The organism is Paenibacillus sp. YAE3 (assembly GCF_057546105.1).
The window spans coordinates 576,373-634,043 of the sequence record NZ_BAAIYF010000001.1 but is presented as its reverse complement, the minus strand read 5'-3'; the positions used below and the strand labels follow the sequence as shown (position 1 = coordinate 634,043).

The following is a 57,671-nucleotide window of genomic DNA, read 5'->3' as shown; positions in this document are numbered from 1 at the left end:
TTGGAGGCGGTCCACATTTCGGCGAGATTCGAAGCGCTCAGGTTTGGATAATCCTTGATGTGCGGCGTCAAATCCCAGAAGACCCCTTGCTTGATCATTTTTTGCAGCTGCGGGTTGATCAGCGACTCCACGAACGTCACTTCGGGCAGATCGCCGGAGGCGAGCATGACGTTGATTTTTTCCTCCGACGTGGACGGGGACAGCCAGGTGATGTCGAGCTTGGTGTTGGTGCGCTTTTCGAATTCCTTCCAGATCGGGTTGGTATTGTCGATAAATTCGGTGGCGTAATTCAGCGTCTGCATCTGGATCGGCGTCGGCCCGTCTCCCTCTTTCGATGCCCCTTTGGAGCCGCCGCATGCCGTCAGCAGCACGCTCGCTCCCAAGAGGATCAGCATGGATTTCATCAGCATCTTTTTCTGTACCTTTGTTCCGGATGGACTCATTTCATAACCTCCTTTGATTTGGCAAACCTGTATGTCTCATTCCTTCACGGAGCCGACCATGGCGCCTGTCGCAAAATGCTTCTGAAGGAACGGATACACGAGCATGATGGGAACGGTGGCGATGACGACCGCGGCCATTTTGAGCGTTTCCGTCGGCAGCTGCCGGTTCATTTGCAGGGACACGTTTTGTTCGCCGCCGCCCATGGTGGTCGGATCGACGAGCATGTTTTGCAGCAGCACCTGCAGCGGCCATTTCGCCTGCTGGTTGATGAACATGATGCCGTTAAAATACGTGTTCCAATAGCCGACCGCAAAAAACAGGCCGAAGGCGACGATGGCGGGCAGCGACAGCGGGATGATGATCCGCCAGAAGACGCTGATTTCGGTGCAACCGTCGATGCGTGCGGCTTCGTCCAGGCTGTCCGGGATGCCGTCGAAAAAACCTTTCATGAGCAGCACGTACCAGCCGCTGGTAAGCGAAGGCAATATCAGGGACCAGACGCTGTCGATCAGGCCCAGATTCCGCACGATCAAGTAGACCGGGACAAGCCCCGGCGTGAATAAAAAGGTCAGCAGGATCATGAACATCATCGTTTTGCGGAAGCGCAGGCGCCGGCAGGAGATGGCGTAAGCGAGCCCTCCCGTCACAAGCAGGCTGAGGGCGGTGCCGACCGTGGCCAGAAACACGCTGACCATCAACGAATTGACGAACAAGCCGTTGCCGAGCAAATATTTGTAGGCATCCAGCGACCATTGATGCGGCCACAGGATCAAATCCCGGGTATAATACTCCGTCGAATCGGTAAACGAAAGCACGAGGGTGTAATAGATCGGGAAAACCATGGCCAGGCTGAACAAAATCAGAAGGCCGCCGTTGGCGCAGGCAAACAGCCGGTCTTTCCAGGATGCATTGACTTCCATGATCATCGGCTAAACTCTCCTTTCGGTGGGGGCTTTTGCGTTAATACAGGCTTTCCTGGCCGAAGTGTTTTGCGGCCCTGTTCGCGCCGACGACCAAAATGACGCCCACGATCGATTTGAAGAGGCCGATGGCGGTGCTGTAGCTGAATTCCCCTTGCCGGATGCCGACTCGGTAGACGTACGTATCGAATACTTCGGCGACCTCGGTCACGGCGGCGTTCATCATCAGATAGACCTGCTCGAAACCCGTGTCCATGATCGTTCCGAGCCGCAAAATGAGCAAAATCATGATGACGTTCCGCATCGCGGGCAGCGTGATATGCCACATCCGCCGGAAACGCCCGGCTCCGTCGATGACGGCCGCTTCGTACTGCTGCGGGTCGACGCCGGCAATGGCGGCGAGGAAAATGATCGTGCCCCAGCCGACCTCTTTCCAGATGGACTGCGCCGTCAGCATGCCCCAAAACAGCTTCGGATTCGATAAAATATCGACCGTATCTTTGTCCAGCGCCGTCAGCAGCTTGTTGAACAGCCCTTCGGACTGGGAGAACATCAGATAGGTCAGGCCGTAAATCAGCACCCACGACAAAAAGTGCGGGATATAGATGAGCGACTGCACGGTCCGTTTCATCAGCTGATGGCGAACCTCGTTCAGCATCAGGGCGAGGATGATCGGCGCCGGGAAAAAGAAAACCAGATTCATCAAGCTGATCCCGAGCGTGTTGCGCAGCAGCATCCAGAAGTCCGGATTCGAGAAAAACCGGGTAAAATGTTCGAATCCGACCCATGGGCTCCCGGCGATCCCCAGATAAGGGGAATAGTCCTGAAAACCGATGACCAGGTTGGTGATCGGAATATATTTGAAAATAATGAAAAACAAAATGCCCGGCAGTGCCAGCACGTACAAATACCGGTCCCGTTTCAGATCCGGCCACAGCGGCCGTTTGGATTCCCGCAGCCTTGCAGCACCGGATTGGGTTGATCGTTTCCGCATCTGTTTACCTCGCTTTCTTTTGTCTATGGAAAATTTCGTCTTTCGCGAATTTGTCCTTTGCCCACAAAACTTGGTTTCGAACGGGCCTGGAAATCGCGCATGCCATAAGCACAATGTAGAGGCTCGCGGCATTTCCGGCAATTTGATTTTATTTTCGGGCAACGACGGCGGGGTTTTTTATGCCTTTGCGATCGGGCTTTCGTGGCTTCGGTTTGAGCCTGAAGGCGAGGCACTCCCCGTTATCCGTTTCATGGCGTTGCACTTTTTTTACCCGAAGGGATTGGCCCCCGGCATCCGGCGAAATGGCATGATTTTTCGCGTTGTAAGCCTTTTCATGTGGGCCTCGTTTCGTTATGATGGATGGTACAACACGCCGTTCGCGAGTTATGGCTTATTTCGAACAGTACCGTCAGGAGTGAGGGATTTGGGGAAGGAATGGACAAGGAAATTGGCTTCAAAAGGAATCATGTATTGGAAAACCATCGCGCTGGCCATCATGCTCACCTGCGTTCCCATTTCGATCGTAAGTTTTATCAACTGGCATGTCGGCAACCAGTACCTGATCCGGCAGCACCAACAGAACAACGAGCAGCTGCTGAAGGATACGGCGCGGCAAATCGATGAGCAATTTTCCCAGCTTGTCCAATATGCCGTACACATGATGTCGAACCCTATACTGAAACCGTCCCTGGCCGACACGAACTTCGTGGACCAGTTCGAAAAAACGCAGGAGCTCAGCGATACGCTTTATTTTATCGAAAACGGCGATCCGCTGGTTGACCAAGCTTATCTGTATGTGGCCAAGCAGGACAAGATCATGCAGCCTATGCTTGGTTTGCGCCACTTGGATGATCCGGCGGATGCGGCCGCCTGGAAAAAGATCATGTCGTCCGACCAAAGCATTTTTTGGACGAACGCGCTGCCCCGCCCGTACAATAAAGGGAAACCGACGCATGCCATCGTCATGAAGCTCCCCTTCAACAGCCAGCAATCCTACGGTGCGCTTGTGTTGTACGTCAACCCGGCCAAAGTGCACCTGAACGCCAATTCCGAGCAGGTCGCTTTTGTCCTCGACGGGGAGGATACGCTGGTCGGGCAATCCGACGCAAGCAAACAGCATCCGGAGGTCATGCCGCGCATTCTGGAGAAATTAAGCACCGTCAAACGTACCTACGACACGCAGATGCATTTTCAGCTCCCGGTAAAAAACGACAAGCTGCTTGTGAGCGTGTTATCCTTTGAAAAAATGGGCGGCATTTGGACCTTCGTCTCGGGTACGCCGTCTTCGGCCGTTACGGCGCCTACGGGACCGTACCGGCATGTTGTGGTCGTGTATTGGATCGGCTCCCTGTTCGTGGCGCTGGCCCTCAGCTGGTTCGCCTCCAACCGGATCTACAGGCCCATCCGCAAAATCGTCGATTTGTTCAAGGAAGGCAAGCCGGAGCCGGCTTTGTCGAACGACGAGCTGAAATACATCGAGGAAAAGTGGAAGCAGTACCGGTCCGTCAACGAGACGCTGCAGAGCAACCTGAACCAGTCCATTCCGAAGGTGCGGGAAGCGCTCATCAACCAGTTCGTGACGGGGCAGGCGGCCCATCTGACGGAAGCCGAAATCATCGAAAAGCTGCAGGCGCTGCAGCTGGATCTGACGGAACATCGCTTTTTTATCGTGGTATGCCGCCTTCATTCCCTGACGCTGGGACGCGGCCAGCTAACGGCGAAGGACGTGCAGCTGCTGACTTACGCCGCCATCAACCTGCTGCATGAAATGTCCGAGCGGACCGGCTCATACGTGCATACCCTCGATTTTATGGACGGCTCGTTTGCGGTCATTTCATGCGTGCCGGCCGCTGAGCCGGGGAATGATCTGAAGCCGACGCTGATGCAGCTCGGCAGCGACATGCTGGATACCCTTCGGAATGTGCTGAGCATGCCGGCCACGATCGTCGTGAACGGGCCAGCGGCGGCTTGGCGCGACGTGCCCTATTTGCTGGAACAGGCCAGAAGGGCGCTGAGCTACCGCACCTTTACGTCCGACAGCCAGCTGCTTGAAGCCGGGGCGGTGCTGGAGAAAGCCAACGTGGAGGTCGAATTTCCTTTCGAGCTGGAGCAGGAATTTACGCATACGCTGAACCTGGGACTGGAAAAAGAGGCGGAGGATATTTTGATCCGGTTCGTCGAAGCGCTGCAGAAGGACGGGGCGCCGGAATGGGTCGTGCATCAAGGCCTGATGCGGCTGAAAAACAGCCTGTTCCGTTCGATGCTGCAATCGAACCATAACCCTTACGCCATCTATGACGGGATCAAACTGCAGGAGGAGATGGAGGCGCTTCGGGATGCCAATGCCTGCATCCAGTGGTTCCGGGAAAACATGATCCGGCCCTACATCGAGGTGTTGAACCGGAGTTATCATCCGTTCATGAAGGGCATCGTGGACCAAATCATCGCGACGATCCATGAAAATTACATGGCCGAGCTTTCGCTGGAAACGTTCGCCATGGAGGCGGGGGTCAGCGTGTCCCAGCTCAGCAAGGCATTCCGGCAAATGACGGGATCGAACTACATCGACTATTTGACTTCCCTCAAAATGAACCACTGCAAAAAGCTGCTCGTTTCGACCGACATGAAAATCAGCGATATCGCCCGGGCGGTCGGCTATCAGCCGCCTTACTTCAACCGGATGTTCAAGAAGCTGGAGGGAATGACGCCGGGACAATACCGGGACCAGTTCAATCCTGCGATGCAGGATAAGAAGGAAGCGTGAAAACACTTTTGGAGGTGCGGTATGCGGGTTGGCATCATTGGAGGAGGTTTCGGCCTGAGGGTTCAGGCGCCATTGATCCGGCTTCATCCGGACATGGAGGTCGCAGCCGTCAGCACCTTGATAAGGCATGAGCTCCCGGACGAATGGGCGGGATGTAAACAAGCTCCGGTACATTATAAAGACTGGACGGAAATGCTGGATCGGGAGGAGCTCGAACTTCTGGTGGTCAGTTCCCTTCCTTCGGATCACTTCCGAATGGTAAAGCGAGCGATTGAGAAAGGGCTGCCCGTCATTTGCGAAAAACCTTTTGCGATGAACAGCCAAGAATCGGGGAAGCTGATGGAGATGGCGGCGAAAAGCCAGGCCAAGGTCGTCATTGACTTTGAATGGCGATATTTGCCTGTGCGGCAGAAGGTAAAGGAGCTAATCACGAACGGTGCCATTGGTCAGATCCTTCATTTCGAATACCACATATCGAGCCCGCAATATGCAAGGCTGCTGACTGCCCCAAGGGGCTGGATGGGGGAAAAAAGCAAGTTCGGAGGCATGCTCGGTGCCGTCGGCTCGCATATGATCGATTGCTTGCGGTGGCTTGCGCAGGATGAAATCGAGATCGTCCGCGGAACCGTGCATACTCATGTCCCCGAGGGGGCCGAAGAAATAAGGGACGCAGACGATGCTTTTTTCGTTCACGGCATGATGAGCAGCGGATTCACATTTTCGATTCAATTCTTGTCCGGGGTTCATCATGGTTTCGGGTCACAGCTAAAAATATTCGGAAACAAGGGTACGGTAACGTTAACGGATGATCGGGTTCTTCGTTTCGGGGAAGCGGGGGGCCAGCTTACCGAAATCGCCCCGCCGTCCCCAAAGGTGGCGCCTTCTTGCATTTCGGCGGAGGCTCAAGCCTATTTTCCGGCATTCTATCCGTTTTTAGACAAGGTATATCGTTATATCAAGTTCGGCCAACCCGATGCGGATCTGCCTCTAATCGAAGACGGGCACCGGAACCAAGCCGTGCTGGACCGAATCTTAGGTTCGTAACCCGATCCGGTTTATCCCTTTCCGTTCCTTTGTTATAATAAAATGAATAAAAAATGCAAACAGTCGTTGCTAGCGGGGGGAGTTATACGTTGAAAAGGGTTACGATGCAGCAGATTGCCGACCATCTGGGCGTTTCGAAGTTTGTCGTCTCCAAGGCGCTTTCGGGAAAAGGCGGCGTCAATGAACATACGAAATCGCGGGTCATTCAAGCCGCTTCCCAGCTCGGATATTTTGCCCAGAAAAATGCCTACATGAAAAATAAAGAAGGGGAACCCAGCGTCATTTCGGCATCCGGCAAGCAGTCTGTCATCGTTTTGATGCCTAACATTCGCTTTCAGACCAAGGATTCCTTATATTGGGGGAAAATTATGGAGGGCATTTCGCGGGAGCTCGAACGGAAGGGCCTCGGCATGGTCATCGTCACGGAGTCCCGGGTGGATTCGTTCGTCCATGTGCTGAATCCAAGCGGGATTTTCGGCATGATCGGGGTCGGCAAAATCGATTCCGAGCTGCTGCTGGAGACGCACCGCCTTGGCATTCCCATGGTCCTCGTCGATCATGAAGACGACCTAATTCCGACGGATACGGTTTTCGTCAACAATACGGACGCGATTGCCCGGCTTTGCAACCATTTGATCGGCCTTGGCCATACGCGTTTTCAATTTGTCGGGGACGTTCGTTTTTCCCGCAGCTTTCAGGACCGATGGATCGGATATCGCAAAGCGCTTGAACAGAACGACCTGGAGGCACCCAAACCCATTGATCCGATGCTGACGCTGGATGGGGTGGACAGCGGCGAGTTCGCCGGGGAATTCGAGAAATGGCTGACCAAGATGAAAGAAAAGGGGCAGCTGCCGACGGCGCTGGTCTGCGCCAACGATTCGATCGCGTTCGGGGTAATCGCCGCATTGCGGAGACACGGCATCCGGGTACCGGAGGATATTTCCGTCACCGGCTTTGACAACATCGATGCCGCCGACCGGTCCCAGCCTGCACTGACGACCGTGCATGTGCCGAAGGAGGCCATGGGCGAACGGGCGGTCAAAAAGCTGCTTGAAAGGATCCGGTATCCGGAGCTTCCCGTCGAGAAAATCCTGGTATCCGCGGACATCGTGCACCGGGACTCCACGTCGGAGCCCAGGGAGCCGTAAAAAGGCCGGCGGCGAAAAGCGCATCGGGGGAAGCGGCCGCCTCCGGCCGCGGATCGCTGCGGCTCCGTTGGCCGGCCCGAAACCGCACCGTCATAAAAAAAGGGGATCCATCAGCCGATAAACGGCAGAAGATCCCCTTTTGATCTTTCAGGATTTTGCAAACCCCGATTCCAGCTGCTCCCTGGTCCCATATATAGGTGAACGAAACCGTTCCGCTCTATAAATTGCTGATTGAAAGCGGCTCTTCGGATTTTTGCCGAATCTTTATTTAAATGCGGGCCTTGAGCAATTCCAGATTACGGTCGATCAGTTGGATGCGTTGTTCCACGCATGCATAGGAGCGCAAGGCGTCCTCCGGCGTGTGCAGCACGTAATCCAGCAGCTGGTCTACCGTGGTGGTAGCCACATGTACCCGGGTATCGGAGGAGGCGTAATAAATGTATACGTTTCCGTCGTCGGTGGCGATCACTCCGTTGCAGAAGACGACATTGGAAACGTCGCCCACCCGTTCTTCGCCTTCCGGCGCAATGAAATGTCCGCCTGGACGGTGCGTCACCTGGTAAGGACGGTCCAAATCGGACAGGAAAGCGTATAGAACGTATCTGAGGCCGGCAGCCGTATTGCGGACGCCGTGCGCGATATGGAGCCAGCCGCGGTCGGTTTTGATCGGCGCGGGGCCTTGTCCGTTTTTGACTTCCTTGATGGTGTGGTATTGGCGTTCGTCGATGACGATCTCCTGGTCGATGACGGCATGTTCGATGGAATCGGATAATCCCCAGCCGATCCCTCCGCCGGAACCCGCATCGATGAATCCGTCCTGCGGCCGGGTGTAGAAGGCATATTTGCCGTCGACGAATTCGGGATGCAGCACGACGTTCCGCTGCTGCGGCGATCCGGTCTTCAGATCGTCCAGGCGCTCCCATGTGACAAGGTCTTTCGTGCGGGCGATTCCGCACTGAGCGATCGCGCTCGACAAATCGCCCCGGGGAGCGTCCGGATCTTTCCTCTCGGTGCAGAACAAGCCGTATATCCAGCCGTCTTCGTGCTGCACCAGCCGCATGTCATAGACGTTCGTATCCGGAACGTCGGTTTCGGGCATGACGATCGGATGATCCCAGAAGCGGAAGCCGTCGATCCCGTTGTCGCTTTCGGCGACCGCGAAAAAAGACTTGCGGTCCACGCCTTCGACGCGGGCGACCAAATAAAATTTGCCGTTCAAATGAATGGCTCCGGGATTAAAAACGCCGTTCACGCCAAGCCGTTCCGAAAAATACGGGTTCGTTTCGGGATTAAAATCGTATCTCCAGATCAGGGGCGCATGGTCTGCCGTGAGCACCGGGTAGCGGTAGCGGTCGTAAACGCCGTTGCCCGGCTGCATTTTTTCGTTTTTCCGGTTGATTAACGTTTCATAATTTTCGGTCAGCTGCCGTTTTCTTTGCTCGAACAAGCTCATTATATCCCCTCCGATAATCGTGAATCGGCTTTCCGGCCGTTCGTTTCTTTTTGAAGGCGGGACAGCATTTCAAGGCAGGCCCTGCCGTTATGGTACGGGCATTTCCATGCGCTGATTTTCGGGCCGCCAGGCAGCGGCACGCCGTTCGGGCCGACGCCCCAATGCCATTCCCCGTGCTCGCGGTCAACGATGTATTGCTGAATGAATTTCCAGGAGTCCGAGGCTGCAGCCCTGAATTTGGGATCCCCCGTCAATTCATAGGCATTGTAGAAGCCGACCATGGCTTCGGCTTGCGGCCACCAATCCTTGTCGGCATCGGTCACTCCGTCAGGATCGGCTTCGTTCCAGATCCCGCCGTCCCGGTCGACGCCGTTTGCGATGACGGCTTCCGCCATTTGGACGGCAACGGCTCTTACGCGTTCCAGCAGCGGCTGATCCTGAAGAACTTCGGCGGCTTCCAGCAGCAGCCAGCTGCCTTCGATATCGTGGCCGTAGGAAATATGCGAGCCTTTTGCGTTCCATTCCTCGTCAAAAAACAGCCGGAAATGCCCCGTGGCAGGGTCAACGATCTTTTCGATCGTCACCTCGATTAACCGCGCCAGGCTTGAAGCCAGCGCCGGCGATTTCCATGCCCGGTACAGGTTCGTATAAGCCTCCAGGACATGGAGATGGGTGTTCATCGATTTTTTCTCATTCAGGTCCTTGTTGCTGAGGCTGAAGCTGCTCGTAGGCGTCCAGTCGCGTCCCAAAGCTTCGATATAACCTTGATGGATCGGGTCGCGGCTATGCCGTTCAATTAGCTCATACAGCTCGATGGAGGCATCCAAAGCCTCCTGGTGTCCATCGGCAAGATAGAATTCGGATAATGCGTAAATCGCAAAGGATTGCCCGTAAATCTGCTTCTTATCCTGGGACGGATGGCCGTCGGCATCCACCATCCAATACAACCCTCCGAAGGTCCGATCCAGAAAATGCTCGACCAAGTAATGATAAGCTCTGCTTGCGATCTTCAGGTATTGCTCTTCTTTGTAGCGGCGGTAAGCGGCCGAAAACGTCCATAAGATGCGGGCGTTCAGCACCAGCCCTTTGTCGGCCCGTTCATTCACGCGGAGCTGCCGGTCGATTTCGCCGTAAAAGCCGCCGCGCGCGTCGTCCACGCTTTTGTCCATCCAAAACCGCAAAATATTGTTTTTCAGCTCGTCCTCAAGCTCCTGCATCCACGGCAAGGCGTCCATCATGTCAGCATCCTCCTTGCGCATGCGCCCCGTGTTTCAGACGAAGGTCGTAATGTTCCCTGATGACGTCTTCGGCCTCTTTGCCGTATACGCAATAACCGTCATCCGCGGACGCTTCATCCCGGCGGTACAGCTCGGCCGGCCAATCCCACAGCATAAACCCTTGCACCCAATCCCGCCCGCTGCACTTGCCGAACATGGTGCGGTAAAAATCGGCCTGCTCGGTTTCGTTCGCCGCGCCTTGAAACGTCCAGTCGTTGGGAATCGAAGCCGAACCGGTTCTGCTCGGACATCCGGCCTCCATAAAAATGAACGGCTTGTTGAACTTCCGGACGACGGCTTCAATCCGGTCCAATTGGTTGTCCCAATCCTGAATCGGATAATATCCGCTGGAGCTGATCACGTCGAGGTCGTCCCACCAAACAACGTTATCCTCCTGATATTTATCGCAATTATACGTGAGAATTCCGCTGTAAACGTCCCTGACTTTAGATATCAGCTCGCGCCATTCCCGTTCCCGGCGGTCCGTTTGCACCATTTCGCAGCCGATGCACAGCATCTCGCACCCGGTTTCCTCGGCGATCTTCGCAAAATGAAGGATATAGCGGTCATAGGAAGCAAACCAATCGCTCCACTTCGGTTCGCAGGGCACGTCCTTGTCGAAAAAGTTGATGTGGGCCCGCCACGTCCCGTCGGCGCAGTTGACAATCGGCTTCAGGCACACCTTGAGCCCCAACGATTTGGCTTTGGCAATGGCCCATTTGACCTCGTCATCCGTCACGGTCGGCTCTTCCCAGTAAGGGATCTCCGTGGAGAAGGGAGTCGCTTGGTAAGCCGAAAAGGCGATGGCGGTCCAATTGATGCCGGTCGTTTCGGACATCGCTTCCATGGAAGCGGAGGCTTTTTCGGTAGCCCATGTTCCTCTGACTCCCATGAATCCCCATGTCATGCCCGCGATAAATGGTTCTGTTAGTTTCAATTCGTTCACCTCATGTCGTTTAAATAACAGGCTTATTCGTTAGAACCAAACAACTTGTTATGATTTGTTATCATAAATAATAACAAAATAAATACCATATGCTAAATATATACCGGAACCTCGGACGATATCAATACCTAAAAAGCAAATGAGTGCTAACGGAGGCATGAAAAATCGAAGCGGTTATGATGAAAAACAAACAGCCGCTTGGGTAAGCGGCATTCGTGTCAATCTTTATCGTCGATCGATGTTTGGCGATGAAATGGGGCAGTTGATCACAATCTTTTTTTATATTCGTTCGGCGTTACGCCGACCATCTTTTTAAACAATTTATTGAAATAGGCGGGGTCCGGATAACCCACCTCGGCGCCGATTTGGTGTACCTTCATGCCCGGTTCGGTCCGAAGGAGGCGTTTGGCGTTTTTCATCCTGACCTCGGCGATGTACTCCGTCACTGTGAGGCCCGTTTCGTGTTTGAAGAGCTTGCTCAAATAACTTGGGGTCAGGAAGACGAGATTGGCCAGCGTATTCAGCTCGACATGCCCGCTGTAGTTTTCGGCGATCCAGCGTTTGACCGTCTCGACGGCCTTGCTGCCCATTTCCTTGCGGGCTTCCTGCACTTCCGCCAACGCGCCCATGAAAAAGGACAAAAACAGCTGCTTCATTTCCGTAAAGGACAGGCAGGCGAGCAGATGCTCCTTCCACCCGGCATGGGCCGGCGACTCGAAAACGTCCTTCAGCTCCCGGATTTCCGCGGCCGCCGTTTCTTCGATCTGGCAGCATGTCTCCAGGATGGCTTCGGGAGAGGCCGATGCCGACCTGAGATGCTCGAACCGCCGCTGAATCCACTCCTGCAGGGATGCCCCGTGAAGGAGATGGAGCTGCTCGGTAAAAAACTCCCACTCCGCGGCGGTTATCTCCTGCACCCGTGGCGGCGTTTGGAGGCCGCGGGCGCCGCCGCAGGGGACGTAATAGCGGGGGGCATGCGCATAAATTCCCGTATCGCAGGCGAGCTTGGCCTCCAGGTAGGACGCCCTGAGCATTTTGACATCATTGTAGACATGGCTGGAACCGGCATGGACCCGGCCGTCGGCCCCGCCATGGAACGCGTCGCCCGTCAGGAACTTGCCGATCCGGGTGACGTCTTCCGCTCCGGGAGCTTCGGCGAAATAAAAAATATAGGCTTGCAGCCGCCATGGAAGGGCGAACCGATCGAATAACCATTCGGGATCAAGCCCCTCCGAACCCCGGCAGCATTCCTGCGCTTGCTCCGGTTCCCCGAAGTCCGCTTTTTGGACGAACGCCACAAAATAAGGCCGGGGAAGCGTCAGCTCTTCCCAAACAAAGTCTGCCACGGCCTCGCTATGAAGGCAGGTGTGGATCAGCCTTTGGCGGTGGACCGCCTCTTTTTCCCTGGCGGACTCGCGTTCGTCGTTTAACCGGTAAAGCAGCTCAAACAGCTGTTCCTTGTTGATCGGCTTGAGCAGGTAATCGACGGCGGAAGCCCGGATGGCTTCCCTGGCATATTCGAATTCCGTAAATCCGCTCATGAGGATGGAACGGATATGGGGATGGGTCGCCCTTAAGCTTTTGATCAGCTCAAGGCCGTCGATGACAGGCATCCGGATGTCCGTAATGACCACGTCGACTTCGAGTCCCGGAAGATGCCGAAGCACATCCTCCCCGTCCGGAAATTGGCCGACGACCTGGAAGCAAGGACTTTCCTTGCCGATGATCTTCGCCAGTCCTTCGCGAATCAGCATTTCATCGTCCACGATGATGATGTTAAGCAAGCGGCTTCGCCCTCCTTTCTTCTCGAAACGCCGGAATCATTCCCCGTCATCGGGCAGTTTTTCCTTGATTTTGATCAAAACGCTCGTCCCGGCCCCCGGTTCGCTGTGAACCTGCAGGCCGCATCCGTGGCCGTAATGCAGACGGATCCGTTCGTTGACGTTGTGGATGCCGATGCCGAACGATCCGCCGGCATCCGTCTCTCTCAAGCTGGCGTTCAGCGCCAGCAATTTGTGCCCGTCCATTCCGACGCCGTCGTCTTGAACCCGGAAAATGACGTGCTCGCGTTCCTTCCAGGCGGCAATCGAAACCGTGCCCGTGCCCGGCTTGCGCTCCAGCCCGTGAAACACGGCGTTTTCGACGATGGGCTGGAAAATCAGCTTCAATACCGGAAGCCCGCGAAACGCTTCGGGGACATCGATCGTCAGCTTGAATTTTCCCGGGAACCGGATGGACAGAAGATCGAAATAATGTTGGACGTGATCAAGCTCCTGGGCTATGGTCACCGTTTCTTCGCCACGGACGATGCTGTACCGCAGCTGGGTCCCGAGCAGGTAAGTCAGCTTGGCCACCTGCGGATCATCGTTGATTTCCGCCAGCATGCGGATCGACTCCAGGGTATTGTAGATGAAATGAGGATTGATCTGGCTTTGCAGCGCCCGCATGTCGGCCAATTGCTTCCGCTTTTCCGTGGCCTTGATTTCGTTCAGCAGTTCCTTGACCCGCAAAATCATCCGGTTAAAATGGCTTCCGAGCATGCCGATTTCGTCCTCGTACCGGGTGGTGATCCAAACGTTCAGGTTCCCGTGCTGCACCTGCTTCATATAACGCACCATCGACTTCAGCGGCTTGGTCAGCGCATGGGAGAAGAAGGTGGCGGCAATCAGCGCAATGCTGAGCAGCAGCAGCGTCGTAACGATCAGCGTGGTGCTGTTTTGCTTGACCTTATACAAAATTTTGGCGAGCGGAATCGAAACCGACGTGGTCCAGCCCGTCTGCTCCGACACCACATAAACGGTCAAATAGCTTTTTCCGTCGATTTCCGATTCGAAATAGCCGGTTTGCCGGCTTTGCCTCATCGACATCAGTTCCGACTGCCGCGCGCTGACGGTCCCGGGATCCCCGCTGGCATAGACCAGCTTGCCCTGTTCATCCAGGATTAAGGAGGAGCCTTGGGTGACCCGGTCCATCGGCTCCGCGATGTCCTGAAACAGCCCGATGTCGATGTCGAATACGATAATCCCGATATCCTGAAGCGTACTCGCCGATTTCACCGTGCGCAGCACGCTGAATACGGCCTTTTCCTTGTTGCCGTTCACCCGGATCGAATGCCTTCCCATCAGAATGGGGTGCGCCCCGGACTGCTGGTCAACGAGCCTTTTCCAGGTGCCCAGCTGCTCTTTCGTGGACAGCTCCGTAATATCCGGCCTTTTGTCGAAAAAGATATGCTCGTAACGGTCGACCAGATAAACGGCGGCGATCTCCTTTTTGGTGTGGCTCAAATAGCTGAGGAACATCCCCATGGCAACGTTTTTTCCCCAGTCGGTCGTCTCCTGCTCCAAATAATATTGGACGTCGGAATTGTAAAGGGGAAGGGCGGTCGAACGCTTCAGGTCCGCAACGTACCTGTCGGTCGTGTTCGACGCGTTGACGGCCATTTGGATCGCATTGTTCGTGGCGTTTTGCAAAACCGAATCGAAGGTGGAGCGCGCCGAAAGATAGCTGACGTAGGTGATGGGCAGCGACAGCAGAAAAACGAAAATAAGAATCAGCTTTTTCTCCAGTGAAAGGTTGGCAAGAAACACCCATCCCTTGCGTATCATCCGGCCGATCCGACGAATCATGCGAGTTCTCCCCCTGATGCTTTGATTTATTTCACCGCTCCGCTGGTGACTCCTTCAAAGATATACCGCTGAAGGAAAATGTACAATATGACCGTCGGCAGCAAAATAAGCAAGATGGCGGCGCAGATCAAATTCCAGTCGGCCGTGTTGACACCCTGGAACCGCATGAGGACGGTTGTCACGACGCCCAGGCTTTGCTTCGGCATGTAGAGGTACGGAATGTACATGTCGTTATAGATGCTGATGGTCTTCAAGATGACCAGCGTGGCGGTTGCCGGCGTCAGGAGCGGAAAAATGATGGACCGGTAAATTTTGAACAGGGAGGCTCCTTCCACCATGGCGCTTTCGTCCAAGTCGTACGGGATGTTTCGGATGAACTGCAGATACAAGATGATCTGAATCACGTCCGCCCCGATGTACAGCACAATGGGCGCGGCCAGCGTGTTGTACAGTCCCATGCCTTTGATGATGCCGAAGGTGGCGACCTGGGTCGTAATGCTCGGAATGATGGTGGCGATCAGGTACGCGCCGAACACGACGGGCTTCAGCTTGAAGGAGAAGCGGCCGAGAGCGTAGGCGACCATGGTGCCGAACAAAATATTCAGGGCAAGGGAAACGACGATGATGACGAGGATGTTGCCGAAGCCGCTGAGCAGGCCGCCGCGTTCAAACACGATGTTGAAATTTTCGAAATTGAAAAAGCTGTGCGGCAGCGAAATGGAGCTGCTGGCGTTGAACTCGTCCTTCGATTTGAATGCATTGACGATGACGACGTAGGGCGGAAAAAAAACGACAAAAACGCCGATCAGAAGCGTGATGTATTTAATCAGGTCCTGCACGCGAAAACGGGATGGTTTCATCACTTATTGCCTCCTCTGCTGAGAACGAACTGTTGTACGGCAAGCACGATCACCACAAACCCGAGCAGGACGACGCTCATGGCTGATGCAAGCCCATAATTGTTGTAGGCGAAGGCCGTATCGACGACCCGCTGCACGTAAGTTTCGCTGGCGCCTGCCGGGCCGCCTTTGGTCAGCACGAACGGCAGATCGAACACTTCCAGCGCCCCCGTGACGGTGAGGAACAAATTCAGCTGGATCACGGGTTTCATGTTCGGGAGCGTGATTTTCCATAACGTCTGCCACGAATTGGCCCCGTCGATTTTCGCCGCCTCGTACAGATCCCGCGGGATCGCCTGCAGCGAAGCGATATAGATGACCATGTTATATCCCATAAAACGCCATAATCCGGTCGAAGCCAGCGAATAGTTGACCAGCCCATCGGTACCGAGCCAGCTCGTCTCTCCGAGACCGGTCAATCCGAGGCTGTTCAGGAACAGGTTCAGCGAACCGTTGGTCGTGTCGAACACGTAACCGAACATAAAGGCAACCGCAACGCCGTTCATGATGTAGGGCAGGAACAGGAGAATCCGAAACAGGTTGCGGCCGCGAAGCTTGCTGTTCAAGACCACGGCAAAATAAATGGCGATGATGTTTTGAATAATCCCCATGACAAAATAAGCGAAGTTATGTTCAAAAACCTTGAAGATGTCCGGATTGGAAAACACCTCTTTATAATTGTCCAGTCCGACCCAAGGTTTTTCCGGGCTGTACCCGTCCCAATTGGTGAAGCTGTAATAAATGAGCTTTACTGCCGGATAATACGTGAACGTCGCCAGAAGGATCAACGGAATGAGCAGGAAAGAGACGATCACGATCGTTTTTTGTTTGTTGTACGAAAGCGATGAAAACATCTTACATACCTTCTTTCTGCAAAAAGCTTTTGCTGTGGCCGCGCCGAAAAAGGGAAACAAAATGGATTATCGCCGTGACGGATAATCCATTTTGCTTCGAACCGTTATTTAAAGCGGGCAGGGTTGATATTGGCGAATGCTTATTTGCCGAGGTCCTTTTTGGCTTTGGCCCAGGCTCTGTTCCATTTGTCGAGCACGCTTTGCGGATCTTTGGCAAGCACGAATTCCTGGGCGAGGGCCGGCAAATCGAGTTGGGCTTTGTTGGAAATGTTGGCGACGTCCATGTTGTCCGGAGTGCCTTCCTGAAGCTCGACGCCGGTGGCCTTGAATTCTTTCAATTGGGCCAGCGTGGATTCCTTATCCTTCAGCGGCGGAATGAATCCGGCGAAATCCGCGTATCCGGAGTCTTCCAGCATCCATTTTACGAAGGCTTTGGCCGCTTCCGGGGACTTGCTGTTTTTCGAGACCGCGTAGAAGAAATCCGGGCTCAGGGCCGCTCTCACCGTTCCGGAATTATCGTAAGGGAGAGGGAAAAATCCGACGTTGTCGGCCGTCGTTCCGGCTCCAATCACCTGGTTGATGACCCAGTTTCCGAGGAAATACATCGCGAACTTGCCTGAAGCGACGTCCTTTTTGGACTGCTCCCAGTTGGTGGAGTTGATGTCTTTTTCAAGATATCCTTTTTCATTCAGCTCGCGGATCAGGCTGAGCGCCTTGCCGTAACCGTTATCCATCGTAAACGGCGTATCGGTGTTCAGCTTGGCGTTCGGGAAATCCGGATTGTTTTCGATCACCCGGGGCAGGTCGTAAACCCAGTTGTTAAGCGGCCATTTGTCTTTGAAGTTCGAAGCGAGCGGCACGATGCCTTTTTGCTTCAGCTTCTCGCAAGCGGCGAGGAATTCGTCCCAGGTTTTTGGAATTTCGGTGATTCCCGCATCGGCAAAAGCTTTTTTGTTGTATACGATGCCCGAAGTGGAGTTGCCGCTGGAGAGGCCGTACACCTTTCCGTCGAAGGCTTTGAAATCTTTGAACGTCATGTTGTCGTTCAAGCCCAAATCGTCGAGCGGCAAAAAGTATTTCGGAAGATCGGAGTTCGGAATGTTAGGGATAAACATCACGTCGGGCAGTTCGTCGCCGGCCATGCGGACTTTAGCCTGCTGGTTGTAGTCCGTCTGGGAAGCTTCGAATTCGACTTTGATGTTCGGATATTTTTCGTTGAAGCGTTTCAAGTATTCGTCATATTCTTTGCCGATCATGTCGGTACGGTTGGTCAGGAACGTTATGCTTCCGCTGATATCGGTTCCGTCCCCTGTTTTCGCTTCGCCTCCGGTTTTGGTTCCCTCTGTCGGGGTGGAGGATCCGCCTGCGGTTTCAGAGGTTTTGCCATCGCCGCCGGAACCGCAGGCGGATAGGATCGTAGACAGGATAATAACAAAAGCTAACAAGTAATAGGATCTTTTTTTCATCCTTGTTCTCCCCATTTCTTTGTTTGATAGCGTTTACAGGCTTATTTTAACGTTTGTTCGCCGCATTTGAAATGTACTCGTTTGTTATTTATTGTCTATTTTTGTGCAAAATGAAATCGTTGACATGCAACTTGAACTAACAAAATAATAACAGAGTACGATAAAAAAGCAGTTCATAACCATAAAGATGATCATTCAACCATGATATGTTGGGCGGGACCGCCTGGCAAGGGGAAGACCCGGCGCCGTCCGCAAGCCGCAAACGGCAAACAGCCCCCGGCACGCCTGGAGCGCACGGGGGCTGTCGTAAGTTCGCCGGTTCGGGGAACTTATTGAAGTATGTTCTTAATAATCGGACCAGTCCCGGTCGCCCGACAGGAATTTTTCCGTCAGGATCGACAGGAGCTGGATTCCGACCTCGTTTTGTCCGCCTTCGGGGATGATCAGGTCGGCGTATTTTTTGGAAGGTTCGATAAAGGCTTCGTGCATCGGCTTCACCGTCGTCAAATACTGCTGGTGCACCGACTGGATGGAGCGGCCGCGCTCCTCGATGTCGCGCACGACGCGGCGCAAAATGCGGACGTCCGGATCGGTGTCGACGAACACCTTGATATCCAGCATTTCTCGGAGCTTTTCGTCGGACAATACATGAAGGCCTTCGATGATGACGATGTTGTTCGGCTTAAGCTCAACCGTTTCCGTCTCCGAACGGGCATGGACGGTAAAGTCGTACACCGGAGCATACGCCGGTTGGCCGTCGCGGAGAAGGGTAAGATGCTCTATCAAAAGCTCGTTGTCGAAAGCGAACGGATGGTCATAGTTGATATGCGCCCGTTCCTCGAGCGTGAGATGCTTGTGGTCTTTATAATAATTATCCTGGGATATGAACGTCACTTTGCCCGTACCTAGACGGTCGATGACGGAGCGGGCTACTGTCGTTTTGCCGGACCCTGTTCCGCCGGCGATACCTATAATGAGCATGGCTTGAATATAAACCTCCCTGATCGATTTGCCGTCCAGTATTGTAGCATAGCCCGGCCCTTTTTTCACCCTGAAATCGCATTTGCGGCGCCTTGCGCCGAAAATCGCGACATCAATTCGACGAATGCATTAAACGCGCTGGTGCGGAACAAATCGCGCCGGAACACGAAGCTGACCACGGAGCGCCGGTATTTTTCCGGAATGGGGAGGACGCTGATTTTGCCCGCCTCTTCCCAGGTTTTAACGGAGGAACGGGTGACCAGCGATACGCCCAGCCCGGCCGACACGCCCCCCCAAAATCGCCTCCAGCGTCCCGAACTCCATGCTGTTCAGCGACTGCTGATGCTCTTCCTGCAGCCATCGTTCCAATGTTTTGCGGTGATAACAGCCTTTGCCGAAAAACAGCTGCGGTTTGGCAAGCGCCGATTGCAGCGATGTTTCGCCGGGTTCCGCGATCAGGACCATCTCTTCCTCGAACGTATACAGCTCCTCCAGATCGGGATGATGTTGCGGCCCGTTCACGAAAGCGGCGTCAAGCTCATACTCCAGCACGCTTTTGACCAGGTCCGAGGTATGCCCGGTGGACAGCGATAACTGGACGTCGGGGTAACTCCGGTGATACTCCAGCATCATCACGGGAAGCTGGACCGCGGCGGTCGTTTCAAGCGATCCGATGCGCAGCGTGCCGCTCGGCGTCTCCGAGTTCCGGGTGGACTTGACCGCCTCATCCAGCAAATACACGATTTTGTCGGCATATTTCAGCAAATTTTCGCCGGCCGGCGTGAGCGATACGCCGCGGCTTTGCCGGTACAGCAGCGAGGTGTTCAGCTCCGCCTCGAGCTGCCTGATGCGGGCCGTGACGTTGGACTGCACGTATCCGAGCCGGGCCGCCGCTTTCGTGATGCTGCCTTCCCTTGCTACGGCTTGGAATATTTTCAAATCGGCGCTTTCCATGCGTTAGCCACCTTCCTTCCACAGTGTCAACATTCAAAGCAGGGTTGTTTATCTTATCATCATTTCCAGTGATGAAATGCATCGGTTTTAATCATTTTACATGATAACATGCCCTGAAATACACTGTACATAATCCTTAAAGAAAAGAAGGTGGCATACGAATGCGAAACTTGCGCATCATGCTGTTGACCGTGTTTGCGATGCTGGTTTCCGGCCTCAATTTTCCCGTCGGCAAAATGGCTTTGGCTTTCGGTTCCCCGTTCGTGCTGCTGGCGATCCGGTTCATTGCCGCGGGCCTGCTGATGCTGCCGTTTATTGCGAAGCGTCCGCATCCCCGCAGGGCGGCCGACTGGCTTAAAATCGCCGTCATCGGCCTTCTGCAGTCTGCGCTGGTGATGGCCGGCATCTATTTGAGCATGAAGACGATCTCTTCGGGAAGCTCCTCGATTTTATCTTCCACGAATCCGATCTGGTTTATTATTTTCAGCTTCCTGTTGTACCGTGTTCGTTACCGGGCCGTGCAATGGGCGGGCGTGCTCATCGGTTTCGCCGGCGTTGCCGTCGCGCAGGGTTTTACCGTGCAGCTGGAAAGCGGCTTCTGGTATGCGATCGGGGCGGGCATGGCTTGGGGGCTGGCAACGCTCCTTACTTCCCGCTGGGGCAAGGCATACGACACGTGGGTGATGGCCGCGTATCAAATGCTGATCGGGGGAGTGCTTTTGCTGGCTGTCGGTCCGTTATTGGAGCAGCCGCATTTTATCTGGGATCCGGATCATCTCGTTAAAGAGCTGTTCGTTCTTGGGTGGATGATTCTGATGAGCTCGATCGCCCAATTCGTGGCCTGGTATTACGTCCTGATGAACAGCGACCCGGGGAAAGCGAACGTGTATCTGTTCCTGATTCCGCTGTTTGGCTTATGTTCCGGATGGCTCTTGCTCGGCGAGCCCCTTCATGCGTACGTGCTGGCCGGAGCCGTTTGCACGGGGATCGGCATTTTTCTCGTCAACAAGCCAAGGCCCGCAAAAGCGGTTCAAGCGGCGGCGGAAGGCAGCGGAACGGGAGCGGGAAAACGGCAATGCCCTGCCGGGTAAAAAACAGCTTTTCCTTGCCATTCCCATGGAAGTTGCTCTTTTCATGCCCGTAGGCTATCGTTGGAATAGGAAATGATTTCAAGTACCGAAGGGATGGACTTTGGATGAAAAATAAAGTGATTTTTCTGACGACCGACAGCCTGGGCAACGGGGAACGCGAGCTGGGATCGCAAATTTTGGAGACTTTCTTCACGCTTCTGAAGCAGCGGGAGCAGCTGCCTGCAGCCGTTTTTTGCGCCAACCGGGGCGTGCTGGCCTTAACCGAACAATCGCTGGCCTCCGTTCATTTGAAGGAGCTTGCGGACCGGGGGGTTCCGGTGCTGGCCTGCGCCACCTGCGTCGACTATTACGGCGTGCGTGAACAGCTTATGGCCGGGGAGATTTCCAGCATGGGACATTTTATGGAACTGGCGGAAGCCTTCGAAGTGATGACCCTGGCTTAAGCAAACGAAAAGCTCTGTGCCGGCGTTGGCGCAGAGCTTTTTTTCATCGCGTAGGTTCGGTTATATCGTTAATTTGCGCTTGTTCGATGTTGTAATCGCTGTCAAATCCGCTGCAAGAAACATGCCGATCGCTACAACCACTTTTCGGCCCATTTCTCTACCGCCTGCAGCGCTCTCCCCAGTTCGGTTCCTTTTCTCGTCAAGGAATACTCAATCCGCACGGGTCGGTCCGAAATGACGTTGCGAATGACGATCCCGTTGTCCTCCAGTTCCTTGATCCGTTCGTTAAGCATGCGTTTGCTGAGGTCCGGAATATAGGCGTGAATTTCGCTGAAACGCTTGGGCTCTTCCATTAACGTATGAACAATAAGATTAACCCACTTTTTCCCCGTGATTTGGTGCGCCATTTCGATTTTTTGGCATAAAGTTTCGTATTTTTCATCGTTCATCCTCCGCTCACTCCTTCGCCCCATAGATCAAAACCATGGTTACTAAATATTATCAGGTTACACATTTTGCAGGGATATGACAAACGTCACAGCGTGCTGCACATACGATGGCGACTTGACAATTAACACCATCATATCACGGAAAGCGCTGTCATTAAAGGGGGAAGGATGCCGTTCATAATTTCGACAAAAAAAGTTTGACAGTTCGACAAAATAGGTTTAATATGGGCGATGTTAAAGTAAACGGGTTATTAAAAGTAACCATACTGTACTATGCACGGAGAAAAAAGAGAGAGCTGCTGGTAACAAAGTATTTGGGTGGAATGGAGGAATCGAATAATGGACAATATGACATTTGTCTTGTTTGGCGGGACGGGAGATTTAGCGAAGCGTAAAATCTATCCGGCCTTATTTAATTTGTATATAGATAAAAAAATGCCAGAAACGTTTTCGATCATCGCGTTGGGCAGAAAAGAGACGACCCATGCCGAGTTTCAACAAGTCGTGGCGAAATCGCTGGAGACTTTTTCGAGAAGAACGGCAAGCGACGAGGCGCAGTTGAATGCTTTTCTTGAAACCGTCCGTTATGCGGCGCTGGATGCCGGCAACCTGGAGGATTTCAACAAGCTGCGTACCCTCGTGGAACAGCGCGAGCAAGAATTGAACATTCCGGACAACCGTTTGTTCTATCTGTCGGTAGCGCCCGAGTTTTTCGAAACGATCGCCTTTAACATCAAGGACAGCGGACTGGGCTCCACCACCGGCTGGAAGCGACTGGTCATCGAAAAACCGTTCGGACGGGATCTGCAATCGGCGCGTCATCTGAACGCGCAGCTCAGCAAAGCTTTCGACGAAAGCGAAGTTTATCGCATCGACCACTACCTCGGCAAACCGATGGTCCAAAATCTCGAAATCCTCGAATCTTCGAACCCGATTCTCAAGGCGCTTTGGTCCAATCACCATATCGCCAACGTCCAAATTACGGCCAGCGAAACCGTCGGCGTTGAAGAAAGAGCAGGGTATTACGATCATTCCGGAGCGATCCGCGACATGGTGCAAAACCATATGCTTCAGCTGCTGATGATGATTAGCATGCGCCTTCCGCGCAAAGGAGATGCAAGCGAAGTCCGCATGAAGAAAAGAAACGTCATGGAATCGCTGCGTCCGCTTAATAAGGAAACCATCGCCCAAAACGTCGTGCGCGGCCAGTATGCAGCCGGGGAAATCAACGGCAAACCCGTTCCGGCCTACATCGACGAACCCGGCGTTCCGGCCGGATCGAAAAACGATACCTTCATCGCGCTCCGCTTGTGGATCGACAACTATTTCTGGAGCGAAGTTCCGTTCTACATCCGTACGGGCAAACGCATGAAGGAAAAATCTACGCGCATCGTCATTGAATTTAAAGAGCCGCTAAAAGGACAGAATACCAACAATGATCCTAATCTGCTGGTAATCGAAATTAATCCGAACGAAGGCATCTTTATTCAATTGAACAAAAAAGATCCGCTGGACAACGAAAAGCTGGAACCGATGCGGATCAACTTCTACGAATGCGGCAACGACTTGCCGGAAGCTTACGAAAACTTGATCCACGATGCGGTTCGCGGGGATTCCACGTTCTTTGCGCATTGGGACGAAGTGGAGCTGTCCTGGCAGTACGTGCAGCCGATTTTGGACGCGTTCGAGCAAGACTTGATTCCTCTGTCTTATTATCCTGCGGGCTCCAACGGACCGGAAGCATCCGATCAGTTGGTTGCGGCGGACGGATTCAAATGGTGGCTGGATAAACCCGTCGAAGGCGAAAAAGCCGAAGAAAAAGAACTGGCGGTTCAGCGCTGATTTTTTTAGAAATCATACTGTAAAAGGCAAAAAACAAAAAAGGCTCGGGATAAATTAGTGATTGATATGAAGCAGGGGCAGCGAAGGGGACGGAATCGATTCTTTCGAAGCGACAGCGATCGGAGGAACGATCCGTAACCGCAGCGGCTAACATGCGCATGATCAAGGGCTGGTTTCATCATGAGCCCAAACCAATAGAAAATATGGTGTGGAGGGAATACAAATGAAAGTCGGATTAATCGGATTAGGTAAAATGGGATTGAACTTGGGACAAAACTTGATGGATCACAACCACAGCGTCGTTGCATTCGATTTGAACACAGCCGCTGTTGAAGACATGAAGAGCAAGGGCGCCGAAGGCGCTGCAAGCATCAAAGAGCTTGTGTCCAAGCTGGAAACACCAAGAATCGTGTGGATCATGGTGCCTCACTCCGTTGTAGACTCGGTTCTTGACGAGCTGAAACCACTGTTGTCCAAAGGCGACATCGTGATCGAAGCCGGCAACTCGCACTACAAAGAGTCGATTGCAAGATACAATCAAATGAAAGAATTCGGCGTGAGCTTCCTTGATGTGGGCACGTCCGGCGGCATGGAAGGCGCACGCAACGGCGCTTGCTACATGATCGGCGGCGACCAAGAAGCTTGGAACCATGTCGAGCCGATCTTCAAAGACACGGCGGTTGAAAATGGATACCTGTATGCAGGCAAAGCCGGCAGCGGCCACTTCCTGAAAATGGTCCACAACGGCGTAGAATACGGCTTTATGGCTGCCATCGGCGAAGGATTCGAAGTGCTTGAGAAGAGCGATTTCGATTTTGACTACGAAAAAGTGGCCCGCGTATGGAACAACGGTTCCGTTATCCGTTCCTGGCTGATGGAATTGACGGAAAAAGCATTTGCCAAAGACGCAAAATTGGATGAAATTAAAGGAATTATGCAATCTTCCGGCGAAGGTAAATGGACAGTGGAAACGGCTCTGGATCTTCAGGCTGCCACTCCGGTTATCGCTATGTCCCTGCTGATGCGTTACCGTTCCCTGGAAAACGACACGTTTACGGGTAAAGTCGTTGCAGCGCTTCGCAATGAATTTGGCGGCCACGCTGTAGTGAAGAACTAATTCCAGATCCAAAACAATACACATATATGGAGGTTATGCATCATGAAATTTTTTATCGATACTGCCAATCTTGAGGACATCAAAAAAGCTTACAAAATCGGCGTGCTTTCCGGCGTCACGACCAACCCTTCCCTGGTAGCCAAAGAAGGCGTGAAGTTCGAAGACCGCATCGAAGAAATTTTGAAGGCTGTTCCTGAAGTGGAATCCGTATCCGCCGAGGTCACTCCGGATGCCGAAACCGCTGAAGACATGATTGCGCAAGCCGAAGAGCTCATCAAGATCAACGGCGGAGACAAAAATATCACGATCAAGCTTCCAATGACGCTGGCTGGTCTTGAAGCTTGCCGTTACCTCACCAAAAAAGGCGTAAAAACGAACGTTACCCTGATCTTCACCGTGAACCAAGCGCTCCTCGCTGCACGCGCAGGCGCAACTTACGTATCCCCGTTCCTGGGCCGCTTGGACGACATTTCTGAAGACGGCGTGCTGCTCGTATCCAAAATCGCCGAGCTGTTCCGCGTCCACAACCTGGATACGCAAATCATCGCGGCATCGGTTCGCCATCCGGACCATGTTACCCGCGTAGCTATGGCCGGCGCTCACATTGCGACCGTTCCGTTCAGCGTCATCGCGCAGCTTGCGAAGCACCCTCTGACGGATCAAGGCATCGAGAAGTTTGCTGCTGACTGGAAAAACGCAACAAAATAAGCTAGTTATATTATAAGTAAGGATTTCGCGAATCCTAAAATAAAAGGCTTCCCTCGAGTCGAATGGCATCGGCTTGAGGGAGGCCTTTTTTGCGGGCGCAGGGGGTTTATCGGGCAGTCTGAGGCTTCATTTTCGCCCCGGGCTTTCCGCTGCTTTTTTCGGACGAAAAACCGGCTGTAAAGATAATTTGCGTTTAAAGAAAATTTTCCCTTTATTGGAATCGGTAAAGAGTGTATTATAATTCGTACCTAAAACAAATGAAATCCACATTAATCCAAAAAGTCGGAGGGCAAATGGATAAGCTTCCAGAAGAAATCGGAAAGGTTCTGCAGCGGCATGGCGCCGATCCGGAAGGCGTTTTGTGCTGGATGCTGTGCGACCGGACGCTGGACGGAGGATTCTCGGATACGTACGTGCTGCTTACCCGCGAGCATGTATGGATCCTGGCCAGCTTGGAGGAGCCTTTGCAGGAGAAGACGTACGGCGGTTATGCCGCGGGTACGCGTGCAAAACAGCCTCCCGCCCCGCGGGAGCGGAGGTGGACGTTCGAGCGGCTGCCGATCGGGGACGTCGAGTCCCTGACCATCGTCAACCTGGTCGCGTCCGGCATGGTGGTGTTGAAGGCGCCGGAGGAACGGGCGATCGCCGCTTTTACGAACGGCCACATGAGGGCGGCAGCGCGGCTGGCGGGGATGTTTGCCAAGGTGAAGAAAAACGAGGAGCCGGAGGAACAGGAGACGGAGGACGGCGACGAGCGCGCCGCGTGCCCGAAATGCGGCATGATCTACCCCGAGGAAGGGCGCAAGGTTTGCCCCAAATGCATGAAAAAACATGCGGTATTCGGGAGGCTGCTGTCATTTGCGGGCAGGTACAAGGCTTCGATGTTTTGGATCGTGCTTTTGATGCTGCTCGGTTCCGGAACGGGGCTCGTCATTCCTTATTTGCAGGGGACGTTGCTGTTCGACCAGGCGCTTGGCGGAGAAGGGGCTTTTGCGGGCAAAATCGGGCTCGTCATCTTGCTGATCATCGTGTTTCGGACGTTGTCGCTGCTGTTCGGTGTACTCTACGGGGTGATTAACGCGAAGATGGCCGCGAACATCGCCTTTGATTTGAAATCGAGCGTGTTTCAGGCGATGCAGCGGCTTTCCTTGAGCTTTTTCGAGAAAAAGCAGACGGGGCAGCTCATGACGCGGGTGAACAATGACGCAACCGAGCTGCAGTATTTTTTCGTGGACGGCATTTCTTATTTCGTCGTAAACGCGATGAACATCGTCGGGATCGTCACGGTGCTGCTCATCATGGATTGGAAGCTGACGGTGTTGTGCCTGCTGCCGCTTCCGCTCGTGTTTTGGCTTGTTCGGAAAGCGTTTCCCAAGCTGTGGCGCCTGTCCATCCGCAGGCATAAGCGGGTCGCGGCGATGAATGCCATCATCAGCGATACGATCCGCGGGACGCGCGTCGTCAAGGCTTTCGGGAAGGAGCAGATGGAGAATGCCCGTTTTGGCCGGGCCAGCGGCGCCTTCTCCGAGGCGGAACAGTCGTTTAACAAAATGGGCGTCACGTTGTTTCCGGTATTAAACATATTAACGCAGGTCGGCGGCATCGTGATTTGGGCTTTTGGCGGCTGGAAGGTGATGCAGGGCGACTTTACGTTCGGGAAAGTGATGACCTTTATTAACTACATGCTGCTATTGTACGGTCCGATCCAGTTCATGAACAACATCGTCAACTGGTGGTCGTATTGCATGTCCGCTGCCCAGCGGATTTTCGAGATTCACGACGCGGTGCCGGACGTTGCGGAAAAGCCGGATGCCGTCCAGCTTTCGGAAATGAAGGGCGAAATCGAGATCAAAAACGTCACCTTCGGCTACGAGCCGAACAAGGCTATTTTGAAGGGAGTTTCCCTGCACGCGCGTCCCGGCCAGATGATCGGGGTCGTCGGACACTCGGGGGCGGGCAAATCGACGCTCGTCAACCTCATCCCAAGGCTTTACGACGTTAATGAGGGAGAGATCCGGATCGACGGCATCCGCATCAAGGATCTGTCCATGGCTTCGCTGCGCAAGCATATCGGCATCGTATCCCAGGACGTGTACGTCATGTCGGGCAGCATCGCCGAAAACATCGCCTACGCCGACCCGGACTGCACGCTGGCGGACTTGGTCCATGCCGCCAAAATCGCCGGAGCGCATGATTTCATCGAAAAGCTGCCGGAAGGCTACGACACGATCGTCGGCACGGGCGGGCATAACCTGTCGGGCGGTGAAAAGCAGCGGCTCAGCATCGCGCGGGCGATTTTGCATAATCCGAAAATTTTGATATTGGACGAAGCGACCGCTTCCCTCGATACGAAAACGGAGCTGCAAATCCAGGAGGCGCTGGACACCCTCATTCGGGGCCGTACGACGATTGCGATCGCCCACCGCCTCTCGACGCTGCGAAACGCCGACTACTTGGTCGTGCTTGAGCAGGGAACCATCGTGGAGGAAGGAACCCACGAGCAGTTAATGAAAAAAGAAGGGGCGTATTACGGCCTGGTGCAAAAACATGACGAAGCGCTGAAAATGAAAGAGGTGATCACGGCATGACCCAAAACGAAACGGGAGCGGCACGAAGCCCGGGGAAAAGCAGCGCCGGCTTGGCGGACGCGGCCCAAATCCGTTATCTGTCGCCGGCGGATGCGACGTTCACCCGGACGGAAGGGCGGATGTTAAACGTGACCGTCGGGGGTCAGGCGCATGCGGGCGTGTATATCCATTGCTCTTTTCCCCATACGAACAGACGGATCTATTTATCGGTCCGGACCGCGGAAAACGAAGAAATCGGCATGATCCGCTCGCTGGATGAGTTCCCGAAGGAAACGCAGGAGCTGCTGGAGGAGCAGGTGCAGCTGCGGTATTTTGCCCCGGAAATCACGAAGGTGCTGTCGGTGAAGGAGGAATTCGGCTATTCCTATTGGGAAGCGGAAACCTCGTCGGGGCTGTGCCGGTTTACGGTCCGGAGCGGCGGCGGGAACGTCAAGCTGATGACGCCGAACCGCCTGCTCGTCGTCGACGTGGACGGCAACCGGTTCATCATTCCCGAACTGGACCGTTTAAGCGATAAGGAATACCGGATGATCGAAGTATGCATGTAGGCTTTGAAAAGCCTGCAAGCAACCGAGTGCGAGGACGGAGGTATCCATGAACCTTAATTTTACGCTGCCCGAGGAGCAGCTGTTTGCCGCGAGGCAGGCCGTCGGGGAGTCCATCCTATATTGCGTCCCGGCCGATCTGACGTATGGCGGAAGGCGGACGGAAAACTATTTTGTCGTCGGCGAACACCGCTGGGCGCTGCTGGAGGACGGGGTTGTCATCGAAAGCCGGGCGATATCCGACGCCGAAGAGTATAAGGTGGTTCCGCTGATCGGCAGTGCCGTATTGGAAGGGGACGAAGCCGGGACCAAGTTCATCCTGACCCGGCTGTCGATGAAACATGCGGCCCGATACGGATATATCGCGCAAATTTTGAACGACATATCCCGCAAACGCAAGGTCCGGATATACAACGATGAGGATGAGCCGATCTGCGCGACCTGCGGCGGGCCGCTCGTTCCCGGAACGAGGGTATGCCCGAAATGCATGAACAAAGCCGCCGCCCTCAAGCGGCTGCTGTCCGTTTCACTGGCCCATTCCAAAACGTTCGCGATCGGGCTGGCGGTCATTGTCGCGGCTTCAGCGATATCGATGGCCGGGCCTTATTTTCAAAAGCTGCTGGTCAATTCTGCGCTGCAGCCGCCAGCGGGGCAGTCGCCAAGCGTTCCGATGTTCCTTCTGGGCATCGCGGGCCTGCTGCTCGTGCTTGTCGGCGGCGAAGGGCTCGGGATCGTCAAAGGCCGGATTATGGCGCGGGTCAGCTCGGAAATCGCCGCGGATCTGCGCAAGCTGGTGTATGAGCGGATTCAGAGCCTGTCGCTCGGGTTTTTGACGTCGCAGCGGGCCGGAGATATCATGAACCGGATTACGTCGGATACGGAGCGGATCCGCAATCTCGTGCAGGAGCTCGCCACGACGGCGATCTTTCAGCTGATCATCCTCGTCTCCGCGAGCGTGCTGCTGTTTTCCGCCGATTGGCGGCTTGCCTTCGTGGTGCTGCTGCCGGCTCCGCTGGTCGCCTATTTGCAGCGTTACATATGGAAAGGCGTGCTGTGGAAGCTGTTCCGCAAGCAGTGGCGGGTCTATGACAAGGCCAATTCCTTCCTGCATGACGTGCTGAGCGGCATCCGCGTGGTGAAGGCTTTCGGCAAGGAGGAGCGGGAGGTCAAACGTTTCCGGCAGTATAACGGCGAGTTTGCTGCGGCAACGATCCAGACCGAAAAGGTATTCAGCATTTTGGCGCCGATTTCGAACTATTTGATCCAGATGGGGCAGTATCTCGTGCTCCTGATCGGCTGCGGAATGATTTTGAATAAAGACATGACCTTGGGCGAGCTCGTGCAGTTCAGCGGTTATGCCGCCATGATCTACGGGCCGATCACCTGGCTGATGTTCATGCCGAGATGGGTGTCGAACGCGATCATTTCGATTGACCGGATTTTTTCGGTGATCGACGAGCAGCCGGAGGTGATCGATTCGGAGAGCTCCGTCAAACATTCGATCCGGGGGACGATTACGTTCCGCGGCGTTTATTTCGGGTACAAATCGTATGAGCCGGTATTGAAGGACGTAAACTTCGAGGTGAAACCCGGGGAAATGATCGGCCTTGTCGGGCATTCGGGTTCGGGCAAATCGACGCTGATCAACCTGGTTTCCCGTTTTTACGACGTAAACGAAGGGGAGATTCTGATCGACGGCGTGAACATCCGCCGGATCGAGCAGGCCCACCTGCGATCGCAAATCGGCGTCGTCCTGCAGGAGACGTTCCTGTTCAGCGGCACCATCCTGGACAATATCCGTTATTCCAAGCCGGATGCGACGTACGAAGAGGTGCTGGAGGCGGCGAAGATCGCCAATGCGCATGACTTTATTCTTCGTTTGCCGGACGGATACGACACGCGGCTGGAGGAAAACGGCAGCAACCTCTCCGGCGGGGAGCGGCAGCGGCTGGCGATTGCCCGGGCGGTGCTGAACGATCCGCGGATTCTCATTCTGGACGAAGCGACGGCATCGCTGGACATCGACACGGAGACGGCGATCCAGGAAGCCTTGCAGCGCGTCACCCGCAACCGCACGACGCTGGCCATCGCGCACCGGCTGTCGACCCTGCGCCACGCCGACAGGCTTATCGTGCTCGACAAAGGCAGAATCGCCGAAATCGGCACCCATGCCGAGCTCGTGGCACGAAAAGGCATTTATTATAACCTCATTACCGCGCAGCGCAACATGGCGAAGGCGAAAACGGAGGCGGCCGTGGAGTCGGTGGTGTAGATGGGGGGAGCAGGACAATAACCACGTACAGACAGCGTTGAAGATCTTTTTTAAATTAGGTCTTGAATGTCTTCTGCCATCAGGTAAACTGGAAGTCATTAGAGCGCGGATTTTGCATGATTCCCCCAAGAGTCTCAAGCAGCCTGAATTGCGAAATCCCGGAAAACAAGGGAGGAAGGATTGTATGACGCAAAAGCTTGAAACCCGCATTCTCCATTCTTTAGTAAAAGTGTTTCCCGATGAGGAGCTGCAGGCGGCTCCAGGCAAGACACAGGGCGCTGCGCTCCTGAACGAAGTGTTTTCGTATCAGGTGGCCTATCGCTCGCCGCATCTGATCCCAGCCGTGAAGGTCAAGGCCGAATCGGAGCTTGGAGATCTGGTGACCCTGCGCAGCGTCGGCTTGGTACCGTCCGAACTGCCTATTTACTCCGACCACGACGACAATGTGCTTCGGTCCACGCCGGGTTTATATCCCGATCCCTTGTTACCGCTTACAAGCGGGGAGCTGAGAGCTTATCCCGGGCAATGGCGTTCGGTATGGGTTACGGTCGATCCGAAAGGACAGGCGAAACCGGGATTGTACCCGATCACGGTTCGTTTTGAGACGACATCCGGGGAAACGCTTGGGGAAGAACGATTCGAGCTGGAGATCATCGGAGCGGAGCTGCCGAAGCAGCAGCTTTTGCATACGCAGTGGTTTCACGCGGATTGCCTGGCGACCCAATACGGCGTGGAAGCGTTCAGCGAACGGCATTGGGAACTACTCGAGCAGTACATAAGAACCGCTGCCGATCATGGCATCAACATGCTGCTGACGCCGCTTTTCACCCCGCCGCTCGATACCGAAGTAGGGGGAGAACGGCCGACGGTGCAGCTGGTCGACGTTGAGGTAACGGGCGAAGGCCAATACCGCTTCGGTTTTGACCGGTTGAAGCGCTGGGTGGATCTGTGCCAAAAGTGCGGCATCGAATACTTCGAATTTTCGCATCTGTTCACGCAGTGGGGAGCCAAACATGCGCCGAAAATCATGGCTGTCGTGAACGGCGAGACCAAACGCATTTTCGGCTGGGAAACCGATGCTTCCGGCGAAGAATATCATACGTTCCTGAAACAGCTGCTGCCGCAGCTGAAAAAGTGGATCCAGGATCACGGCATCGAAGACCGCAGCTACTTCCATATTTCCGACGAGCCGAGCTTGGAGCATATCGATTATTATGCCAGCGCCAAACAGATGGTCAACGAGCTGTTGTCCGGGTTCCCGGTGATCGATGCGCTTTCCGACTATGACTTTTACGAAAAAGGCCTGGTGCAGACGCCGATTCCGGCGAGCAACCATATCGAACCATTCCTTGAAAATAACGTGACGCCGCTGTGGACATACTATTGCTGTTCGCAGTACAAAAACGTCGCCAACCGGTTTTTCTGCATGCCTTCGGCCCGCAACCGGATTCTCGGATACCAGCTGTACAAATTCGACAACGCCGGATTTTTGCAGTGGGGGTATAACTTCTGGTATACGCAATATTCGAAAAAAGTCATCGACCCGTTCCGCGTAACCGATGCCGGCGGCGGCTTCCCTTCGGGCGATGCTTTCCTCGTGTATCCGGGCGAGGATGGGCCGATCGAGTCCATTCGCATGGAGGTCATGCAGGAAGCGCTTCAAGACCTGCGCCTGCTGCGCCAGCTGGAGGAATGGATGGGCCGCGATGCCGTTCTTGCCGCGCTGGAAGAGGGCCTTGAGGAACCGATGACCTTCAGCAGCTATCCGAAGGACGCCGAATGGATTTTGTCCAAGCGCGAATGGATGAACGAAAAGATCAAGGAGCATATCGGCAAAAGCGCGGTCATTTCTTAATGCGCAGCATGGGAACTTTCGATTAAAAAATCGCAGCCTGATTCAGGTTTTGGAAAAAATGCACCGCTTTAAGCCGATTGTTTGGGCTTAAGCGGTGCTTCTTCGCGTTTGTTGCGCACCCTTCAATTCGCGGTAACGTTTTTGGCGGCCGGATTTACCGCATCGGAATTTTAGGGTTAAGCCGGGCAAGTTCCCGTATCCGTCATTGGGTTTGAAGCTCGTAAGCAAGGGAAGGGTCGGCCGCTTCCCCGCCGGCCATGTCCGCGACGGCCCGGTATAAATGCGGCGGATATTCGGCGATCCGGTGACAAAGGTACAAAAACCACTCTTGTCCATAGGTGATGTAGATGCGCACGGGGAAGCCGGCCGCCCTCAGCTTCGCGGCCAAATCCGGGCGGAAGCCGTAAAGCATATCGAATTCGGCGTTTCCGGCGTCGAGCCATCCGCGGCGGATCGCCTCGTTGATGATTTGCTCGTCATGGGTCGCAATGGATACGTGATGGCCTTGTCGGATCGCGTCGTGAACCAGCTCCAGATAACGATCATTCAGTGCAGCCGAGCGGGGCAGAGCTTGTCCTTCCGGCTCCCGGAAGGCTCCCTTGACGATCCGTATGCGGCGAGGCGAATGGCTTAGGTCCGCCAAGTCCTGCCGGGTGCGGTGCAAATGCGCTTGCAGCGTGATGCCGATGTTCGGGTAGCGGGAGGCGGCCTGCCGGTAGACGTCCAAAATGCGATCCGTTTTGGCAGACTCCTCCATGCTGATCAACAGCTCCGCCTCGACCCTCTTGGCTTCTTCGGCCAATTCGGTCAACAGACGATAAGCCAGATCCGTATCCACCGACAGACCGATATGGGACAGGTCGAAGCAAACCCGATCGCCCGCTCCGTTCAACTCCCGGATCATCGTTTTCAGCTCTTCGGCAGCCGCCTGGCATGCCGCTCGATCCATCGTATTTTCGCCGATGTATTCCAGGGAAGTCCTGTACCCCATGTCCGCAAGTTTGCCGGCGGCATCCAGGCCGTCCCGGCGCTCCTCGCCGGCGACGTACTGCCTCGCTGCGCGCCGCAGCAGCTGATAGAGCCAAGGCGTTTGCTCAACAAATGATTTCACGTCCGGGCGTCTTGCCACCGATTTTAAGGCGTCCGCAAGACGCCGCTCCCAGTCGGGTTCATGGTTCATATCGCAAGCCTCCTTTTCTTTATGCCTTTAAAGTATACAAAGGCTAGGTAGGCTCGTATTGTAAATTATTGCTCTATGGCATCCGCATGGAGACGTACCGCTGGGGCGTCACGCCGACGATTTTGAAAAAAGCCTTCGAAAAATGGCTCTGGTCGTAATATCCGGTCTCAGCAGCAATATCCGCGATCGGCCGCCTTTTCAAAAGTTCGCCCTTCGCATGGTTGATTCTCAGCAGGTTTTGGTAGGCGTGAGGCGGCATGTGGGTGCCTTTCTTGAAAAGGCGTATGAGATGGAATTTGCTGACCCCCACCGCTTCCTCCAGCCTTTGGAGCGTAATCCGCTCATGATAGTGGGCATGAAGGTATTCCTGAATCCGGCGGATGTATGGCTGATCGTACCCGGATCCTGATGGATGCTCCAGGTCGAGCGTATTTCGGCTGGCGAGCGCATAAATCAGTTCAACGGCAGCGGATTCGGCGGCCAACGGTTCGTCCGCCCCGGCGAGAGCGTCCGCCACCCGGTTGATCAGGCGGCGGCAGTATTGATTTTTGTGTCCTTCCAATAAAAACGGGATGCGAAGCGGTTCCGCCATGGCCGGCTCCAGTTGGTCCAGCCACTGCGGCTTGATGAACAACATTTTATATTTCCATGACTCGAGGGAGGCGGGGCGGCAGGCATGCAGCATGCCTGGCGGAAAACTGATCGCCCTGCCCGTCTCTACCCGATACGCGTGTCCGTCGCACCAGGCTTCCGTTTCGCCTTCGTCGATCAAGCCGATCGAATACTCTTCATGAAAATGCTTCTGATAGGCCAGATCGCTTCGCGTGCAACGTTTGGCCTCCAGGAAAGGCAAATGTTCGTTTCTATAAAAGATTACATTCGTCATAGAATTCTCTCCATCTGGTGTCCAACCAAAAAATTACAAACGAGATGACTCCGTGAGCGTAAGGGCTAATGGAACGGATGATTCCTCCTTTACATAATTAGACAACGATGATATGCGCACCTGCAAGCTCGGGCAATCGGCCGGCCGCTGTCGCTGCGTACAAGCCGATCGTCAGGGACAACCATCCCGGGCGGCTTGAGGAGAAACGAAGATGCCGCAGGCTTTCTTGTGAAAAAATGAACAAATTATGAACTTCGTGCATGAACCTATTGATTTGTGAAAAAAATCACAGTATACTGTAAATGTGAAATAAATCACAACTAAAACATTACAATTCGAAGGTTGAAATGTAGCAGCTTCAAGACAGGCATGAACTTTTAAATTTCTTTAGATGAAGAACCATCGGATTTACCGATTATATTCGAGGAGGAATTACGATGAGAATTGCAGTGATTGGATGTACCCATGCCGGAACGGCAGCGGTGGGGAATGCCGCCAAGCTTTACCCTGATGCCCAAATTACCGTTTATGAACGCAACGACAACATCTCGTTTTTATCCTGCGGCATTGCTTTGTATGTAGGCGGCGTCGTGAAGGATCCGGAAGGCTTGTTTTATTCGTCGCCGCAGCAGCTGGCGGATTTGGGCGTCGTGACCCATATGCGCCATGAGGTGCTTGCGGTCGATACCGATGCTAAAACGATGCAGGTGCGTAACCTGCTGACCGGAGAGGTATTCAAAGACTGCTACGATAAATTGATCGTCACGACAGGCTCTTGGCCGGTCATTCCGAAGCTTCCGGGCATGGAGCTCGGCAACATTCTACTCTGCAAAAACTACGAACATTCCAACAACATCATCGAAAAAGCGAAACATGCGAACCACATTACGGTGGTCGGCGCGGGTTACATCGGCGTTGAGCTGGTGGAGGCGTTCGAGCAAAGCGGGAAGCGGGTGACTTTGATCGACAGCGCGGACCGGATTTTGAACCGGTATTTGGACGGCGAGTTCAGCAGCCGGATCGAAGACGCGTTCCGCGGTCATGGCATCGAGCTGGCGCTGGGGCAAACGGTGAAAGCTTTTGAAGGCAAAGATGGGCTTGTCAGCCGCGTCATCACCGACAAGGGCGAAATCGAAACGGATATGGTCATTCTTTGCATCGGTTTCCGTCCGAATACCGAACTGCTGAAAGGCCAGGTGGATATGCTGCCAGGCGGCGCCATCATCGTCGACCAATATATGCAAACGAGCAAAAAGGACGTGTTTGCGGCCGGCGACAGCTGCGCCGTGCATTACAATCCGACCGGGAAGGCGGCTTACATTCCGCTGGCTACGAATGCGGTGCGGATGGGGCTGCTGGCGGCACGCAACCTGATGGGGCCAACGACGAAATATTTGGGCACGCAGGGCACGTCGGGCCTCAAAATCTACGATCTCAACCTGGCTTCGACGGGACTGACGGAAGGCGCCGCAGCCGACGAGAAGATCAATGCCGAAGCGGTGACCGTCAATGACGCTTACCGTCCGGAATTTATGCCTACGGCCGAGACGGTGATGCTGAAAGTCGTATATGACAAAGAGAACCGCCGTCTGCTGGGGGCGCAGATCATGTCCAAGGTCGATTTGACGCAAGCGATGAACACGTTGTCGGTATGCATTCAGAACGGGATGACGATCGACGAGCTGGCTTTCGTCGACTTCTTCTTCCAGCCTCACTTCAACAAGCCTTGGAACTTCTTGAATACGGCCGGCATCGCCGCGCTGCCGAAGCTCGCAGCGGGCGAACTGCAGCACGCTTGACCTGACCGCACGAAAAAGGTCATCGGGTCATCTTTAGGGATGACGCCGATGGCCTTTTTTACGCCGTTTTGAAGGAGTAAGCGAACGCAAACATCTGCGGACGATAAAGCGAAAGCCTTAATCCTCCGAATGTTGTTTTTTCTCTTTGCCTCCCACCTGGAAGCCGACCTGGCCGTCATGGCTGCCGACGTTGCCGCCGACCTTGAAGCTTACGCCTTGGCCCCCGCCTACTTGGGCACCCGCGTGGGCGCCAAGGCCGTGATCGCCGCCGATCTGCGCTCCCGTGCTGAAGGCTGCGCCTTGACCGCCGCCGAGCTGGCCTTTCACATGGGCGCCGAGGCCGTGATCGCCCCCGATCTGGGCTTCGGTGCTCAGTCCGATCCCTTGCTTCAGTCCGGCATGGCCCTCAGCTTGCACCTGAATGCCGTATTTGCCGCCGAGATTGCTTTCGGTTTCGAATTGGAAGCCTTTTGTTTTGTTATCCAGGTTCGCCCCTCCCTGGACGTTCAGACCGTATTCCTCCGCGCCGACGTGGCTGCTGACCTGGTTGCTTACGCCATGTTTGTCGACCTGGGTTTCTGCCTGGAAGCCGGCGCCGTGTTTGCCGCCAACTTCGATGCCGGTGTTCATTTTCACGCCTGTGTGGCTTTTTTCCGGTTTGGCCTTTTCGGGCTCAACCTGTTCCGCCTGGACGTTTTCCGCTTTTACTTCGGCGGGTTTCGTCTCGGTCTCCGGCTGGAGTTTAATCTGAAAGCCTTTGGGAGTCGGTTCGACCCGGGTAGGGTCGATCGCCGAATAAGGCGCGTCATAAGGGATGCCGGGGTACGGAGCGGCCGGGAACGGCGCGTAAGCCGGGTAGGCTGGATACCCCGTATAGGCCGGATACCCGGTGAACCCGCCTCCGTAAGGAACTACCCGTTCCGGCATGGGCCAGAAATAAGGCGATGGAGCAAACGGGCCGCGGAATGTATAGGCAAACGGATAATAGGCGAATGGAACCGGATGTATGTGCTGGAAGCCGGGCCCGAAGGGATAGCTGCTTGTCGTCATGAGATAGAACCTCCAGATCAAATTTGATGATATAGCCTATTCAATGGGGCGAGAAATGACACATATATTATGTTTTGCTTTTGGGGGAATCGGGAGCGCTGCAACCGGCACCGGGCAAAAGAGAGGACGAAAGGCGGGGGCCGGATCGCATCTGGAAAAAAAGGGTTGTCAACGGGAGTGCGAATCTGCTTAAATCAAATAAAAAAGGGTGATGACGAATGCCGCTAGTGGATATGCCCCTATCGGAGCTGAAAAAATACCAAGGGATCAATCCCAGACCGCATGATTTCGACGCTTATTGGGAGAAGGCGCTTGAGGAGATGCGCGCCGTAGACCCGCAGGTCGAGCTTGTCCCGGCTGAATTCCAGCTTCCGTTCGCGGAATGCTTCCATTTATATTTCACGGGTGTAAGCGGTGCCAGAGTGCATGCGAAATACGTTCGGCCTAAAGGGAGCGCCGAACCGCATCCGGCCGTGCTGCATTTTCACGGGTACACCGGACATAGCGGCGATTGGATGGACAAAATGGTGTATCCTGCGCTCGGCTTTTCCATCGCGGCGCTGGACGTTCGCGGGCAAGGAGGTCTGTCTGAGGATACCGGCGGCGTATCGGGCAACACGCATCACGGCCATATCATCCGCGGACTCGATAACGAGGATCCGCACCGTTTGCTGTTCCGGGACATTTTCCTCGATACGGCGCAGCTTGCTTCGATCGTCATGAACATGCCGGAGGTCGACGCGGACCGCGTCGGGGCGACGGGTTGGTCGCAGGGCGGTGCGCTTACGATTGCTTGCGCTGCGCTTGAACCGCGCATCAAAAAAGCGGCGCCGGTTTATCCGTTCCTGAGCGATTACCGCAGAACCTGGGAAATGGATTTGTGCAAACACGCGTACGAAGAGCTAGGCAAATACTTCCGCATGTTCGATCCGCAGCATCAGCGCGAGGACGAAATTTTCACGAAGCTGGGATACATCGATATTCAAAACCTGGCTCCGCGCATCAAAGCCGAGTGCCTGGTCGGGGTCGGCCTGATGGACACCATTTGCCCGCCTTCCACGCAGTTCGCCGCCATCAACAAAATCCCCGGGCCCGTGCAGCTTGAGATTTTCCCGGATTTCGGCCATGAAGGCTTGCCGGGGCTGAACGATAAGATCATTCAATTCATGAAGGATCTCTAATACGGATTTAAACTAGAACAGATCAGAAAGGGAGCCGTTCCCCCCAATAACCTGGGGTCGGAAGCGGCTCCCTTTTGTTGCACATGATTACGGATTCGACGCCTGGTCCCAAAGCTCTTGCATCGGCCTCAAATCGCGCGTCGCATCGTACGGATAACGATTAAGCGCCTGCAGGAGAAGCTTGCGCAGCTTTCCGTTGTTCGTCTGCTGCAAAAGCTCATCCATCTGCACAATCAGCTGCTTGTATTCCTGAATATGATCCGGGCCGTACACCTCGAATTCGAAGAAGGAGTTTCCGAATACGGTGGCGCGTTTGATGCCCTGGAATTTAACGTAACGCGCCTCCTGCGGATCGAAGGCAATGATGTCCAGGGTGCCTTTGGAGGCTATAGTTCCATCCCCGCCGGAAACGTTCGTCCAATGCTCCTTATCCGTCGATACGAACAATTGGTATTTCTCCGCGTAGGCTCCCTGCCACTTGATGACGACCTTGCTGACGTCTTTCGGTTCGCCGAGATCGACGATAAACCAAGCGTCATCCACGTAAGCGCTCGACCATCTGGAGAGCGGGGACAGGTCCCCGTCCACGGCTTTGTCGGGCGAGTAATACGGGAATTCGGTTTCGGACGATTCCGCGGCTTGATGAAGGGCCAAATTGTCGCTGCTAAGCAGATCGATCGGCTTGTTGTAGATCATGACGTTGTCCAGCATGCCCTTAAACGCGTTCGTATCGCTTCCGATCCGGAGCGTCGGCAGCACGAGCGTATGCAATTTGGGGGCTTGTTCCTCTAACCTTTCCACATATTCGTCCAAGTTAACGAACAGCGTCACGCCTTTTTTGTCGCCCTTCAGCGTGATATGCGTCCACTGGCCTTCCGGAACCGCATAGTTGAACGTGCTGTCGTAATGCTCTTTCGTAAACCCGAGCTTTCCGGAAGCGCCCTGTCTCAGCTTGAGCGTACCGGCAGGGGATTCCATCAGCACGGCATTGTCCGGGTTACCCGGGTCGGGTTTGATCCACATCGATACCGTCCAACCGAAACCTAAGGACTCGATCGGCGTTTGAATGTAGCTTTTCCCGCCGTTCAGGCGGACGCCTTTGCCGTATTTCCCGTCGGCCGTGTCGACGTTGACGCCCTTGCCGTCGAAGCGGTTGCCGGATTCATCCTTGAACCGGTTTTCGAAAAGGTATTGAACGACGCTGTTTTCGTCGTTATCTACGGTGATCTTATGGGACAGGTCAGCGTTCGGCGCATCGGCTATCGCTTTCGCCCGCTGCTCGAATTTCTGAAAGGATCGGTCCTCCCGCGTTCCGGTCCACATTTTTTCCGATACGGCTTGAATGCCGGGAAGCAGCCGCTCATGCGAATCGTCCATCGATAAGCCGTTGGCGTCGGACACGTCGTTCCATAAGCAGAACATGCCTCCTTTGACGCGCGGATGCCCGTAAGGGAGCGTGGTCGTTTCCCATTTGACCGGCTCCCACTCGTTATAGATGAATTGGGAATTCAAATAGTCGCCGTATAACGTAGGAACAATGTACATGTATACGTTTTGGGCATTGACGACGTCGTAGCCGAGATCGACCGCCTGCTGCGCCGAACCGTAAGGCTCATGCCAAATATCCATCGTCGCGTCGGTGCTGATCGGGGTCACGCCGTTGTATTGGGTGAGCCCGCCCCACAGATGCGGACGTTTGCCTTTGCTGTTGATATGCTTGATCAGCGTATCCATGTACCCCCGGAAAACCTCGACATCCGGTCCGTGGTATTCGTCCGTGCCGATGTTGACGTCCGGGCCGATGAACGTCGGGTTGCTTCCGTCCAAATATTCATCGAATAACGATTTCACGAACCGGACGGTTTCCGGTTTGGAAATATCGAGGTTGCGGCTCTCTCCGAGCGCCGGATTGTAGGAAATGAACGCGCCGGAATGCCCCGGCGTATCGATCTCCGGAATGACGTTGACGCCGTATTCCATGCCAAGCCGCTGCAGGTCTTTGAACTCCTGCTTCGTATAATGGCCGTTTGGACTCGCAAGTCCCGGATAGGTGGTGCTTTCCAAACGGAAGGCGGCGTTCGTTCCGTCCGCGAACGGCGTGCCGACATCATCGTTCAAATGAATTTGGAACGTGTTCATTTTGTACCAGGACAGCAATTTGACGTAGCTCCGGAGAAAATCGATCGTGTAAAATTTGCGCGCGACGTCGATCATCAATCCGCGCTGCGCATATTTCGGATAATCTCTCGCTTCCCCCTTCGGGATGGTGCGGTCCGGATGCTGCTTGAGAATCTGCAGCGCGGTCCGGGTGCCGTAAAACGCCCCTTTGGCGGAAACGGAGGAGATCGAAACGTAGTCCCCGACCCGGAACAGGTTGCCTTCTTCGCCGAGCCACGCGAGGGACGGATCGATGGACAAATACAAATCGCCGGTTTTCGGTTTGCCGGCCACGACTTTGAGATCGTATCCGGTCACGTCGAGCACATCCTCGCGGGTAAGCTCGGCCGCGTTCCGCAAAGCCGCTTCGTCCTGCGGATTCACGACGATGCGGGACGATTTTTTGAGCGCATACCGGCCGCTGTCCCCGTACCATTCCTGCAGGGACGGGATGACGTCGGGCTCGGCGTTCCGGTCCGGGGTTTGCTTATGCAGTCCCGGCACCACGACCGGTATGTTCCCCGAGAGCAGCTTCCGGTCCGGGTCTTTCCCGTCTTCCACCTGCACGATCAAATGGACTTTGGCATCCACCAGCGGCGTGCGGATTTGGCCGTCCATGCCGATCACCGGCAGGCGGTCGCTTCCGTACAAGCTGACCCTGTACCCTTCCGGCACGCCAGCCGCCGACCAGTCCAGCTGCGTTTGCCCGGGCCGGACGGTTAACGCGGCGGCGACGTTGTCGATGATCGATTGCAGGTCGCGCAGCTGATAAACCTCGAATTCATAGAAGGAATACCCGTACAGCGTGCCTTCCACAGGCGCCCGTTTGACGCCTTGGAATTTGACGTAGCGCGCTTCGCGCAAAGCGAAGTCGATCGTTTCGACGCCGCCTTTGCAGGAGATGATGCCGTCGTTGGCCCGGACGTTCTCCCAGTTTTCGCCGTCGACCGATACGAGGATTTTGTAAGAGTCGGCAGGGGTTTGCCAACGGATCACGACGCGGTCGATTTCCTGGGGTTCGCCGAGATCGACGTAAAACCATTGATCATCCCGCAAGGCGGAGGACCATCTTGTGTTTCCTTTTCCGTCCACGGCCAGCTCCGGATTCAGATAATCGACTTCGTTGCCGGAAGCGAAAACGGGTTGGTGAAGCGCCAAATTGGTTCCGCCGAATGCGGATGCCGCGGCGAATCCGGTTTCGTCTGCCTGCGGCCCGTTTGCAGATGCGCCGGGCTCCTGTCCGTATACATCGTCGGTGACGCCGGCAGGTTTTTCGGTATCGTGTTCTCCGGCAGCCGGGGGCGGCAAGTCCTTTGAGGCGACGGCGGACATGTCCTGAACTTCAGGTTTCGCGAGCGCCGCCGCCGGGTGGACGGCAGGCATCAGCAGGATGGCGGCCAACAACAATGAAAAGGCTCTCATTTTTGTTTTCTTCATTTGTCCCTCCATAATGGTTTTGTTTGATGGAAAAGCCATACACAGCAAAACTTGCAGGGAATTTGCCTTTCATGATGAGAAATTGGATGATAAATCCGCCTTTATAATATAACGCGGTTGATTTTACCGGCAATATACAGTTGATGACATTGGCAAGGAAGGTAATATTCCCCGGCCGTTGAATAAGATAAAACAAGTTATTTTACGGTATGGGGGGAATCGCGCATGCAGCGCAAATGGGTCAATTCGCCGTACATCTTCGCCCTCGGCATGTTTGCCATGATGGTGCCGAGCCAGGCGTTCAGCTCATATTACAGCTTTTTTTACGTGGAGAAGTTGGGTCTCGGCATCGGACTGGCGACGCTGGCCCGCACTATTTTTCTCGTCTGGGATGCGGTCAACAACCCGCTGTTCGGGCACTGGTCGGACCGGACCCACACCCGCCTCGGAAGGCGGCGGCCTTGGGTGTTCGGCGCCATGCCGCTGTTTATGCTTACGTTCATCATGGTGTTTTCCCCGCCGGGAGGGCTGTCGCAGAACGGCTTGTTCGCCTGGTTCCTGACGGCCTTGGTTTTGTTCGAAGCCGTTTCGACGGTGCTGTGGGTCAATTACGGGGCGTTGTTCCCCGAGCTGTACCACGGCGACCGGCTGCGCGCCAAAGCCTCCGCGATCCAGCAGAGCTATCAAGTCGTCGCGCTGTTGATCGGTTCGGCGCTCACGCCAATCGTTTTTAATGCGCTCAATTTTACCAGTATGTCGATCATTTACGCCTTCGTGTTCGGCATTGCGATGCTGGTCTGCATGCTCGGGGTCCGGGAGCGCGAGGAATACAGCGCCGGCGAACCGCTGAAGCTGGTGGCCGCGTTTCGGGAAACGCTCGGCAACAAAAAGTTTTGGCTGTTTAACATTTCGAATTCATTTGCCCAGACGGTGAACGGCTTGATCAGCTCGATCATCCCTTTTTACGCAAAATACGTGCTGAAAATCAGCGACCCGCAGGTGACGCTCATCATGGCTGCCGTATTCGTGTCAGTCATCCCGCTCGTGTTCGTCTGGTATTGGATATGCCGCAAGCTGGACGGGGTGACGGTATGGAGGCTGTCGCTCGCCGTTTATGCCGTTTCCGTGCTGCCGCTTTGGTTCGGTTTTAACCTGGTCAGCGGATTGCTGGCGGGCATCGCCGTCGGCTTCGGCCTGGCCGGTTTTTTGGTGACTCCGGCGATGGTGAGCGGGCGGATCATCGACGAAGACGCGGCAAAAACGGGGCTGCGCCGGGAAGGTATCTATACCGCCGTCGCCGGATTCATTACGCGTTCCAGCGGGTTGATATCGGCGCTTGCGTTTTTGGTCGTGGGTCTGGTGTTCGGGTATGAAAGCGGCGACAAACCGGGCCCGAATCCGGAAATGACGTTCCGCGTGCTGATCAGCGCGGTGCCGTTCTGTTTGCTGCTGATCTCGATCGCGATATCGCTGCTGACCCGGTTTGAATTTACGACGCATCGGAGAGGGGATGTAACGCATGGGGAAGAAAAAACTCATCCTCAATTGTGACGATTTCGGGCAAAGCCCGGCCTTGAATCAAGCGATCATGGCGCTGCTGGAGGAAGGGAAGGTATCGTCTGCGACGATCATGACGGTGGCTCCCGGGTTCGAAGAAGCGGCCGCCTGGACCGCCAAACGGCGCCAGCCCAATGTCGGACTGCATCTGACGATGACAAGCGAATTCGAGGCGCTCCGCTGGCGCAGCCTGACGGGCGACCCGTCGCTGCATGACGACAGCGGATATCAATACCGCACCGTAAAAGAGTTCGAGCAGGGCGCGGCTACGAGGGCGGTCATGAAAGAAATCGACGCGCAGTACGGGCTGGCGCGGAAGGCCGGCATTGCGGTCAGCCATGTCGACAATCACATGGGGAGCCTGTACGGCATGGAAACCGGGCGCAGCCTGCTTCCCCAGACGTTGTGGAAGGTATCGCGCTGGAAGCTGCCGATGCGCTTTTTTCGCCACATTTACAAGGAGGATCCGCTGCTTGGTTCCTTGGAGGGCATCGAACGGCCGGTGGCCCAAGTCGCGGCGCTGGCCGACGCCTTCGGCGTGCCGATTCCCGATTACTTGCTGTCGCATCCTTTTGCGATCGAGGACGGGGAAACGTACGACAGCTTCAAGCAGTCGATCATCGCCAAGTTATACCGGTTGCCCGACGGCGTCTGCGAAACGTACATTCATCCCGGCGTTCCCGATCCCTGGATGGAGGAGCATATCCCGAATTACGAAAAAAGAGTGTGGGAATACCGCCTGCCTTTTGATGACGACTTTGCTTACGCCCTGCGCGACGCCGATGTCGAGTTGACCGATTACCGGTACGTGCAGGAGCATTTAAAGCGGCCGCGGCTGCGTTCCGGGCTGAGGCTTGTGAAGCTGCTGCGATAAGGGGCGGAAAATACCGGATTGTGCAAGCGGCATATCCCGGAAACGGGAGAAATTCGGCTCCCCGACCGTCTTATTTCACGATATAGAGCCAAGCGACCGCTGATCCGCTGAGGTGGCTCTTGAATATACCCATAAATAAAAGGAGGATGCCGATGCATCCTCCAATCGATTTCCAGCTACCCGGCTCCCGGAAACTGCAGCGAAATTACCGCGCCGCCGCCGCGGGCGTTGCCTGCGCGGATCAAGCCGCCGCACCGCTCGACGATTGCGCGGGAGATGGCGAGGCCCAGGCCGGATTCGCCGTCTTTGCCTTTCACGAAACGGTGGAACAGATAGGGCAGCAGGTCCTCCGGAATACCCGGCCCGTCGTCGCTGACGCGGATCACGATTCGCCCGTCGCGGGTTTCGGCATGAATGTAAATATGCTGCCGCGCATAACGCACCGCATTGGAGACCACGTTCAGCATGGCTTGCAGCAGCTTGTCGCGGTCTGCGCGCAGCGTGCCCTCATGAAGCTTTCCGCACTCCGTATGCAGGATGATGCCCTTTTTGACGAGCAGCGGATTCAGCCGCTCCACCGTCTCCGTCAGCAGCTCCCGAACGCAAATCTCCTCGTCTTTGAACACGTCCTCTTCGCTGTCCAGCTTGGCCAGCAGCGTCATTTCGGTCACGAGCTTTTTGAGCCGCGCGCTTTCGTTCATGATGATATCAAGCCCTTTCCGCACGTTGTCCCCTTCAAACACGCCGTCGCGAATGCCCTCCGCGTACCCGGAGATGGACATGAGCGGCGTTTTTAGTTCATGGGACGCGTTTTGGAAAAACTGCTTTTGGACATGGTTGAAGCGGTTCAGCTCCTTGGCCATGTCGTAGACCGATGCGGCGACCGAGCCGATTTCGCCTCCGGCTTTGATGAAGGTAACGTCCGCGAAACGGCGTTCTTTGACCTTGGCGAGCTCATCGCGAAGCCGGATCAACGGCCGGATGAGTTTTCTCGTAATAAATAAGCTGAAGAGAAGCATCGCGAGTCCCGCCGTTCCGAAAATGATCAGCAGCCGCTTCAGCAAAGCCTGTTCGATCATGCGGATTTTGCTCATCGGCGTATACAGCGTCAGTTTCCCCTGAGGGGTCAGCTGATCGACCGTAATGTAGTTTTTATCGAAGCCGTCGAGGATTTTTTGCGCGCTCTGCGCTTCCGTACTGCTTACGGCCGCCGCCAAAGGCTGCATGCCTTTCATTTCAAGGGGGGATGGGGACATTGCGATGATGCTGCCCGTCTTGTCGGTCAAAATGGCGCTGATGCCGGCCTTCGAAGGGGTGACGGGCATTGCCATCGTTCCTTGTTTGGCGGCACGGCTCTCCAGGGGGAGAATTTCCATCTTCAGCGAGGTCGTCATTTCGACGCTCATCGCTTTCAAATCCTCCTTTTGCGCGCCAATCAGATGGTCGAGCAGCACGTAATGCAGGACGAATCCGGCCACGACCAGCACCAGAACCAGCGCGATGCCGAACGCGAGATTGATTTGGTGAACGAGTTTCATAGGGATTGATCGCCTCCATCATGTCTCATCCGGTAACCATGCCCCCATACCGCTTCGATGGGAAGCCGGCTTATTTTTTTGCGCATCCGTTTGATCAAATGGTCCACCGCCCGGTCGCTGCCAAAATAATCTTCGCCCCATACATAGGTCAGCAGCTCGTCCCTCGTAAAGGCGCGATTCGGGTTCTCCGCAAAAACCTGCAGCATCGCGAACTCTTTGCTGGTCAGATCCACTTCCTCTCCGTCCCAAAAGACGCGGCGCTCTTCCGGCAGCAGCTGCAGGCGGCCAAGCCCGACCCGGACGGGGGAAGATGACGGCTGTCCTTCCGGACCGTTCAGTTTGTACCAGCGCTGCAGCTGTCTTTTGATGCGGGCGACCAGCTCGCGCGGGCTGAAGGGCTTGACCATATAATCGTCGCTGCCGAGTTCGAGGCCCAGGATTTTATCGACTTCATTGTCCTTGGCGGAAATCATGATGATCGGCACTTCCGCTTCGCTGCGGATTCGTCTGCAGAATTCATACCCGTCCATTCCGGGAAGCATGATATCGAGCACCCACAGATCCGGCGGACTGCTCCGCCACAGCTCCCATGCTTCTTCCGCGCTAGCCAGCCCGACGGTGCGGTAGTTTTCCTTTTGTAAAAAGGCTTCGACCAAAAGGCGTATATTCGTATCGTCATCCACGACGGCGATGGTATATTGGTTATTCATGTTCAAATCCTCCCGTTTCTCTTCCTACAGTATACCAACGGGCGGGCCTCCAATGGAAAATGCCATCGTTTTTCCATAAATCCGCAGGCGGCCTGACAATCGCATGACACAAACCCTCCCTATACTTGGACATGCAGGCACCGGCCGACGGTTCGGGCGATGCCGTCAAAGGCGGCCAGAGGCTGCCGCAAAAGGAGGAAAAACGATGGACGAAGAATTTCGCGATCCGGAGGCCCGGTTTCGGGCAGCCCTCAAAAAGACATGCCGGATAACGGGTTTGGTGCTGTTTTGCTGGTGCGTCCTTTTTGCCTGTTCGGAGGCTGCCGTGCTGGCATTCGACATCATTGCCGAGACGTTGGCGGAATGGCTTTGAAGCTGAAGGAATTTCATCTTGCCCGCCGGCCGGGCTTTCGGGTGCCATCGTTTTTCCATCGATCAAGCCATGCTTTGCCATCCTTTTTAAGTACACTGGGACGTGCAAACCAATAAAAGGAGTGTTGAACCATGAAGATGCAAAACATACTTAAAAAGACGGCCTTGTCGGCCGCCATGTTGTCCGCGGTTGCCGCGCCGGCGATCACCCATGCCGACAGCGCGCCAAAGCCCGAGGCCCCGGCCGCAAAAATCCAGGCCACGGCGGCCGTGATCGGCGAAACCGGCAAGCCGCAAAACATCGTCATTTCCAGATTGACCGACCCGCTTGAGCTTGCAAAACAATACGCGCCCGAAACGGTGGAGGACTGGCGGAAAACGTTGGAGCAATTCGGAAAAACGGCGCTTCCGCTCAGCGACAAGGATATCCGCATCGACAAGCTGTCCGTGGCGGTGAAAGTCGCCGAGGCGGAAGCTGGAGCAAAATCCGGCAATGCCGAGCCGTCCGCCCCGTTTGCGAAGGCGGTTCCTGCGGTGAAAATGATCAAAGTCGCCGAAAAGGAGGCCGAGGGCGGAAAGGTTACCTTTGAAACAGTCATTCCCGCAATCCAGTTGGACGCATCGTCCAAAGATCCGAAGCCGGTTGCGGAGGATCAGGCGGAACGCGGGGCCCTTACGGTTACGATGATAGCCGCTGAAGCGAAGGAAGCGGACGCCGCTTTCCCGAAAGCATGGGCTGCGCTGGCCAAGGCTGAGGAATCCAAAGATGCGGATGCCATCCGGGCTGCGCTGTCCGCCCTGCTGCAGCAGTTCAAGCAGGCCATCGCGGAGCAGGAAGCGGCGGCGAAATAAGAATCGGGAAAATCCTCTCTTAAACAACTCCATAGATAAAACATGCTGTAACATACTCAAGGAGATCGTAAAAAACCCCTGCTTTGCCTCGATGGCAAAGCCAGGGGTTTTTGCGCCGAATGCGCCTACATTGTTGCCATCCGGGCGCAGACATTCGAAACGGCATGGCTTTGAGCGTCAGTTAACGGGCTGTCGATCTTCGGCAGCGTTAGAGCAAACCGAGTCCAGTTCCCGCCCGTATCCAGCACAAGATTGCCTCCGTGCTTCGCTGCCACGTGCTTTGCAATCGTCAGCCCCAAGCCCGTTCCGCCATCGCTTTTTCTCGCGGCGTCGCCGCGGACGAACGCGTCGAATACGCTGTCCCGCAATGCGTCCGGAATGCCGATGCCATTGTCGGACACTTCGATAAGCACTGTCTTGTGTCCGTCGAGGAGTACCAGCTGCACATGCGTTCCCGGCGGATTGTATTTCAGCGCGTTGGCGAGCAGGTTGGAGACGGCTCGGTACAGAAGCTTATCGTTAAAAGGCACGATCACCTCCCCCGGCGGAATATCGCACTCGAAGAGCAGCTGCTTCTCTTCGAACGGATCGTAGTAGTCCACCGCCATCTCGCGAAGAAATTCCGCCAGATCGAGCGCTTCCTTGACGACCGGGTAGTCCGGACTTTCCAGCTTGAAAAGCTCGAACATATCTTCAAGGAGTTCGGCCACAAGCTCCGCTTTGTGGTGGATTCGGTGGACCGTCCGAAGCTTTTTCGCCTCATCCTCGACCATGCCGAGCTGAAGGGCCTCGGCGTAGCCCTGGATCGCCGTGATCGGCGTTTTCAAATCATGCGAAATATGCATGAGCATCTGCTGCCTGCTTTCCTCCAGCAGGCGTTTATCCGACTCGGATTGTTCCAGCTTTTCGGCCATCGCGTTAAAGCTTTCCTGAATCTGCACCAGCTCAAAGTTTGCCTTAAATCGGAGCCTTTTGTGGTACCGCCCGCCTGCCACGCTGCGTATGCCCGCCGCGATGGCGCTTAACGGATTCGTCAGCCGAACAGCGGTCAACCGGCTATATACCAAAACGTTAAACCCGAACAGGATCAGGAACAGGAGTCCTGCCTCCGCCGAAGCCTTCCAGAAAATCGCCTGGTTCTCCGTTGTTTCCGCCAGAGGGGCCATCTCTATTTTTACGTTGTTTTTCGGCAGCCTGACCAAAGCGTAACGAAGTTGTCCGTCATCGTTGCGGAACGGGGCAATCGACGTATAATACGGATTTTGCTTTTCGTCGTGAAATAATCGGTTTAGTTTCTCTTCCGTGTAGGAAGAGGGTACGCCTGCTCTGCTGCCTTTTATTTCGATCACGCGCAGCCCTTCATCGAGAATCTCCACCCAACCATGGAGCGCTAAAACAGCCTCAATCGGCATATCATCCGTATGGGGCCGAACGATTTCTCCGGCTAGCAGCGGAGATGCCCCTTGCGAAGGCATCGGCTCGTTCGTACGCTCGACGAAAAAAAGCAGAACCAGCAAAACGCTGGCCCCAACCGTCAGCGAAAAGAAAATGTAGTTCCGGAGCAGCATCGCGGACAACGTCGATTTACCTCGCATGGAGCTCCTCCCGTTTAGCAAACCGGTACCCGAGTCCCCGAACCGTTTTCAGATAAAAGGGCTCGCGCGGGGATTCCTCGATCTTTTCGCGGAGCCTGCTGATCTGGACCATGATCGTATTGTCGTCGGCGATATACGGGTCTTCCCATACGTTTTCGAAAATTTGTTTTTTCGTATAGATTCGGCCCGGCCTGCCCATAAACAGCTTCAACAGCTTATATTCGATGGCGCTGAGCGCTATCGGCTCGCCCCGTTTGTACAGCATGCACGCCTCATGATCCAATACCAGCTCGCCGAACCGCGTTTCGGCCGGCTCGTCTTCAGCCGGCGCGGGAGCCGGAGCCGAATCGTTAAATTCATACGTTCTCCGCAGCTGCGCCTGAATGCGCGCCACAACCTCCAGCGGGCTGAACGGTTTCGTAATAAAATCGTCGGCGCCGAGACTGAGCCCCGCAATTTTATCCGTGTCCTCGCTTTTGGCCGACAATACGATCACCGGCAGTTTGGAATGCCGGCGTATCCATTGCAGCAGCTGGTAGCCGTCAAGGTGCGGCATCATGATATCGACCACGGCCAAATCGACCGCGGCCCGCGAGAACAGTTCCATCGCTTCGTGTCCGTCTTTGGCTTCGAGAACGTCAAAATGTTTTTCAAGAAAAAGCTTTAACATATCCGCAATATCCGGATCGTCGTCGACAAGCAAAATCGTCTTGCGCACCATCCCACCTCCCTGTACCCGTACTGTTCGAAGCCTTTCAGCCGATTTCCTGCATTGTAAGGTTATTTTAAGAAAAGGGAAAGCCGTCGGAAAGAAACTGTGCTTACAATTAGGCGATGCCAAACATTTTGGCAATCGAATTGATTAGGAAGAGAGGTCGTCATATGGCGAATACGGAGCTTGAATCCCCTAAACGGACGGTGAAAGGGTTGGCGTGGTTTGCCCAATTCATGAACCGGAACAAGCATTTTGCGCCGCTTGCCCCGGGCTGGAAAGGGGCAATGATGGCGCTGGCCGCCCTTGTTTGCCCGATTTTTTTCATGCAGGGATATTTTCTCATCGGGGAGCGTGGTTTGGGCGATTACTTGACCGGCGTCGTCTTGTTTATGCTCGCGGTCGCCCTGATCACCGGTGTGGCGGCAGGGCTGCTGCACTGGGCGAAGCGGATGCCGACACGTTATGTTTGGCTCGCGCTGGCTTCATTCTGCCTGTTGTTTGTCAGCTTCATCGGCCCGGTGCAGCTCATGTTGGCCACGGCTTTGTCGATGATTGCCGCCTTCTCCTTGTTGGGAGCGATTCTGTTTCGATGGATCACGGGAGCTTACCGCAAGGCCAAAACGATCGCGAAAGTGACGGCCGTATCCGCTGCGCTCGCCGCGCTTGCTTTCATCGCCGTCGGCGGATGCTGGCTGGCAAGCGGCGGGAACGCCGAGTTGGCAAAACCGTACAGGCTGAAAACGATGAAACCGGCGGACCGTTACCCAGCAGCGATGGAAAATCCGGCGAACCCCGGCCCTTTTGCAGTCAAAACATTGACATACGGCAGCGCAAACAGCTATCGGAAGGAATTCAACGCCAAGGATTCGCTCGTAACCCGGCAGGTGGACGGTTCGGCCTTCGTGAAAAATTGGTCTTCGATCCGAACGCATACGTTCGGGTTCGGGCCCGAGGCGATGCCTCTGAACGGGCATGTCTGGTATCCCGACGGCGCCGGGCCATTCCCCTTGGTCGTGATCGCGCATGGCAATCATTTGGCGACCGAGTATTCGGATGTCGGATACGCATATCTTGGGAAGCTGCTGGCAAGCCGCGGATTCATCGCCGTGTCCATCGACGAAAACTTCCTGAACACGTCCCCGTACGACGACTTGTTTATGCTGAATGTGCTGGAGAAGGAAAATCCGGCCCGGGGCTGGCTTATGCTGCAGCATTTGAAGGTATGGGACGGATGGAATAAAGCGAAGGGCAACCCGTTTTATGGCAAGGCGGACATGAGCCGGATCGCGTTGATCGGCCATTCCCGGGGCGGAGAGGCAGTATCGGTCGCTGCGGCTTATAACAGGCTGTCCGCCTATCCTGAGAATGCCAACATCAAGTTCAGCTACAACTTCGGTATACGTTCGGTCATATCGATTGCGGGCACGGACGGACAATACAAGCCTGCGGGGCAACCGACTGTCCTGAAAGACGTCAATTACCTGGCTTTGCAGGGCTCGCATGACATGGATGTCAGCTCATTCGACGGGGCGAGCCAGTTCAGCCGGATTCGCTACACGGGAAGCGGCGATTATTTCAAGTCGTCGGTTTACATGCACGGAGCAAATCATGGGCAATTCAACACGGTATGGGGGCGGACCGATGGCGCGGGACTCGGCAACAAGCTGTACAATATCGCGCAGCTTATCCCCCAGGAGGAACAGCTTCAGGCAGCCAAAGTGCTGATCTCCTCGTTCCTTGAAGCGACGTTGCATGAAAAGAAAGAATACAGCGCCGTCTTTCGGGATCTGGGCCATGCCCGGGAATGGCTGCCTGATACGATGTATATCAGTAATTACTGGGATTCGAAAACGGCCCTTGTCGCAAGTTTCGACGAAGACGCCGATCCCGGCACGACGACGCTGCATGGCGGACGGCTGGTTGGCGAGGGATTGAAGGAATGGAAGGAGGAGAAGGTCGAGATGAAGTTTGCTCCCGCGGAGTACGGTGCCGTAAGTCTTAGCTGGGAACGTGCGCCGGGCGCCAGACTCCCCTCCTACACAGTCGTTCTGCCTGGCGGCGAGTCCGGCATTCGGCCGAACGGCGCCATCGTCTTTTCGATGGCGGACCGGGATGACAAGAAAAAAGCTTCCGGCAAAAACTCGCTTGTCGATTTAACCATCAGGGTCGAGGACAAAAACGGCAGCCGGGCGGAATTGCCGCTGAGCAGCGCCGGCAGCCTGCTGCCGATGTTCGAAGGCAAAATCGTAAAGTGGCCGTTTGCTTCCGCTCTGCCGATCAAGGAGCCCGTGTTTCAAAACTTCGCCTTCGGGCTGGCCGATTTCAAGAAAATCAATCCGAGTTTTCAGCCGGAGCAATTGCAAAAAATCGTCTTTGCGTTCGATAAGACGGATCAAGGGGCGGTGCTGATCCGGGATATTGGTATCCGGAGCGGCTCCGAATGACGATACGCGAGTTGATTTATGCATGCGGACTTAGCCGCAAGCGAAGTTTTACGGTAAACTAGTAGATAGCTACGTATCAACCGGCATTGGGCGTCGATGCGAACGAATAGGAACCGTCGGCGGGTTGATAGATTTAGCGGAGAGAGATTGCGGGGACCAACGCCAGGCTGGCGGAGCAAGGTTATAAAAAGACATGTCGGCCGTAAAACGACGATGGTGCACGCTATACCGGGGAGATGATCGTATGAGCGGCGGTAAAACATTGATAGCAGCATTCGAGCAGGCGGCCTATCCGCTGGGCGGCCACGGGCCGCGTGATGTTCAGGTGCTCCGGCAAGCTTTTGAAGAGGTTCCGGGCTCCATGAGCAGCGATATGTACGGCAAGGGGAATGTAATCGAGGATTTTCAGGATAAAATGGCGTCCTATCTCGGCAAGGAGGCTGCGGTATTTTTTCCGAGCGGGACGATGGCCCAGCAAATCGCGCTTCGCATCTGGTGCGACGGAAAAGGGCTCAAACGCGTGGCCTACCATCCGCTTTGCCATTTGGAAATCCACGAACAGGACGGAATGAAGGAGCTGCATCATATTGAGGCGGTTCTGCTTGCGGATAAAGAACGGTTGATCACGCTGGACGACGTGCGGCAGATGGAAGGCGAGATATCCTGCCTGCTCCTGGAGCTGCCGCAGCGCGAAATCGGCGGCCAGCTGCCGCCGTACGGGGAGCTTGAGGCGATCTCCGCCTATTGCCGGGAAAAAGGAATCCGGCTGCATTTGGACGGGGCGAGATTGTTCGAGATTACCCCTTATTACAATAAATCGGCTGCGGAAATTTGCGCGCTGTTCGACAGCGTGTACGTATCCTTTTATAAAGGAATCGGCGGGATCGCGGGAGCGATTTTGGCGGGAGACGCCTCGTTTACGGAGCAATCGAAAATTTGGAAAAGGCGCCACGGCGGCGATCTGATCAGCCTGTATCCGTATATCGTCAGCTCGGAATACTATTTCGACCGGCGGATCGGCAGCATGGCTCGGTATTACGGGGAAGCCAGGGAGCTTGCGGCGCTGTTCAACGCCTGCCAAGGCGTGTCCACCCGGCCGGAAGTGCCGGTATCGAACATGTTCCATGTGCATTTCAGGCTCCCGGAGGAGAAGGTCGCCCCGATCCTGGCGAATATCGCCGAAACGACGGGCGTCGGGTTATCCTCGTGGCTGCGTGAAAAGGAAGCGGGGGCGTGCTTTTTTGAGATCAGCATCGGGGATCGGTATGCAAACGTGCCGAAGGAGAAAATCGAAGAAGCTTTCCGGTTGTTGGGAGAGCAGCTGGAAGAAGCGATGAAGTAGTCTGGTACCCACTGCAACAATATCCTTGACTGTACGGCTTGGGAGGTATGCGACTTGGACGATCATCATTACATCGAAACCGCCACGCTTGCCATGGGCTGCTTCTGGGGGCCGGAGGCGCTTTTCGGCGCCTTGCCCGGCGTAGTGAGCACCAGAACAGGTTATGCCGGGGGAACGGCGAGCGAACCGACATATCGCCATATGGGCGACCATACCGAGACCATCGAGGTAGATTTCGACCCGGCGTTTTTGGCGTACGACGACATATTGCGCGTATTCTGGAACGGCCACCGCCCGGAAAATATCAACGGTTATAAAGGAAGACAATACCAATCGATGCTGCTGTACCGGAGTCCGGAACAAAAGGACGCGATTGACCGGGTGCTGGAAGAACGGCGCGTTTCGGGCAAGGGGGAGCCGGCGACGGAAATACGCCCGTTTTCCGTTTTTTATGCAGCGGAAGAGAGGCACCAGAAATATTATTTGAAGCGGTACCCGCATGCGGTGGAACGACTGTTGACGCTGTATGGCTCCATCGCCGAGATGGACCGCTCCACGCTGGCGGCTAGGCTCAACGGCCTGGCCAAAGGTTATGCCAACCGATCCGGGGTGCTGGAGGAAATCAGCCGCTGGCCGTTGCCGGAGGAGGAACGGGAACGCATCGCGGCCTGCGTCGGAAGCATTCGCTGGTAGCCGCGTTTACAGCACTTCCCGCAGCAGCGTTTGCAGCCCCCGTTCGATTTCCTTTTCCGTTAAGCCGGCGAAACCCAGCAGGAGCTGAACGCGGCCATCGTTTTTGGGCGTTTCATAGAACATGGAGGCTTTGTACACTTTCAAGCGGCGGTCGGCCGCTTTTTTGATGAGCTCGTCTTCCGTTAGGTCCGTTTGGATCGTCAGAATGACATGCAGCCCCATGGTCGTGTCGTTGACTTGGACGAAAGGGGGAGCGTAATTCCGCACGGCTTCCCTGATCTTCGCCATCTTGCTTTTGTAGATGCTGCGCATTTTTTTGATGTGGGCTCCGAAATGACCTTCCTCCATAAAATAATGCAGCGTCCGCTGGTGGATGCCCGAAGCGCAAGGCTCGAACAGCAGCTTTTTTTTCTCATAATGCGGCAAAAGCGCGTTCGGCAAAATCAGGTACCCGATCCGAACCGACGGCAGCAGCGCTTTGGAGAAGGTTCCCACGTAAATCACCCGCTCGTTGTCGTTCAAGCTGAACATGGCCGGAATCGGCTTTTGTTTATAGCGAAATTCGCTGTCATAATCGTCTTCGATCAGATAGCCGTCTTTCTCCTCGGCCCAATTCAGGAGCGCCAGCCGATGTTGGATCGGCATAATCATCCCCAGCGGAAACTGGTGCGAAGGCGTGACGTACAACAGCCTGCTCCCGACCTGACGGAGACTTTCGAGATGCACGCCGTTCGGGCCGACGGGGACGGACTCGATCCGGTAAGACAGCTCGCGAAACACGTCTTTCGCTCCCGCGTACCCCGGCTCTTCGAAGCCGACGGAATCAAAGGTTCCGCCCAAAATCGCGCCCAGCAAATACATCAGCTGCTGCGTGCTGCTGCCGACGATGATTTGCTCGGGGGTCGCCCGGACGCCGCGGGATTGAAACAGATAGGCTGCAATGGATTGCCTGAGCAGAAGATCCCCCTGACGGTCCCCGTAAGTGTAGATGGAGGAATCTTTTAACGCGCGGTTGGACAGGAGCCGCCATTTTTCGATGGGGAAATGTTCCGGATCCACGGCCCCGAGGCGAAAATCGATCCAATCCGCCGGAGCTTCCTCCTCCGTCTGCGAGCGGACTTGTCGAAAGTCGGGCGGCAGGGCTTGGCTTAGCGGCAGCGGCTCCACGTAATAGCCCTTTTTGTTTTCGCTGCGGACATAACCTTCGGCAAGGAGCTGCTCGTAAGCAAGCTGCGTCGTGTTGCGGCTCAGGTTTAGCGAAGCGGCCAGATTCCGGATGGAAGGCAGCCGGGCGTCGGGAAGCAGCCGGCCCTGCATGATTTCGTTTTTCAAATGCCGATATACCTGGACGTACCGGGGAACCGGGCTGTCGGGGTCGATGTGGAAAATCAGCTCTTGCATGCAACGTTGCACCTCATCTGTCATTTTTGAAAAGTATAAACTATCCCTTTTTGAAATGACAATTGTCGGGTATGGTAGGTCTATACTTGAACAATGAACGAGGGGTGCATGGAACTGCTGTGGTGGAGTAGCGTCATGTTGGGCCTGTCGGTAGCGATTCCGGTTGGACCCATCACGATCGAGATGATTCGGCAAGGATTAAAAAAGGGCTTTTTCCATGGCTGGAGCGTGGGACTCGGCGGGATGACGGTGGATGTGCTTTTGATGATCCTCCTTTATTGCGGCGCATCGGCGTTTTTGACGACTCCGGTCATTCAGCAAGCGATGTGGATCGTCGGGGCGGTCTTTTTGTTTGTTGTCGGATACGGCAGCATCAAGGAAGCATCGGCTTTTCATGCCGGCGGAGAAGGAGCGGCCCCTGACAAAACCTGGTTATCTTCCTACGGGAACGGTTTTATGGTCGCCGTATCGCCGGGGAACATCGTGTTCTGGCTGAGCGTATTCGGCACGCTGCTGGCCGACAGGCTGGGAAGCACGGGGCAAGCCCATTTCTGGACCATGGCCGCGGGCGTCATTTGCGGCATTGCGATCCATGACGTGGTTTTGATGCTGCTTGTGACGCATGCGCGGAGGCTGATCGACGGGAAGTGGATGAAGCGGGTTTCGATTGGCGCCGGCCTGGCGTTGATGTATTTCGGGGGCATGTTCGTTTGGCGGTTTGTGCAGTCCCTGCAGCTGTAAGTTTGAACAAGAGGCTTCCCGCCCCAAGAGGGGAGGAGCCTTTTTGCGTTTCGCAGGGATGCCCCGCGCCATTCGCCGCCGGACCGCAGCAATCGGCTGCATGAACGAAGCGAACGCCAAGCTGCAGATGATTATGATACAATTCAACGAAATCAGATACATATTCCGGATACCGATTTTCAACTTCGGAACGGAATGGTATGATGATTATGCCAATTTTTACCTACGACATTAAAAATCCTCACGAGCCCTTGAGCTCGATCATACCGTTTTTTTGCTCCCGATGTGACATTTTTCTGCTTGCAGCAATGCTCTCCCAACGTTCTTCTACTGAATCTCAGCAACGTTTGAATCTACAGCAACGTTTCCGATCTCTCCACCACAATTGAAAACGCTAACATGTAGGAGAGACAAGCTTGGTTTTCCCGACTTTTTAACGGATTTACATTCCAGCCCGCAAACGG

The 57,671-nt window shown here is 55.0% G+C and carries 46 protein-coding genes (1 of these 46 running past the window's edge); 22 read left to right on the top strand and 24 right to left on the bottom strand.

The features are described 5' to 3' along the window. The 3 genes in view from AC27KL_RS02730 to AC27KL_RS02720 are tightly spaced (at most 36 nt apart) and all read right to left on the bottom strand, a layout consistent with a single transcriptional unit that may run on beyond the window. A protein-coding gene (locus tag AC27KL_RS02730; protein ID WP_487168729.1) for an extracellular solute-binding protein crosses the window boundary here: on the bottom strand, nucleotides 1-443 show its beginning. Its footprint begins 1,087 nt before the window's first position; 443 of the gene's 1,530 nt are visible here — the first part of the coding sequence; it begins with the start codon at nucleotides 441-443; its stop codon lies beyond the left edge, outside the window. 36 nt (nucleotides 444-479) lie between these two features. After that, nucleotides 480-1,370: a carbohydrate ABC transporter permease gene (locus tag AC27KL_RS02725; protein WP_487168728.1), complete on the bottom strand. Its 891-nt coding sequence runs from the start codon at nucleotides 1,368-1,370 to the stop codon at nucleotides 480-482. Nucleotides 1,371-1,404: 34 nt separating this feature from the next. Beyond that, on the bottom strand, nucleotides 1,405-2,358 hold the full coding sequence (locus AC27KL_RS02720) for an ABC transporter permease (protein ID WP_487168727.1): 954 nt from the start codon (nucleotides 2,356-2,358) through the stop codon (nucleotides 1,405-1,407). A 424-nt stretch (nucleotides 2,359-2,782) separates the two neighbouring features. Here AC27KL_RS02720 and AC27KL_RS02715 point away from each other — a divergent pair, with 424 nt between their 5' ends. The 3 genes from AC27KL_RS02715 to AC27KL_RS02705 all read left to right on the top strand — a co-directional run bounded on the left by AC27KL_RS02715 (nucleotide 2,783) and on the right by AC27KL_RS02705 (nucleotide 7,317). Continuing rightward, nucleotides 2,783-5,122, top strand: coding sequence for a helix-turn-helix domain-containing protein (locus AC27KL_RS02715; protein ID WP_487168726.1), 2,340 nt, complete (start codon nucleotides 2,783-2,785; stop codon nucleotides 5,120-5,122). A gap of 21 nt (nucleotides 5,123-5,143) precedes the next feature. Beyond that, on the top strand, nucleotides 5,144-6,166 hold the full coding sequence (locus tag AC27KL_RS02710; protein ID WP_487168725.1) for a Gfo/Idh/MocA family protein: 1,023 nt from the start codon (nucleotides 5,144-5,146) through the stop codon (nucleotides 6,164-6,166). A gap of 89 nt (nucleotides 6,167-6,255) precedes the next feature. Further along, nucleotides 6,256-7,317, top strand: a complete 1,062-nt coding sequence (locus tag AC27KL_RS02705) for a LacI family DNA-binding transcriptional regulator (protein ID WP_487168724.1) — start codon at nucleotides 6,256-6,258, stop codon at nucleotides 7,315-7,317. Between the two features lie 268 nt (nucleotides 7,318-7,585). Here the strand turns inward: AC27KL_RS02705 and AC27KL_RS02700 are convergent, their stop codons facing one another. The 11 genes from AC27KL_RS02700 to AC27KL_RS02650 all read right to left on the bottom strand — a co-directional run bounded on the left by AC27KL_RS02700 (nucleotide 7,586) and on the right by AC27KL_RS02650 (nucleotide 19,773). Beyond that, nucleotides 7,586-8,770 (bottom strand): glycoside hydrolase family 130 protein, encoded by a 1,185-nt coding sequence (locus AC27KL_RS02700; RefSeq protein ID WP_487168723.1) that lies wholly within the window; start codon nucleotides 8,768-8,770, stop codon nucleotides 7,586-7,588. After that, nucleotides 8,770-10,005: an AGE family epimerase/isomerase gene (locus AC27KL_RS02695; RefSeq protein WP_487168778.1), complete on the bottom strand. Its 1,236-nt coding sequence runs from the start codon at nucleotides 10,003-10,005 to the stop codon at nucleotides 8,770-8,772. Before AC27KL_RS02695 ends, AC27KL_RS02700 begins: the two co-directional genes overlap by 1 nt. Before the next feature lie 4 nt (nucleotides 10,006-10,009). After that, nucleotides 10,010-10,954, bottom strand: coding sequence for a glycoside hydrolase family 113 (locus tag AC27KL_RS02690; protein ID WP_487168777.1), 945 nt, complete (start codon nucleotides 10,952-10,954; stop codon nucleotides 10,010-10,012). Between the two features lie 305 nt (nucleotides 10,955-11,259). Beyond that, nucleotides 11,260-12,777, bottom strand: coding sequence for a response regulator (locus AC27KL_RS02685; protein ID WP_487168722.1), 1,518 nt, complete (start codon nucleotides 12,775-12,777; stop codon nucleotides 11,260-11,262). A gap of 36 nt (nucleotides 12,778-12,813) precedes the next feature. Beyond that, a complete protein-coding gene (locus tag AC27KL_RS02680) occupies nucleotides 12,814-14,619 on the bottom strand; it encodes a cache domain-containing sensor histidine kinase (protein WP_487168721.1) in 1,806 nt (601 codons plus the stop codon). 26 nt (nucleotides 14,620-14,645) lie between these two features. Beyond that, the gene (locus AC27KL_RS02675; RefSeq protein WP_052147203.1) at nucleotides 14,646-15,479 is read right to left on the bottom strand and encodes a carbohydrate ABC transporter permease; all 834 of its coding nucleotides are present in this window, start codon (nucleotides 15,477-15,479) and stop codon (nucleotides 14,646-14,648) included. After that, nucleotides 15,479-16,372, bottom strand: a complete 894-nt coding sequence (locus AC27KL_RS02670) for a carbohydrate ABC transporter permease (RefSeq protein WP_487168720.1) — start codon at nucleotides 16,370-16,372, stop codon at nucleotides 15,479-15,481. The genes AC27KL_RS02675 and AC27KL_RS02670 overlap by 1 nt, the downstream gene beginning before the upstream one ends. Nucleotides 16,373-16,512: 140 nt before the next feature. Then, a complete protein-coding gene (locus AC27KL_RS02665) occupies nucleotides 16,513-17,838 on the bottom strand; it encodes an ABC transporter substrate-binding protein (protein WP_487168719.1) in 1,326 nt (441 codons plus the stop codon). 345 nt (nucleotides 17,839-18,183) lie between these two features. Then, nucleotides 18,184-18,819 carry a uridine kinase gene (udk, locus tag AC27KL_RS02660; RefSeq protein ID WP_487168718.1) on the bottom strand — a complete coding sequence of 212 codons (636 nt, stop codon included), beginning with the start codon at nucleotides 18,817-18,819 and terminating at the stop codon, nucleotides 18,184-18,186. 65 nt (nucleotides 18,820-18,884) lie between these two features. Beyond that, the gene (locus AC27KL_RS02655) at nucleotides 18,885-19,106 is read right to left on the bottom strand and encodes a LysR substrate-binding domain-containing protein (protein ID WP_487168717.1); all 222 of its coding nucleotides are present in this window, start codon (nucleotides 19,104-19,106) and stop codon (nucleotides 18,885-18,887) included. After that, nucleotides 19,060-19,773: a LysR family transcriptional regulator gene (locus AC27KL_RS02650; protein WP_487168716.1), complete on the bottom strand. Its 714-nt coding sequence runs from the start codon at nucleotides 19,771-19,773 to the stop codon at nucleotides 19,060-19,062. The genes AC27KL_RS02655 and AC27KL_RS02650 overlap by 47 nt, the downstream gene beginning before the upstream one ends. 161 nt (nucleotides 19,774-19,934) lie before the next feature. Between AC27KL_RS02650 and AC27KL_RS02645 the strand changes: the two genes are divergently transcribed. Both AC27KL_RS02645 and AC27KL_RS02640 read left to right on the top strand, forming a co-directional pair. Beyond that, nucleotides 19,935-20,864 (top strand): DMT family transporter, encoded by a 930-nt coding sequence (locus AC27KL_RS02645; protein WP_487168715.1) that lies wholly within the window; start codon nucleotides 19,935-19,937, stop codon nucleotides 20,862-20,864. 104 nt (nucleotides 20,865-20,968) lie between these two features. Further along, nucleotides 20,969-21,307 carry a DsrE family protein gene (locus tag AC27KL_RS02640; RefSeq protein ID WP_339322997.1) on the top strand — a complete coding sequence of 113 codons (339 nt, stop codon included), beginning with the start codon at nucleotides 20,969-20,971 and terminating at the stop codon, nucleotides 21,305-21,307. 131 nt (nucleotides 21,308-21,438) lie between these two features. On the opposite strand, the gene AC27KL_RS02635 is transcribed toward AC27KL_RS02640, so the two are convergent. Beyond that, a complete protein-coding gene (locus AC27KL_RS02635; RefSeq protein ID WP_036713341.1) occupies nucleotides 21,439-21,756 on the bottom strand; it encodes a winged helix-turn-helix transcriptional regulator in 318 nt (105 codons plus the stop codon). A gap of 339 nt (nucleotides 21,757-22,095) precedes the next feature. Between AC27KL_RS02635 and zwf the strand changes: the two genes are divergently transcribed. The 7 genes from zwf (at nucleotide 22,096) to AC27KL_RS02600 (ending at nucleotide 32,683) form a co-directional block, all read left to right on the top strand. Then, nucleotides 22,096-23,598 carry a glucose-6-phosphate dehydrogenase gene (gene zwf / locus AC27KL_RS02630; RefSeq protein WP_487168714.1) on the top strand — a complete coding sequence of 501 codons (1,503 nt, stop codon included), beginning with the start codon at nucleotides 22,096-22,098 and terminating at the stop codon, nucleotides 23,596-23,598. A 223-nt stretch (nucleotides 23,599-23,821) separates the two neighbouring features. Further along, nucleotides 23,822-24,715 (top strand): phosphogluconate dehydrogenase (NAD(+)-dependent, decarboxylating), encoded by an 894-nt coding sequence (gene gnd, locus AC27KL_RS02625; RefSeq protein WP_036713338.1) that lies wholly within the window; start codon nucleotides 23,822-23,824, stop codon nucleotides 24,713-24,715. Nucleotides 24,716-24,757: 42 nt separating this feature from the next. Further along, a complete protein-coding gene (gene fsa, locus AC27KL_RS02620; protein WP_036713337.1) occupies nucleotides 24,758-25,423 on the top strand; it encodes a fructose-6-phosphate aldolase in 666 nt (221 codons plus the stop codon). Nucleotides 25,424-25,716: 293 nt separating this feature from the next. Beyond that, the gene (locus tag AC27KL_RS02615) at nucleotides 25,717-28,011 is read left to right on the top strand and encodes an ABC transporter ATP-binding protein (protein WP_487168713.1); all 2,295 of its coding nucleotides are present in this window, start codon (nucleotides 25,717-25,719) and stop codon (nucleotides 28,009-28,011) included. Next, nucleotides 28,008-28,559 carry a DUF1854 domain-containing protein gene (locus tag AC27KL_RS02610; protein ID WP_487168712.1) on the top strand — a complete coding sequence of 184 codons (552 nt, stop codon included), beginning with the start codon at nucleotides 28,008-28,010 and terminating at the stop codon, nucleotides 28,557-28,559. The genes AC27KL_RS02615 and AC27KL_RS02610 overlap by 4 nt, the downstream gene beginning before the upstream one ends. Before the next feature lie 46 nt (nucleotides 28,560-28,605). After that, complete coding sequence (locus AC27KL_RS02605; protein ID WP_487168711.1) at nucleotides 28,606-30,828, top strand: ABC transporter ATP-binding protein; 2,223 nt, start codon at nucleotides 28,606-28,608, stop codon at nucleotides 30,826-30,828. A 184-nt stretch (nucleotides 30,829-31,012) separates the two neighbouring features. Next, nucleotides 31,013-32,683 (top strand): glycoside hydrolase domain-containing protein, encoded by a 1,671-nt coding sequence (locus AC27KL_RS02600; protein WP_487168710.1) that lies wholly within the window; start codon nucleotides 31,013-31,015, stop codon nucleotides 32,681-32,683. Nucleotides 32,684-32,885: 202 nt separating this feature from the next. Here AC27KL_RS02600 and AC27KL_RS02595 read toward each other — a convergent pair whose 3' ends face one another. After that, on the bottom strand, nucleotides 32,886-33,863 hold the full coding sequence (locus tag AC27KL_RS02595; RefSeq protein ID WP_036713334.1) for a proline dehydrogenase family protein: 978 nt from the start codon (nucleotides 33,861-33,863) through the stop codon (nucleotides 32,886-32,888). Between the two features lie 73 nt (nucleotides 33,864-33,936). After that, entirely contained in the window at nucleotides 33,937-34,749 is an 813-nt protein-coding gene (locus AC27KL_RS02590) for a helix-turn-helix domain-containing protein (RefSeq protein WP_487168709.1), read from the bottom strand. 437 nt (nucleotides 34,750-35,186) lie between these two features. Here AC27KL_RS02590 and AC27KL_RS02585 point away from each other — a divergent pair, with 437 nt between their 5' ends. After that, nucleotides 35,187-36,548: an FAD-dependent oxidoreductase gene (locus tag AC27KL_RS02585; RefSeq protein WP_487168708.1), complete on the top strand. Its 1,362-nt coding sequence runs from the start codon at nucleotides 35,187-35,189 to the stop codon at nucleotides 36,546-36,548. Between the two features lie 117 nt (nucleotides 36,549-36,665). Here AC27KL_RS02585 and AC27KL_RS02580 read toward each other — a convergent pair whose 3' ends face one another. Beyond that, a complete protein-coding gene (locus AC27KL_RS02580) occupies nucleotides 36,666-37,598 on the bottom strand; it encodes a hypothetical protein (protein WP_487168707.1) in 933 nt (310 codons plus the stop codon). A gap of 218 nt (nucleotides 37,599-37,816) precedes the next feature. On the opposite strand from AC27KL_RS02580, the gene AC27KL_RS02575 reads away from it, so the two are divergent. After that, nucleotides 37,817-38,779 (top strand): acetylxylan esterase, encoded by a 963-nt coding sequence (locus tag AC27KL_RS02575; protein WP_339323007.1) that lies wholly within the window; start codon nucleotides 37,817-37,819, stop codon nucleotides 38,777-38,779. A gap of 87 nt (nucleotides 38,780-38,866) precedes the next feature. Here the strand turns inward: AC27KL_RS02575 and AC27KL_RS02570 are convergent, their stop codons facing one another. Next, complete coding sequence (locus AC27KL_RS02570; RefSeq protein ID WP_487168706.1) at nucleotides 38,867-42,373, bottom strand: discoidin domain-containing protein; 3,507 nt, start codon at nucleotides 42,371-42,373, stop codon at nucleotides 38,867-38,869. 225 nt (nucleotides 42,374-42,598) lie between these two features. Here AC27KL_RS02570 and AC27KL_RS02565 point away from each other — a divergent pair, with 225 nt between their 5' ends. Together AC27KL_RS02565 and AC27KL_RS02560 are read left to right on the top strand one after the other, a co-directional pair. Continuing rightward, complete coding sequence (locus tag AC27KL_RS02565) at nucleotides 42,599-43,924, top strand: MFS transporter (RefSeq protein ID WP_487168705.1); 1,326 nt, start codon at nucleotides 42,599-42,601, stop codon at nucleotides 43,922-43,924. Next, nucleotides 43,893-44,804, top strand: coding sequence for a polysaccharide deacetylase family protein (locus AC27KL_RS02560; protein ID WP_487168704.1), 912 nt, complete (start codon nucleotides 43,893-43,895; stop codon nucleotides 44,802-44,804). The genes AC27KL_RS02565 and AC27KL_RS02560 overlap by 32 nt, the downstream gene beginning before the upstream one ends. 176 nt (nucleotides 44,805-44,980) lie before the next feature. Here the strand turns inward: AC27KL_RS02560 and AC27KL_RS02555 are convergent, their stop codons facing one another. Then, nucleotides 44,981-46,342 (bottom strand): sensor histidine kinase, encoded by a 1,362-nt coding sequence (locus AC27KL_RS02555; protein ID WP_487168703.1) that lies wholly within the window; start codon nucleotides 46,340-46,342, stop codon nucleotides 44,981-44,983. Beyond that, nucleotides 46,339-47,052 (bottom strand): response regulator transcription factor, encoded by a 714-nt coding sequence (locus AC27KL_RS02550; protein ID WP_487168702.1) that lies wholly within the window; start codon nucleotides 47,050-47,052, stop codon nucleotides 46,339-46,341. The genes AC27KL_RS02555 and AC27KL_RS02550 overlap by 4 nt, the downstream gene beginning before the upstream one ends. Nucleotides 47,053-47,257: 205 nt before the next feature. On the opposite strand from AC27KL_RS02550, the gene AC27KL_RS02545 reads away from it, so the two are divergent. Next, entirely contained in the window at nucleotides 47,258-47,425 is a 168-nt protein-coding gene (locus AC27KL_RS02545; protein ID WP_340996464.1) for a hypothetical protein, read from the top strand. Nucleotides 47,426-47,556: 131 nt separating this feature from the next. Then, the gene (locus AC27KL_RS02540; protein WP_487168701.1) at nucleotides 47,557-48,276 is read left to right on the top strand and encodes a hypothetical protein; all 720 of its coding nucleotides are present in this window, start codon (nucleotides 47,557-47,559) and stop codon (nucleotides 48,274-48,276) included. 125 nt (nucleotides 48,277-48,401) lie between these two features. Here AC27KL_RS02540 and AC27KL_RS02535 read toward each other — a convergent pair whose 3' ends face one another. Then, nucleotides 48,402-49,871 carry a sensor histidine kinase gene (locus AC27KL_RS02535; RefSeq protein ID WP_487168700.1) on the bottom strand — a complete coding sequence of 490 codons (1,470 nt, stop codon included), beginning with the start codon at nucleotides 49,869-49,871 and terminating at the stop codon, nucleotides 48,402-48,404. Beyond that, the gene (locus tag AC27KL_RS02530; RefSeq protein ID WP_487168699.1) at nucleotides 49,861-50,589 is read right to left on the bottom strand and encodes a response regulator transcription factor; all 729 of its coding nucleotides are present in this window, start codon (nucleotides 50,587-50,589) and stop codon (nucleotides 49,861-49,863) included. The genes AC27KL_RS02535 and AC27KL_RS02530 overlap by 11 nt, the downstream gene beginning before the upstream one ends. 164 nt (nucleotides 50,590-50,753) lie before the next feature. On the opposite strand from AC27KL_RS02530, the gene AC27KL_RS02525 reads away from it, so the two are divergent. From AC27KL_RS02525 to AC27KL_RS02515, 3 genes are all read left to right on the top strand, one after another. Further along, nucleotides 50,754-53,030, top strand: coding sequence for an alpha/beta hydrolase (locus AC27KL_RS02525; protein ID WP_487168698.1), 2,277 nt, complete (start codon nucleotides 50,754-50,756; stop codon nucleotides 53,028-53,030). A 244-nt stretch (nucleotides 53,031-53,274) separates the two neighbouring features. Further along, nucleotides 53,275-54,372, top strand: a complete 1,098-nt coding sequence (locus tag AC27KL_RS02520; protein ID WP_487168697.1) for a threonine aldolase family protein — start codon at nucleotides 53,275-53,277, stop codon at nucleotides 54,370-54,372. Nucleotides 54,373-54,426: 54 nt separating this feature from the next. Beyond that, the gene (locus tag AC27KL_RS02515; protein ID WP_487168696.1) at nucleotides 54,427-55,065 is read left to right on the top strand and encodes a peptide-methionine (S)-S-oxide reductase MsrA; all 639 of its coding nucleotides are present in this window, start codon (nucleotides 54,427-54,429) and stop codon (nucleotides 55,063-55,065) included. Nucleotides 55,066-55,071: 6 nt separating this feature from the next. Here AC27KL_RS02515 and pdxR read toward each other — a convergent pair whose 3' ends face one another. Beyond that, the gene (pdxR, locus tag AC27KL_RS02510) at nucleotides 55,072-56,466 is read right to left on the bottom strand and encodes a MocR-like pyridoxine biosynthesis transcription factor PdxR (protein WP_487168695.1); all 1,395 of its coding nucleotides are present in this window, start codon (nucleotides 56,464-56,466) and stop codon (nucleotides 55,072-55,074) included. 108 nt (nucleotides 56,467-56,574) lie between these two features. On the opposite strand from pdxR, the gene AC27KL_RS02505 reads away from it, so the two are divergent. After that, nucleotides 56,575-57,207, top strand: coding sequence for a LysE family translocator (locus tag AC27KL_RS02505; RefSeq protein WP_339323014.1), 633 nt, complete (start codon nucleotides 56,575-56,577; stop codon nucleotides 57,205-57,207). Nucleotides 57,208-57,671 lie beyond the last annotated feature (464 nt).

Bases quoted from the DNA above. Each gene is read 5' to 3' on its own strand.
- AC27KL_RS02725 (WP_487168728.1), bottom strand. From the start codon at position 1,370: ATGATCATGGAAGTCAATGCATCCTGGAAAGACCGGCTGTTTGCCTGC.
- AC27KL_RS02720 (WP_487168727.1), bottom strand. From the start codon at position 2,358: ATGCGGAAACGATCAACCCAATCCGGTGCTGCAAGGCTGCGGGAATCC.
- AC27KL_RS02710 (WP_487168725.1), top strand. From the start codon at position 5,144: ATGCGGGTTGGCATCATTGGAGGAGGTTTCGGCCTGAGGGTTCAGGCG.
- AC27KL_RS02700 (WP_487168723.1), bottom strand. From the start codon at position 8,770: ATGAGCTTGTTCGAGCAAAGAAAACGGCAGCTGACCGAAAATTATGAA.
- AC27KL_RS02695 (WP_487168778.1), bottom strand. From the start codon at position 10,005: ATGGACGCCTTGCCGTGGATGCAGGAGCTTGAGGACGAGCTGAAAAAC.
- AC27KL_RS02690 (WP_487168777.1), bottom strand. From the start codon at position 10,954: ATGACATGGGGATTCATGGGAGTCAGAGGAACATGGGCTACCGAAAAA.
- AC27KL_RS02680 (WP_487168721.1), bottom strand. From the start codon at position 14,619: ATGATTCGTCGGATCGGCCGGATGATACGCAAGGGATGGGTGTTTCTT.
- AC27KL_RS02675 (WP_052147203.1), bottom strand. From the start codon at position 15,479: ATGAAACCATCCCGTTTTCGCGTGCAGGACCTGATTAAATACATCACG.
- AC27KL_RS02670 (WP_487168720.1), bottom strand. From the start codon at position 16,372: ATGTTTTCATCGCTTTCGTACAACAAACAAAAAACGATCGTGATCGTC.
- AC27KL_RS02665 (WP_487168719.1), bottom strand. From the start codon at position 17,838: ATGAAAAAAAGATCCTATTACTTGTTAGCTTTTGTTATTATCCTGTCT.
- udk (WP_487168718.1), bottom strand. From the start codon at position 18,819: ATGCTCATTATAGGTATCGCCGGCGGAACAGGGTCCGGCAAAACGACA.
- AC27KL_RS02650 (WP_487168716.1), bottom strand. From the start codon at position 19,773: ATGGAAAGCGCCGATTTGAAAATATTCCAAGCCGTAGCAAGGGAAGGC.
- AC27KL_RS02645 (WP_487168715.1), top strand. From the start codon at position 19,935: ATGCGAAACTTGCGCATCATGCTGTTGACCGTGTTTGCGATGCTGGTT.
- AC27KL_RS02640 (WP_339322997.1), top strand. From the start codon at position 20,969: ATGAAAAATAAAGTGATTTTTCTGACGACCGACAGCCTGGGCAACGGG.
- AC27KL_RS02635 (WP_036713341.1), bottom strand. From the start codon at position 21,756: ATGAACGATGAAAAATACGAAACTTTATGCCAAAAAATCGAAATGGCG.
- zwf (WP_487168714.1), top strand. From the start codon at position 22,096: ATGGACAATATGACATTTGTCTTGTTTGGCGGGACGGGAGATTTAGCG.
- gnd (WP_036713338.1), top strand. From the start codon at position 23,822: ATGAAAGTCGGATTAATCGGATTAGGTAAAATGGGATTGAACTTGGGA.
- fsa (WP_036713337.1), top strand. From the start codon at position 24,758: ATGAAATTTTTTATCGATACTGCCAATCTTGAGGACATCAAAAAAGCT.
- AC27KL_RS02615 (WP_487168713.1), top strand. From the start codon at position 25,717: ATGGATAAGCTTCCAGAAGAAATCGGAAAGGTTCTGCAGCGGCATGGC.
- AC27KL_RS02610 (WP_487168712.1), top strand. From the start codon at position 28,008: ATGACCCAAAACGAAACGGGAGCGGCACGAAGCCCGGGGAAAAGCAGC.
- AC27KL_RS02605 (WP_487168711.1), top strand. From the start codon at position 28,606: ATGAACCTTAATTTTACGCTGCCCGAGGAGCAGCTGTTTGCCGCGAGG.
- AC27KL_RS02600 (WP_487168710.1), top strand. From the start codon at position 31,013: ATGACGCAAAAGCTTGAAACCCGCATTCTCCATTCTTTAGTAAAAGTG.
- AC27KL_RS02595 (WP_036713334.1), bottom strand. From the start codon at position 33,863: ATGAACCATGAACCCGACTGGGAGCGGCGTCTTGCGGACGCCTTAAAA.
- AC27KL_RS02590 (WP_487168709.1), bottom strand. From the start codon at position 34,749: ATGACGAATGTAATCTTTTATAGAAACGAACATTTGCCTTTCCTGGAG.
- AC27KL_RS02585 (WP_487168708.1), top strand. From the start codon at position 35,187: ATGAGAATTGCAGTGATTGGATGTACCCATGCCGGAACGGCAGCGGTG.
- AC27KL_RS02580 (WP_487168707.1), bottom strand. From the start codon at position 37,598: ATGACGACAAGCAGCTATCCCTTCGGGCCCGGCTTCCAGCACATACAT.
- AC27KL_RS02575 (WP_339323007.1), top strand. From the start codon at position 37,817: ATGCCGCTAGTGGATATGCCCCTATCGGAGCTGAAAAAATACCAAGGG.
- AC27KL_RS02570 (WP_487168706.1), bottom strand. From the start codon at position 42,373: ATGAAGAAAACAAAAATGAGAGCCTTTTCATTGTTGTTGGCCGCCATC.
- AC27KL_RS02565 (WP_487168705.1), top strand. From the start codon at position 42,599: ATGCAGCGCAAATGGGTCAATTCGCCGTACATCTTCGCCCTCGGCATG.
- AC27KL_RS02560 (WP_487168704.1), top strand. From the start codon at position 43,893: ATGGGGAAGAAAAAACTCATCCTCAATTGTGACGATTTCGGGCAAAGC.
- AC27KL_RS02555 (WP_487168703.1), bottom strand. From the start codon at position 46,342: ATGAAACTCGTTCACCAAATCAATCTCGCGTTCGGCATCGCGCTGGTT.
- AC27KL_RS02550 (WP_487168702.1), bottom strand. From the start codon at position 47,052: ATGAATAACCAATATACCATCGCCGTCGTGGATGACGATACGAATATA.
- AC27KL_RS02545 (WP_340996464.1), top strand. From the start codon at position 47,258: ATGGACGAAGAATTTCGCGATCCGGAGGCCCGGTTTCGGGCAGCCCTC.
- AC27KL_RS02540 (WP_487168701.1), top strand. From the start codon at position 47,557: ATGAAGATGCAAAACATACTTAAAAAGACGGCCTTGTCGGCCGCCATG.
- AC27KL_RS02535 (WP_487168700.1), bottom strand. From the start codon at position 49,871: ATGCGAGGTAAATCGACGTTGTCCGCGATGCTGCTCCGGAACTACATT.
- AC27KL_RS02525 (WP_487168698.1), top strand. From the start codon at position 50,754: ATGGCGAATACGGAGCTTGAATCCCCTAAACGGACGGTGAAAGGGTTG.
- AC27KL_RS02520 (WP_487168697.1), top strand. From the start codon at position 53,275: ATGAGCGGCGGTAAAACATTGATAGCAGCATTCGAGCAGGCGGCCTAT.
- pdxR (WP_487168695.1), bottom strand. From the start codon at position 56,466: ATGCAAGAGCTGATTTTCCACATCGACCCCGACAGCCCGGTTCCCCGG.
- AC27KL_RS02505 (WP_339323014.1), top strand. From the start codon at position 56,575: ATGGAACTGCTGTGGTGGAGTAGCGTCATGTTGGGCCTGTCGGTAGCG.